Origin of the sequence: Streptomyces polyasparticus (assembly GCF_014493765.1) — a bacterium.
In the GTDB taxonomy this organism is placed as follows: Bacteria; Actinomycetota; Actinomycetes; order Streptomycetales; family Streptomycetaceae; genus Streptomyces; species Streptomyces polyasparticus.
In genome coordinates this window covers 1-57,671 of sequence record NZ_JACTVJ010000016.1, presented here as the reverse complement: position 1 = coordinate 57,671, position 57,671 = coordinate 1, and the positions used below count along the sequence as shown (strand labels likewise).

The window sequence follows — 57,671 nt, the reverse complement described above, 5'->3', positions numbered from 1 at the left end:
GCTGTGGTGGTGGGGACGGCGGCGCAGTGCCGTGTTCGATATCGGGCTCGCGGTGCTGTCCGCGGCCGAGTGCGGGGTGGAGGGGTTCGCGTTCGCGCAGCGTGGGGGGCTGCCGGTCGGGATAGGTGTGCTTGTCGGCGTCCTCGTCGGGGCGACGCTCGTGCTGCGGCGGCGGTGGCCGATCGCCGTGGTGCTCATCTCCATCGCGGTGTCGCCGGCCAGCATGGGGTTCCTGCTGACGGTCGTGGGCCTGTATTCGCTGGCGGCCTCGGACGTGCCGCGCCGGATCACGGTCTGTGTGGCGGGGATGTCGCTGGTCGGCACCTTGATCGTGGTGTGGGCGCGGATGATGCAGGACCACGACCGGCTGCAGTTCGGCGGCTGGTTCGTGCCGTTCATGGCGATCACGATGTCGCTGGGGCTGACCGGCCCGTCCGTGCTGCTCGGGTTGTACGTGGGTGCGCGGCGGCGGCTCATGGAGTCGTTGCGGGAGCGGGCGGACAGTCTGGAGCGTGAGCTGCAGCTGCTTGCGGAGCGGGCCGAGGAGCGGGCGGAGTGGGCGCGGGGCGAGGAGCGGACGCGGATCGCCCGGGAGATGCACGATGTCGTGGCGCACCGGGTGAGCCTGATGGTGGTGCATGCGGCGGCGCTGCAGGCGGTGGCGCGCAAGGACCCGGAGAAGGCCGTGAAGAACGCGGCGCTCGTGGGGGACATGGGGCGCCAGGCGCTGACCGAGCTGCGGGAGATGCTCGGGGTGCTGCGGGCGCATGAGCCGAAGCCGGAGCCCGCGCCGGAGCCGGTGCGCGACCGGGAGGCCGCGCGGGACCGTGAGCCGCTTGCCGCGGTGGGTGCGGCGGCCGCGGCGGCCGCGTTCCGTGCGGAGGTGGAGCAGGGGCCGTGTCTGGCCGAGGTGGACGCCCTGGTGGAGCAGTCGCGGGCCGCGGGGATGGTGGTCGAGCTGCTGGTGGAGGGCGAGGCTGCCGAGTGTTCCCGTGAGGTGGAGCAGACCGCGTACCGGGTGATCCAGGAGGGTTTGACGAACGTCCACAAGCACGCGCCGGGTGCGAAGGCGCGGGTGCGGGTCGCGCACCGGGCGGGCGAGGTGGCGATGCAGGTGGAGAACGGTCCTTCGCCGGAGGGCGCGGACGACGGCGCCCGGCTGCCGAGCGGCGGGAACGGTCTGGTGGGGATGCGGGAGCGGGTGGCGGCGCTCGGGGGAGTGTTCGTGGCGGGGCCGACGGACGCGGGCGGGTTCCGGGTGTCCGCGGTGATTCCGCGCGAGCCGGGCGCCGGCTGACCGGCCTCCCCGTGCGGGATGACGCCGGGCGCTCCTCGTACGAGATGAGGCGTTCTCTCCCGTACGAGACGAGGCGCCCTCTCCCGTACGAGATGGGCGCCCTCTCTCCGTACAGGACGAGGCTCAGCCCGACGTGAGCCGCCCCGGCATCGCTCCCGAGATCAGCGTCGTGAGGGCGGTGTCGATGTCGCGGCCGAGGTACCAGTCGCCGGTGTGGTCGAGGCTGTAGACGCGGCCGGTGGCGTCGATGGCGAGCAGGCCCTGGCCGGCGGAGTCGGCGCCGAGCGGGCAGACCTCTGTGTCGAGCGCGCGCCCGAGGTCGCCGAGTGTGCGGGCCATGTGCAGGCCGTGCAGCGGGTCGAAGTGCACGGTGGCGGGGGCGATCTGGCGGCCGGGGCCGCCGGGCGTGAGGTGGAGTCCGCCGAATTCGGCCCAGGCCTCGACGGCCGCGGGGAACACGGTGTGCCGGTGTCCTGCGGGTGACACGTGCGAGCGCAGTGCGTCGGCCCAGTACTCGGCGCGCTTGATGTCCCAGCGTCCGGGCTGCCAGCCGGCTTCGCGCAGCGCTGCGTCGACCGTGATGGCGAAGCGTGTGGTGGACGTGCGGTCGGCTGACATCAACGGGCGTTCCCTGTGGGGGTTTCGGACGGTTCGGGTTCGACGACGCGTACGCCGAAGTGGGCGATCAGGGCGGTGCAGGAGCGGCAGGGCGGGGCGAAGCTGCCGTGCAGCGGGTCGCCGTCCTCGCGGATGCGGCGGGTGGTGAGCTTGGCGTGCTTGAGCGCCTTGCGGGCCTCGCCGGGTGTGAGCGGCTTGCGCTGGGCGCGCTTGGAGCGGGTGCTCTCGTGGGCGGTCAAGTGCCGCGAGATCAGGGTGACTTCGGGACATCGCCCGGTGAATCTCTCGCGCTGGCCGCTGGTGAGGGTGTCGAGGAAGTCCTGGACGAGGGGGTGCTGCGCGGGTGGCGTGTCGCCGCGTCCGGCGGTGGCGGTGAGGGTTTCACCGCGTACGGAGAGGGCGGCGGCGACGGTGGGAAGGATGCCGTCCCTGCGGTGCGTCAGGACCGGTGCGGCGTGTTCGTCCTCGGACGACCATGTCAGGCGTGGATCGCCCGCTTTGGGTGTCGATGGTGGTGTTTGTGCGGTGTGCATTGGTGATGCATCCCTCCCCGTGCTGCGGCTGTGGCCGCGTCCCCCGTACTCGCGTGCACTCCCCCGAGTGCGGTGACCAGCCTGCCAAATGGGGCGGGTGATGTGGAAGGCGGGATCAAATGTCCCTTCCGCACCGGGGTAATTGTCCGTTCCGTTACGCAACCGGTTCCGCCTGACTGTCACGGCTGTGTGACAGCTGGTCATGGTGCCGGAGGCCCGGTGACCGGTGTTGCGCCAGCGCATAGGCTGGGGCGCGACAAGCCATACGTATGGGCCGTACGAACAGTGCCGCAGGGGGCAACCGCCATGACGACAGGTCGGCTCGGGGAGGGCGCGCCGCCCAGTGCTTCAGGCTGGGCGCAGGCCGCGCCGCCGAACGCGGCCTACGCCGGTCAGACCGTGCACTTCCCGGACCCCGTGCGAGCGGGCCGGCACCCCAGAGGTGTGCGCATGGACGACCGCGGCTACCCGGACTTCTCCGCGTACGCGCGCGCGGCGGCCGAGATCGCGGAGCCCCCGGAGGGCTTCGGTGTCGACGAGCTGCGCCTGACGGACTATGTGTCGGCGAACGCCGCGATGGCGGCCGAGGGCCATGAGCTGTGGGACACGATCCCTTCCGTGGCGACTCCGCACGGCTGGACCTGGCACCACGTGCCCGGCACGCGCCGGCTCGAACTGGTCCCCGTCGAGGTCAAGGCGCTGCTTCGGCACCACGGCGGTCTGGCCACGGCGGACGTGGACCAGAACAAGCGCGGTACGCGTCCGCTGCAGGAGACCCGGCCTGCGCACTTCGGTCTGCCGAAGGGCTCGGTGGCGGTGACCGAGCAGCAACTGCTCGGTGTGGAGGAGGACTTGGGGTACCGCCTGCCGGGCGCGTACCGCGGGTTCCTCAAGGCGGCCGGCGGCTGCGCGCCCGTGGGGGCCGCCCTTGACGCCGAGTTGGGGCTCCTGATCGACCAGCCGTTCTTCACGGTCCGCGACGAGGCCGCGGTCAATGACCTCGTCTACATCAACAAGTGTCTGCGCGATCACCTCACCAAGGACTATCTGGGTGTGGCGTTCGTGCAGGGCGGCATCCTCGCGGTGAAGGTGCGGGGCGAGCGGACCGGTTCGGTCTGGTTCTGCGCCTACGACGACGCGCGGGACAGCGGCGAGACGGCCGAGTGGTCGGTCGCCGAACGCGTACAGCGGCTGCTGCTGCCGTGCGGTGAGGACTTCGACGCATTTCTGGCCCGGCTCGCCGGCAATCCGCCCGAGCTGGAGACCGTGGCCAACCTGATGGTGGACGGCGGCTTCGCGCGCGCCGTCCCGGTGGGGGAGTGACCTTCCGATGGTGACCTTCGCGCAGGCGCAGGAGCGCGCGGAAGAGTGGATCAACGGCGATGTGCCCGCGTACCAGCACCGCGAGGTGCGGGTGCGGGAGTTCGACCTCGGCTTCGTCGTGTGGGCGGAGGACCGCGAGGACGGTCCGCGCTCGGACGGCGGCCGCCAGCGGCTCGTCATCGCGCGCGGCAGCGGCGAGACCACGCTGTGGCCCGCGCTGCCGGTGGGCGAGGTGATCCGGCGGTACGAGGAGGCGTACGGGGTCGTCGACGCGGCCCAGGACACCGCGGAGCCGGCGAAGCCGGAGCGGGTGGACCTCAACCAGACCTCGTTCCTGCTCACTCCGCCGGAGTGGCTGCAGGAGGCGGCGGACCGGATGGGGATTCCGGACCGGCGGGAGGCGGGCTCGGGGGCTTCCTCGGGTGCGTCCGCGGGTGCTGCTTCGGGGGCGTCCGCGTCCCCCGCGCCTGGCTCCCCTGTCTCCGGCTCCCCTGTCTCTGGCCCCTCTGCGTCCGGCGCCCCGGCTCCCGCGGCTTCCGCCTCCTCCGCTTCGTCCGTCTCCTCGGATTCCTCGGGCGGTACGGGCCCGGGGTCCGGGTCCGCCGCCCCGTCACCGATCCCCACGCCGGCCCCCGCCCCTGCCAACGACCGTGCGCAGAGCGGCAGTTCCGCCGCGGCGCCCGGTGGCACCGCGTGGCCGAGCGCCGGCGGTGCGGAGCCCGCCGCGCCGGAGAGCGCGACGCCCTGGGCCGGTACCGACACCAACGGCGCCGACCAGCCCGCCACGATGTTCGCGCCGCCGCTGTCCGGCTCGGACGACGACAGCGACACCCCGCCGCCCGCGGCCGCGCCCGAGGCCAAGACGGCGCTGATGTCGGGCGGCAGCCAGCTGCCGCCGACCGCCGTCTCGCCGGCCATAGACGGACCGGATCCGTCGTACGGCTACCCGCAGCAGCCGGGCGGCCCGGGCCAGGCGACCCCGCCGCCCGCGCAGGGCACCGCGCCGCCGGCCGCCCCCGCGGCGCCCTCGTACGTCCACCCGCAGCGGCCCGCGCCCGGGCAGCCCGCGGCTCCCGGCGCACCGCGGCCGCCCGCCGCCCCCGGCGCGGGCGCCGACGACATCGCCAACGCCGCGACCAGCAAGGCCGCCCCGCCGCGCGCCGCACGCGGCAGCGGTGCGAGCACGCCCGCGCCGCCCGGTGCCCCCGGCACCCCGGGTGCGCGCCCGGGCGCGGCCCCGCCGCCGCCCAGCGCGCCCGGTGCGCCCGGTGCGGGCAACGCCTACGTACCGACGCAGATGGTGTCCTCGCTCGGACCCGACGGGCCGCAGCCGCCCGGACCGCCCGCGCCGCCCGCCGGCGGCAGCTCCGGCGGCGGTGTGCACCATGCGGCCACGATGCTGGCCGGTCCCGACCCGAGCGGTCCCGCCGCGCCCCAGCCGCCGGGCCCGCCCGGCGCTCCGGGTGCCGGTGCCCCGCAGCCGCCCGGTCCGCCCGGCGTCCCCGGCGGCACCCCGCCCGGTGGTGTGCACCACGCGGCCACGATGCTGGCCGGTCCCGACCCGAGCGGTCCCGCCGCCCCGCAGCCCCCGGGCCCGCCCGGTGCTCCGGGCAGCCAGCCGCCCGGCGCGCACCACGCTGCGACGATGCTCGCGGGCCCCGGCGGTCCCGGCACGCCCGCGCCGCCCGGTCCGCCCGGACCGCCGCCCGGCGTCCAGCAGCCGGCCGGTCCCGGTCCCCAGCCCGCGTACGGCTATCCGCAGCAGCCCAGCGGACTGCCGACCGTCGGCCCCGGCTACCAGGTGGTCGTCAGCTACCGCGCGCCGGACGGCAGTCAGCAGCAGCTGATCCGCCGTTCCGCGCCCGGCACCCCGCACCCGGAGTGGCAGATCTTCCATGAGCTGCGCGGCATGAACGTGCCCGCGGACCAGGTTCTGGAGATCCACACCGAGCTGGAGTCCTGTGATCTGCCGGGCGGTTACTGCGCCCGCATGATCAAGGAGCAGTGGCCGCAGGCGCGGATCACGACCGTCGCCCCGTACGGCGCGGACCATGCCTCGCGTCAGCAGGGCATGCAGCTGCTCCTGGGCCACCAGGGCGAGTTGCACCAGGTCGCCGACGGTCCCGCGCGTCTCGCGCCGGTGCGTGCGCCGCTGCCGCCGGTGCAGCCCGCGCCGCCGGTCGGTCCCGACGTCGTGGGCCAGGAGCTGGCCGGCGCGTTCGGGCCGCAGGGCGTGTTCCGGTTCGACCAGCGCGCGGTGTCGCGTCAGGGCGTGCCCGAGGTCGTCGCGACGACGCTGGTGTGGGCCGGTCTGCCGGTGGACTTCAACCCGTTCTTCTGGGCGCAGGCCCAGCCGGGCCGCCCGGTGCCGACGCTGGCCGAGCTGGCGCAGGAACGCGGGGTGCAGCCGGCTTCGGACGCGGGCTCGTATCTCGTGATGGGCAGCGACTTCGGGCGCGCGATCTGCGTCCAGTACGGTACGGCGCACATCGTCGCCGTACCGGTCGAGTCGGGTCCGGGCGGAGCCCCCGTACCGCCGCAGTTCGTGAACTCCGGGCTGCCGGAGTTCGCCCGCTGCCTCGCGATGCTCGGCCGTATGTGGCGCCTTCGCTACGGCCTCAACCAGGAGCAGGCGGGCCGCTGGACCGTGGACTTCCAGGCCCAGCTCGCCGCCCTCGACCCTGCGGCGCTCTCGTCGCCGGAGACCTGGTGGTCGGTGCTGCTCGAGCAGATGTGGGACGGGCTGCTGTAGCAGCCTGTCCGCCGAAGGGCCGCTTCCGTCGTACGTGGACGGGGGCGGCCCTTTCGTCTGCGCGCACGCCGCCGTGCGTCCCGTACATCCCGTTTCGCTTTTCTGTGTCCTATTGACGCATGCTTGATCAGCTCAGTGCGCGGAGTGTCGCGTTATGAGTGGTTCGGTGCGATCCATCAGGATGTGCGCCGGATCGGTTGTCAGCGGCAGGTGAGAGGGGCTTCCAGATGAGCACGGCACGTTCGGCGACGTCGACTCATGAGTTCAGCACCGTACGCGGCCGCGGCTACCGCCCCGAGCAGGTGGACGGCGCCGTCGACCGGCTCTCGCGCGACCGCGACGTGGCCTGGGAGCGGGCCGCGCGCCTGACCGTGCTCGCCAAGGAGATGGAGTCCGAGGCCGCCCGGCTGCGGGACACCGTCGACCGGCTCGCCCCGCAGACCTACGAGACGCTCGGCGAGCGCGCCCGCGAGATTCTGCTCACGGTCGAGGAGGAGGCGCAGGCGGTGCGGGCCGCCGCGCAGGACGAGGCGCAGTGGCTCGCCGACGAGGCCGCCGCATACGAGCGCGATCTCCAGGACGCCGCCCGCGCGTACGCCGACGAGCTCCGCGGCCAGGCCGAGGACCGGGCGCGCCAGACGCTGATCACCGCGCAGCGCACCGCCGACGACGAGCGCATCGCCGCCCGCCGCGAGGTCAAGGAGCTGCGGGGCGAGGCGCTGGCCGCGCTGCGCGACATGCGCACGCGGACGGAGGCGATGCTCACCGACCTCGGCAAGGAGCAGGAGGAGGCGTGGGCCGCCGCGGAGGAGGCGTCCGTACAGGAGCGTGCCGCACTCGACGCGCGCCATGCCGAGCTCGCGGCGCGGGCCGAGGAGCAACTGTCGGCGGTGAAGCGGGAGTTCGCCGAGGCCGAGGAGGCCGTGCGGCACTGCGAGGAGGACGCCCGGGCGAGCGCCGACGAGCTGATCGCCGAGGCGCGGATGCGGGCGGAGCGGATCGAGCGCGAGACGCAGCGCCTGGAGCGTGAGTACGCGGACCGGGCCGAGGAGATGCGGGCGCACATGGAGCATGTCCGCAGCAGCCTCGCGTCCCTGGGCATGGCCGGGCGCGAGCCGGGTGAGAGCTCGGGCGGCGGGACGGTTCCCGGGCCGGCTTCGGGGGCGGATTCCTGAGGGGCGGGCCGCAGAGGCCCGGGATCTCCTGACTTCGGCGCGTGACGCAGCTCACGCCGAAGGCTCCGTATTCAAGTTTGACTAGTCGCGAGAGGCGGTATACCTTCTCTTGCGCGACCAGTTAGTCAAACTTGATTAGCTGGTATCCGGACTCCGAGGAGAGTGCATGACCTTCCTGCCCGACACCGGTTACCTCCCGACCACCGAAGACCGCGAAAGCCTGGACGCCTGGTTCGCCCGGTACGACGAGGCGAGCGGCAAGCGTGACATCGAGCGCATGGCGAACATGGCGGTCTTCCCGCTCAACCTCGTCAGCGACGACTCGGCGGGCAACGGCCGCTCGGCGCAGTGGGACCGCGAGCAGTTCGTGGCCACCATGACCCATGTGATGGGCGACGGCAGCCAGGACATCACCTTCGAGTCCACCCGGACCCCGGTGTTCCTGTCCGCCTCGATGGCCGTCGTGTTCACCGATTCGACGATGACCATGGACGGCCAGTCCCAGCAGCTGCGGTACGCCGACATCCTGCTGCGGCGCGACGGCGAGTGGGCGTTCCAGACGATGATCCAGGGCGGCTGGGGCGACAACCTCTAGGCGCCGTGCGGCGGTTGAGGCGGGGCGGGCGGCCCCGCCTCGACCGGTCCGCTCAACTCCTCGGGTTCCTTCGGTGCGGCCTCGTCCGACGTCGGCGCCGCCTCGTCCGCCACCGGCTCCTGCACCACCGGCTCCTGTGCCGCCGGCTCCTGCGGCAGTACGGGGAAGCGGCGCGGCGCCAGGAGCAGCAGAAGCAGCAGGGTGATCACCGCGGCGGCGGCCGCGCCGATGTGCACCCACTCGACGGCGGCGTCGATCGAGCGGCGGACCGTTTCGTCGCCGGGCGTGCGCGCGACCGTGTCCAGGTCGGTGCCCGCGCCGAGGCGGCTGACGATGACCGCGTTGGCGATCGCGCCGAACACCGCCGCGCCCAGGGTCTGGCCGATCTGGCGGCAGAACAGGACGGACGCGGTGGTCGTGCCGCGTTCCGCCCAGCCGACCGTGGACTGCACGCCCACGATCAGGGGCAGTTGGACCTGGCCGAGCGCGGCGCCGAGCAGCAGCATCAGGAGCGCGGGCTGCCAGGGCGAGCCCGGGTAGGGCAGCAGCGGGAACGCGGCGAGGACGAGGGCCGCGCCCGTGATGCCGATCAGCGCGGTGTTGCGGAAACCGATCCGCGTATAGAGGTGCTGGCTCAGCGCCGCCGACAGCGGCCAGCTCAGGATCATCGCCGAGAGCACGAACCCGGCCTCGGTGGGCGTCAGCCGGAGCACCGACTGCGCGTACGTGGGGATGAAGACGGTCGGCGCCACCATCACCAGGCCCAGCGCTCCCAGGCCCAGATTGACCGCGGCGATCGTGCGGCGCTTCCACACCCAGCCGGGGATGATCGGCTCGGCGGCGCGGCGCTCGATGAGGACCGTGGCCGTGAGCAGTGCGGCAGCCGTCGCGAACAGCGCGACCGACGGGCCCGAGAGCCAGGGCCAGGCGACCCCGCCCTGCACGAGCGCGGTCAACAGGACGCCGCCGGAGGCGAATACGGCGAGCGCGCCGGCCCAGTCGATACGGCCCCGGCCGCGGTCCTGCCGTACCGGCTCGTGCAGATGGCGCGCGACCAGCCACAGCGCGAGCAGGCCCACCGGCAGGTTCACCAGGAAGATCCAGCGCCAGTGCGCATACGCGACGAGAAGTCCGCCGATGGCCGGGCCCGCGATCGAGGAGAGCGCCCAGACCGCGGACAACTTGGCCTGGATCTTGGGGCGTTGCTTGAGCGGATACAGATCGGCGGCCAGCGTCTGGACCGTGCCCTGGATGGCGCCGCCGCCCAGGCCCTGGAGGATGCGGAAGCCGATCAGGGCGGCCATGTTCCAGGCGATGCCGCACAGGAGCGAACCGATGAGGAAGAGGACCATGCCGGCGAGCAGGACCGGCTTGCGGCCGAAGGTGTCGGAGAGCTTGCCGTAGACGGGCAGCGTGACGGTGACCGCGAGCAGATAGCCGGAGAACAGCCAGGAGAAGTACGAGAAGCCGCCGAGGTCCGCGACGATCTGCGGCACGGCCGTGGCGATGATCGTCGATTCGAGCGCGGCCAGGGCCATGGAGAGCATGAGGGCGGCGACCACCGCGCCCCTGCGGTGACTGTCTGCCGGACTCGCTATGTCGTCCTGCGTCCCACCCACGAAGATCCTTTCCCCCTGCATCTATTTCCGACGGGGACACCTTCTCACTTGCTCCTGACGCAGGGGGAGGGTGGAGGCTGCTCGCGGCGGAGGGTGCAGGGGCCCTGATGTCCGCTCCACCGAGGGGTGGAGAGCCCCTAGGGGTGGGTCCGCACTACGGATCGGGGAGGGGTCGTCCTCCTGAAGGACGAAGTGGCGTGCGGGCGTTCCTAGCCTGGTCACAGGCCGGTACTGAGGCCGGCCGCAGCGCACGGGGTGGGGTTTTCCCCAGCAGAAGACTGCGCTGGGCCTCAGCGCGCAAGACCCCTTCCCACCAGCAGACTTGAGCACGTACCGAGACGGTCCTCGCCCGATGTGCTCGCTGCCTTTCGCTGCTTTCCCGCTGCTTTTCTACCTAGGAGACGACTTCACGTGACTACGGCTGTGACCACCCCCGGTCCCGGGGTAACTGGAGGGCGTACGGCTGTCGCCGCCCGGGCGCGGCAGGTCGTGAAGGCGTACGGCAGCGGGGAGACCCGGGTCGTCGCCCTCGACCATGTCGACGTGGACATCGCCCGCGGACAGTTCACCGCGATCATGGGCCCCTCCGGCTCCGGCAAGTCCACGCTGATGCACTGCCTCGCCGGGCTCGACACGGTGAGCAGCGGCCAGATCCACCTCGACGAAACCGAGATCACGGGCCTGAAGGACAAGAAGCTCACGCAGCTGCGCCGCGACCGGATCGGCTTCATCTTCCAGGCGTTCAACCTGCTGCCGACGCTGAACGCCCTGGAGAACATCACGCTGCCGATGGACATCGCGGGCCGCAAGCCGGACAAGCAGTGGCTGCAGCGCGTGGTGGAGACGGTGGGCCTGGCCGAGCGCCTCAAGCACCGGCCCAACCAGCTCTCCGGCGGTCAGCAGCAGCGCGTGGCCGTGGCCCGCGCCCTGGCCGCGCGCCCCGAGATCATCTTCGGTGACGAGCCGACCGGAAACCTCGACTCGCGTGCGGGCGCCGAGGTGCTCGGCTTCCTGCGGCGCTCGGTGGACGAGCTCGGTCAGACCATCGTGATGGTCACCCACGACCCCGTCGCCGCCTCGTACGCGGACCGCGTCCTCTACCTCGCGGACGGCCGGATCGTGGACGAGATGCGCCAGCCGACCGCCGACCAGGTCCTCGACCGTATGAAGGACTTCGACGCGCGGGGGCGTACGTCGTGACCGTGCTCAGGACCTCGATGCGCAACTTCTTCGCGCACAAGGGCCGGATGGCGCTCTCCGCGATCGCCGTCCTGCTCTCCGTCGCCTTCGTGTGCGGCACCCTCGTGTTCACGGACACGATGAACACCACCTTCGACAAGCTCTTCGCGGCCACCTCGCCCGATGTGACCGTCAGCCCCAAGAACGCCGGTGACGGCGACGAGGACCCGCAGTCGGGCAGGCCCGACGCGCTGCCGGCCTCCGTGGTCGAGCAGGTCGAGAAGGCCGAGGGCGTCAAGTCGGCCGAGGGCGCGGTCATGTCGATGAACGTGACGGTGGTGAACTCCGCGAACGAGAACATGGGTTCCACCGGCGGCGGTCCCACCATCGCCGGCAACTGGACGCAGAACGACACCCGCACGATGGAGATCACCGAGGGCCACTCGCCGCGCGGCCCCACCGAGGTGATGGTCGACTCCGACACCGCCGACAAGCACGGCCTGAAGCTCGGCGACGAACTGCGCACCATCAGCGTCAACGGCGACTTCACCGCGAAGATCGCCGGTATCGCCTCCTTCAAGGTGACCAACCCGGGCGCGGCCGTCGTCTACTTCGACACCGCCACCGCGCAGAAGCAACTCCTCGGCAAGACGGGCGAGTTCAGCCAGATCGCGGTCACCGCGGCCCCCGGCGTCACCCACGAACAGCTGAAGAAGAACGTGGCGGCCGAGCTCGGCGCCGGCACGTACAAGCTGCAGACCCAGACCGAGGCCGCCGACGCGAACCGCAAGGACGTCGGCGAGTTCATGGACATCATCAAGTACGCGATGCTCGGCTTCGCCGGAATCGCGTTCCTGGTCGGCATCTTCCTGATCATCAACACGTTCTCGATGCTGGTCGCCCAGCGCACCCGCGAGATCGGCCTGATGCGGGCCATCGGGTCCTCGCGCAAGCAGGTCAACCGCTCCGTGCTCGTCGAGGCCACGCTGCTCGGTGTGTTCGGCTCGATCCTCGGGGTCGGCGCGGGCGTCGGGCTCGCGGTCGGCCTGATGAAGATCATGTCCTCGATGGGCATGAACCTCTCCACGGACGACCTCACGGTGCAGTGGACGACCCCCGCGATCGGCCTCTTCCTCGGCATCGTCGTCACCGTCCTCGCCGCGTATCTGCCCGCACGCCGGGCCGGCAAGGTCTCCCCGATGGCCGCGCTGCGCGACGCCGGCACCCCGGCGGACGGCAAGGCGGGTCTCGTACGGGCGCTCGTCGGCCTCGTCCTCACCGGCGCCGGTGTCTTCGGCCTGTACACGGCGGCCACCGCCGACACGGCCGGCGACGGCTCGATGTGGCTGGGCGGCGGAATCGTCCTCACCCTCATCGGCTTCGTGATCGTCGGACCGGTGCTCGCGGGCGGTGTCGTCCGGGTCATCAGCGCCCTGGTCCTGCGTATGTTCGGTCCCGTCGGACGGATGGCGGAGCGCAATGCGCTGCGCAACCCGCGGCGTACCGGTGCCACCGGAGCGGCGCTCATGATCGGCCTCGCGCTGGTCGCCTGCCTGTCCGTGGTCGGCTCCTCGATGGTGGCCTCGGCCACCGACCAGCTCGACAAGTCGGTCGGCGCGGACTTCATCATCCAGGGCCAGCAGCGCATCGTGCCGCAGGCCGAGAAGGCCGTCCAGGACAGCCCGGACCTGGAGCACGTCACGCGGTACAAGATGGCCGAGGTCGCCATGACCGCGCCGGACGGCAGGACCGAGAAGAAGACCGACGTCATCGCCGCCGATCCCACGTACCCGAAGGACCTGCGCCGGGAGACCACGGCGGGCGAGCTGTCGGACGCGTACGCCCTCGACTCCCTGTCGGTCGGTTCGGACTACGCCAAGGAGTACGGGGTCAAGGTCGGCGACACCGTCACCGTCGCCTTCAAGGGCGGCGAGACGGCGAAGCTCGAGGTCGCCGCGATCACGGACGACGACTCGACCTTCGACCAGGGCGCGCGGTACATGTCGCTCGCGACGCTGGAGAAGTACCTGCCCGCCGACCGGATCCCGCCGAACACGATGATGTTCGCCAAGGCCGAGGACGGCCGGGCGGACGCGGCGTACACGGCGCTCAAGGACACGCTGAAGCAGTACCCGCAGTACGAGGTCCGTGACCAGTCGGACTACAAGGAGGAACTGAAGAGCCAGGTCGGCCAGTTGCTCAACATGGTCTACGGTCTGCTCGCCCTCGCGATCATCGTCGCGGTCCTCGGTGTGGTGAACACCCTGGCCCTCTCGGTGGTCGAACGGACCCGGGAGATCGGCCTGATGCGGGCGGTCGGCATGTCGCGGCGCCAGCTGCGCCGGATGATCCGCCTGGAGTCCGTGGTGATCGCCCTCTTCGGCGCGCTGCTCGGCCTCGGGCTCGGCATGGGCTGGGGCGCCACGGCGCAGCGGCTGCTCGCCCTGGAGGGTCTCGACGTCCTGGAGATCCCCTGGCCGACCATCATCGGCGTGTTCATCGGCTCGGCCTTCGTGGGCCTGCTCGCGGCGCTGGTCCCGGCGTTCCGCGCGGGCCGCATGAACGTCCTGAACGCCATCGCCACGGATTGATCCGGCGGCGGCTACGGTAAGGGTCCGGCCCGGGTGCACATCCTCCATGTGCACCCGGGCCGGGCTGTTTTCCGTCGGGAGCGGCGGCGGTCAGACGACGCGCTCGAGGACCAGGAACCCGCCCGCCGAGCCCAACTCCTGGAAGCGGGCGTCGGGATGGAGGCGCCGGGCCTCGGCAACCGGATCCCGGTAGCGGCCCGCCCGGTTGTCCAGAGCGAGGTAATCGGGCGTCACACCACGGGAGTTGCCGATCCACAGGACACGGCAGCGGCCGGCGAGCCGGCTGATGGGCCCGATGTTCGATTCGACGGTGGCCCCGTCGGGAATCCGGCCGAGCAGCGCGTCCGCCTGACGCGCATACGCGGGGACGCGATACGTCGCCGTATCGGTGAGCGTGCCCAGCGGCAGCGAGACGGTCAGGGCGAGTGCCACGGCCGCGATCGCGAGCGGCGCCCGGTCCGCGATCCGGCGCAGCTTCGGGCGCCCGCCGTGCAGGGTCCGGGCTATCCCGTCGGCCGCGGCGAGGACGATCACCGGCATGAGCACGGCGCTGTAGTGCCAGTCGGTGCCCCAGTACGAGTCGTCCGAGGAGACGAAGCGCCAGCCGAGGGTGGGCAGGGCGATCAGGGCGAGGGGCGAGCGCAGGGCGAACAGGCCCGTGGGCAGCAGCAGCCAGGCCAGCGTGTGCAGTTTGACCTCGAACCCGGCGAACGGGCTGGGGAAGCCGCCGTCGAGACGGTTCCAGTACTCGTAGCTGCCGAGGGTGTTGAAAGCCGGGATGATCCAGAAGAAGACCAGCAGGGCGGCCACGACCCCGAAGGCGGCCACGGCGAACGCGTACGGAACAGCGGTCCGTGCCCGTTCCACGTCCGGCCCGTCGACGGCTCCCGCCCCGCCCTCGCCGCGGCCGGATGTCACCCGCCCGTGCGCCCGCCAGGCCACGACCAGGGCGATCGCCGTCAGCGTCGGGCCCTGGTCCTCCTTCACGAGGACCAGCGGCAGCGCCCAGAGCAGCGCGGCGCGCCAGCGTTCGGCGAGCAGCGCCTCGAGCGAGAACGCGATCAGCGGTACGGCGAAGGCGATCTCGTGGAAGTCGAAGTCGACGGCCCGCTGCAGGCCCCATGACAGGCCGTACGCGAGCCCCAGACAGAGCCCGCCGCCACGGCCGAGCAGCCGGCTCGCGGCCCGCGTCACCGGCACCACGGACAAGGCGAACAGCGCCGCCTGCGCCACGAGCAGCGTCACCGGCCCCGGGAACAGCCGGTAGAAGGGCGCGATCAGGGCCGTGACCGGGCTGAAGTGGTCGCCGAGGATATGCGCGCCGGGGCCCTTCAGATCGGCGATCGGCGCCTGCAGCTGCGCGTATCCCCGGATCGCCTGCTCGAAGATGCCCAGATCCCACGAGCGCGTGCCGAACTTCTCCCACCGCAGCACGGACACGGTGGTGTACGCGACGAAGAGGAGCCCCGCGAGCCCCCAGGGCGCGAGACCCCACGTGTCGCGCGCCCGCCGGGCTCCCTTGCGTACGCCGGACGACGCGGCGGCCTCGTCCGCGCCCTTGCCGGAGGCGTCGGACGCGGCGGACGGATCGACGGCGGTGCGCATGCGGGGTCCTCGGGAGTGCTCGGGTTCCAAGCGGTCGGCGGGTACCGGGGCGGCGCCCCCGGTGACCACCGGGGGAGGCGCTCCCTGGTGACGCCAATTCGAACACGGCGCGGACGCACGTTCGCGCCGGGGCGACACGACCGCCTCCGGCGTGCGAGCACGGCCGGCCCGGCAACCGCCTTCGATGTGCGAGCACGGCCGGCCCGGCAACCGCCTTCGATGTGCGAGCACGGCCGGCCCGGCAACCGCCTCCCGCACGCGGCCCCGCCCCGCCCGGAACCCCGGAGCGCACGCACCCCCGCAGGCGTACCCTGGAGCCATCCCCGGCCCGCCCTCCGCGCGAAGCCGGGTGTTCGCGTTGCCCGAGAACTGACCATCCGGACGGGAAAACCCTTCATGAGCCTGCACGGTCTGCTCGATGCCGTAGCCGAAGACGCCGCCCTCGTGGAAGCCGTGGATGCCGCACGGGACGCGAACCGGATGCACGTGGACCTGGTCGGCCCGCCCGCCGCCCGTCCCTTCGCGATCGCCGCGCTCGCCCGCGAGACCGGCCGTACCGTCCTCGCGGTGACCGCCACGGGACGCGAGGCCGAGGATCTCGCCGCGGCGCTGCGGTCCCTGCTGCCCGAGGAAGGCATCGCGGAGTACCCGTCCTGGGAGACGCTGCCGCACGAGCGCCTCAGCCCGCGCAGCGACACCGTCGGCCGCCGCCTCGCCGTGCTGCGCCGGCTCGCCCACCCCACCGCCGACGCCGACCCGGAGACCGGCCGCGTCAGCGTGATCGTCGCCCCGATCCGCTCCGTACTGCAGCCGCAGGTCAAGGGCCTCGGCGACCTGGAGCCCGTCAGTCTCAAGCAGAACCAGACGGCTGATCTGAACGAGGTCGTCGAGGCGCTCGCCGCAGCCGCGTACGCGCGCGTCGAACTGGTCGAGAAGCGCGGCGAGTTCGCCGTACGCGGCGGCATCCTGGACGTCTTCCCGCCGACCGAGGAGCACCCGCTCCGGATCGAGTTCTGGGGCGACGACGTCGAGGAGATCCGTTACTTCAAGGTCGCCGACCAGCGCTCCCTGGAGATCGCCGAGCACGGCCTGTGGGCCCCGCCCTGCCGCGAGCTGCTGCTCACCGAGGACGTACGGGCCAGAGCGGCCACGCTCGCCGAGCAGCACCCCGAGCTCGGCGAGCTGCTCGGCAAGATCGCCGAGGGCATCGCGGTCGAGGGCATGGAGTCCCTCGCGCCGGTGCTCGTCGACGAGATGGAGCTCCTGATCGACGTCCTGCCCAAGGGCGCCATGGCCGTCGTCTGCGACCCCGAGCGCGTGCGCACCCGCGCCACCGACCTGGTGGCCACCAGCCAGGAGTTCCTGCAGGCCAGCTGGGCCGCCACGGCCGGCGGCGGCGAGGCTCCGATCGACGTGGGCGCGGCCTCCCTGTGGGGGATCGCGGACGTACGGGACCGGGCCCGCGAGCTGGACATGATGTGGTGGTCCGTCTCGCCGTTCGCGGCCGATGAAGATCTGGGCTCGGACACCCTCAAGCTCGGCATGCACGCCCCCGAGACCTACCGCGGCGACACCGCCCGTGCCCTCGCGGACGCCAAGCAGTGGAACGCCGACGGCTGGCGCACGGTCTTCGTCACCGAGGCACACGGCCCCGCGACCCGCACCGCCGAGGTCCTGAGCAACGAGGGCATCGCGGCCCGCCTCGACAAGGACCTCGCCTCGAAGGCCGACCTCGCGCCGTCGGTCGTGCACGTCTCCTGCGGCTCCATCGACTACGGCTTCGTCGACCCTCAGCTCAAGCTCGCGGTCCTCACCGAGACCGACCTGACCGGCCAGAAGGCGGCCGGCAAGGACGGCGCGCGGATGCCGGCCCGCCGCCGCAAGGCCATCGACCCGCTCACCCTGGAGCCGGGCGACTACATCGTGCACGAGCAGCACGGTGTCGGCCGCTACATCGAGATGGTGCAGCGCACGGTCCAGGGCGCCACCCGCGAGTACCTCGTCGTCGAGTACGCGCCCGCCAAGCGCGGCCAGCCCGGCGACCGGCTCTACATCCCGACCGACCAGCTGGAGCAGATCACCAAGTACGTGGGCGGCGAGGCCCCCACGCTGCACCGGCTCGGCGGCGCGGACTGGACGAAGACCAAGGCGCGGGCCAAGAAGGCGGTCAAGGAGATCGCCGCCGACCTGATCAAGCTCTACAGCGCGCGCATGGCCGCCCCCGGCCACACCTTCGGCCCGGACACGCCCTGGCAGCGCGAACTGGAGGACGCGTTCCCGTACGCGGAGACGCCCGACCAGCTGACGACGATCGCCGAGGTCAAGGAGGACATGGAGAAGTCGGTCCCGATGGACCGTCTGATCTGCGGCGACGTCGGTTACGGCAAGACGGAGATCGCGGTACGGGCCGCCTTCAAGGCCGTACAGGACGGCAAGCAGGTCGCCGTGCTCGTGCCCACGACCCTGCTCGTGCAGCAGCACTTCGGCACGTTCTCCGAGCGCTACTCCCAATTCCCGGTCAAGGTACGGGCGTTGAGCCGCTTCCAGACCGACACCGAGGCCAAGGCCACGCTCGAAGGGCTGCGGGACGGCTCGGTGGATGTCGTCATCGGCACGCACCGCCTCTTCTCCTCCGAGACCAAGTTCAAGGACCTGGGCCTGGTCATCGTCGACGAGGAGCAGCGCTTCGGCGTCGAGCACAAGGAGCAGCTGAAGAAGCTCCGCGCCAACGTCGACGTCCTGACGATGTCCGCGACGCCCATCCCCCGTACGCTCGAAATGGCCGTCACCGGCATCCGCGAGATGTCGACGATCACCACCCCGCCCGAGGAGCGCCACCCGGTCCTGACCTTCGTCGGGCCGTACGAGGAGAAGCAGATCGGCGCGGCCATCCGCCGTGAACTCCTGCGCGAGGGCCAGGTCTTCTACATCCACAACCGCGTCGAGTCCATCGACCGCGCGGCCGCCCGGCTCCGCGACATCGTCCCTGAGGCCCGGATCGCCACCGCGCACGGCCAGATGTCCGAGACTGCTCTCGAGCAGGTGGTCGTGGACTTCTGGGAGAAGAAGTTCGACGTGCTCGTCTCGACCACGATCGTCGAGTCCGGCATCGACATCTCCAACGCGAATACGCTGATCGTCGAGCGCGGCGACAACTTCGGCCTCTCCCAGCTGCACCAGCTGCGCGGCCGCGTCGGCCGAGGCCGCGAGCGCGGATACGCGTACTTCCTGTACCCGCCGGAGAAGCCGCTCACCGAGACCGCGCACGAGCGCCTCGCCACCATCGCCCAGCACACGGAGATGGGCGCGGGCATGTACGTGGCGATGAAGGACCTCGAAATCCGCGGCGCGGGCAATCTGCTCGGCGGCGAGCAGTCCGGTCACATCGCGGGCGTCGGCTTCGACCTGTACGTACGCATGGTCGGCGAGGCCGTCGCGGACTACCGCCGGCAGCTGGAGACCGGCGAGATCGAGGAAGAGGCACCGCTCGAAGTCAAGATCGAGCTGCCCGTCGACGCACACGTCCCGCACGACTACGCGCCGGGGGAGCGGCTGCGCCTCCAGGCCTACCGCGCCATCGCCTCCGCCAACACCGAAGAGGACATCAAGGCGGTACGCGAGGAACTCACCGACCGCTACGGCAAGTTGCCCGAGCCGGTGGAGAACCTGCTGCTCGTGGCCGGGCTGCGGATGCTGGCCCGCGCCTGCGGGGTCGGCGAGATCGTGCTCCAGGGCAACAACATCCGCTTCGCACCCGTGGAGCTGCGCGAATCGCAGGAGCTGCGCCTCAAGCGGCTCTATCCGGGCACGGTCATGAAGCCGGCCGCCCACCAGATCCTCGTACCGCGCCCGAAGACGGCGAAGGTCGGCGGAAAGCCTTTGCTGGGGCGGGAGTTGCTGGGGTGGACCGGGGAGTTCCTGACGACGATTCTGGGGTCCTGAGGGGCTGGCGTCGAGGCGTCGGGCGCCCTTCTCCTACGCCCCTGCCGATGTTCATACGTCGTGTTACCCTCAAGGTGTGGCGAAGACTCGGGTGACGTTCACCATCGACCCCGCCGATGCCGAGCGGGTGCGGCGGGCCGCCGAACGGGCGCAGGTGACCGTGTCGGCGTACATCGAGGCCAGGGTGCTGGGGGCGGTGGAACGGGACGAAGCCATAGAGCGCACGTTCCGTGACGCAGATGCGGCCACCCGCGCCGCACACGCGGCCGCGGATGCCGCGATCTGGCCCGACCCTGAGCCGTTGTCCCCGGAGCGCAAGGCTGAACTCGACGGCGTGCTCGGTCGGTTCTTCGGTGGGGAGTCCCGGACGGCATGACGCCACAGGTTGTCTACGACAGCGGTGCGCTCATTGCTGTCGAGCGCGGCAGTGTGGACATGCGCTACTTGCACGGAGTGTGGCGGGCGGCTGGTGTGCGCCCCATCGTTCCGGGCCCGGTGTTGGCGCAGGTATGGCGGGGCGGGCCGCGTCAGTACCGGCTCGCGGAATTCCTGAAGCAGTGCCACGTCTTTCTCGGCTATACCGTGGACGACTACCGACGCGCGGGCTGGATGCTGGGGCAGGCGGACCTGCCGCCCACGAGACGACCGGACGCGGTGGACGCCCTTGTCGTGGTCACGGCTGTCCTGCATCATGCGGGGCTCATCGTCACCTCGGACCCGGACGACCTGGCCGCCTACTCCGCGACGATCGACTGGAAGGGCGAGGTCGTCTCCGTCTGAACCGCTTGGCCGGCGTCGACCTGCTGAGCCGTCCCGTGTGGAGGAACCGTGTCCGAAGCGATCGCGCTCAGTCGTGTGCGGCAGCTCTGGCATCTGAGCGAGCCCCTGCATGCCCTCCTCTACTACGCGCCCGAGGCCTTCGAGGAGGCCGCCGCGCTGGGCTACAAGACCGATGAGCGGTGGCCGAGTTACTTCGCCTGGCGTGCGGCGCCGCTCGGGGCGGCGAGTGCCGGGCTGGTGACCGCGGCCTTCTACAGCTTCAGCCCGCGGATGGTCGGCGAGAACATGGCCGGCGCATGGGACACGGCGTCCCCCGAGGCCGTGCTCGCGGCCCGTGGGCGCGCTGTCGACCGTACGTACCGTGCCGTGTTCGGTGACCGTATCGGCAGCCGCGAGCTCGCCCGCGCCGCGGCCCTCGCTCGGCAGGCGGCCGAGGCGGCGCCGCTCGCGGGCCGGCCGCTCGCCGCCGCCAATGCCGCGCTGACCTGGCCCGACGAGCCGCATCTGGTGCTGTGGCAGGCGCTCACGATCCTGCGCGAGCACCGCGGCGACGGGCATCTCGCGGCGCTCACCGTCGCCGGTCTCGACGCCGTCGAGGCCCTGGTGTCGTTCGCGGCCATCGGTGCCGCGTCCGTCGAGCGCTTCGAGAGCCGCGGCTGGAGCGCCGAGGAGTGGGCCGCCGCGCGTGAACGGCTCGTCGCACGCGGCCTGTTGGACACCGAGGGAACGGCGACCGAGGCCGGCCGTGCGCTGCGCGCCGAGGTGGAGCGCCACACCGATGAGGCCGCCGCCGCTCCCTGGCGTGCGCTGGGCGCGGCCCGGGTGGACGAACTGGCCGAGCTGCTCGGCGAGTTCTGGGTCGCCGCGCTCGGTTCGGGGCTGCTGCCCGCGGAGAACACGCTGGGGATCGGCAAGGTGTAGGCGGCCGCCCCGCGGAGAAGGTGTGGGGGATCGGCGAGGCGTAGACGTGGGGGTCGGTGAGGCGTGGACGTGGGGGATCGGCAAAACGTTGGCCACCGCCCGCTGTGACCTTCGGGCACGGCAACTGGCCATCTGTGCGCGGCAGATGACAAGAAGCGCCGTCCGCGGTGGTGCTTGGCCGCGGACGGCGCTGTTGTGCGAGGTGGTTCTGTGGGGCCAGGGTGGGCCCGTGGGATCAGCCCTGCTGGCCGTCGAGCTTGTCGATCTGCTCGGTGGCGGCCTGCTGCGCCTTGTCCACGTGCTCGGAGTACTTGCCTCCGGTCTTCTCGTCGATCTCGTCGCCGACGTTCTTCACGACCTCGTTGGCCTTGTCCTCGGCCTGGCCGCCGAACTTTTCCTTCATTTCATTGATCTTGTCGCCGAGACCCATCCGTGGGCTCCCTTCGGAGGCGTGGGGGCGATCGGGGAAGGCGGTACATATGCCGCATTTCGCCCCGTCGCTTCCGACCATACGCCCGTCCTCGACACAATGCCCACCGGTGTCCAGTGATGCCTGGTCACGCCCGGTATGGGCACCCGGGTAAGGTCTGGGCCCGGCAACAGGGCCGTCCGTGCGGGAGGGGCAGGGTGGGGCGCGTGGACCGCGTGAGGCGCGTACATACGGCGGCGGGACGCGTGCATACGGCGGCGGGACGCGTGCATAAGGCGGCGGGACGCGTACATACGGCGGCGGGGTTCGCCCTGCTCATGGCGGTGGCCGTCGGCTGCACGCCGCTCGAGGAGGAGCCCGTCGACTCCAAGCCGGGCTCGGCCCTCGCGGCCGTGGACGGACTCACGGTCAAGGGCCGCGCGCCCAAGACCGGATACGACCGGGACCGCTTCGGCAGCCCCTGGGCCGACACCGACTCCAACGGCTGCGGCACCCGCGACGACATCCTGGCCCGCGACCTGGAGGAGGTGCGGACCGACGAGGACGAGTGCACGGTCCTCGCCGGTGAGCTCGCCCCCGATCCGTACAGCGGACAGGACGTGTCCTTCGAACGCGGCCACAGCAAGGTCGACATCGACCACTTGGTGGCGCTCTCCGACGCGTGGCAGAAGGGCGCCCAGAAGTGGGAGCCGGGCAAGCGGATCGCGTTCGCCAACGATCCGCTCAATCTCCTCGCGGTCGGGGCGAGCGCGAACCGGTCCAAGGGGGACGGGGACGCGGCGACGTGGCTGCCGTCGGTGAAGGGGTTCCGCTGCGAGTACGTGGCGGGCCAGGTCGCGGTGAAGCGCAAGTACGGCGTGTGGGTCACCGCGGCCGAACGGGACGCGATGCGCCGGATCCTCACCGGCTGCCCCGACCAGCGCCTGCCCGAGGGAAACGCCCCGACGATGGCACCCCCGCGCTTCCACGCGAACTGAGCCCGCGTACCCGGCCGGCACCCCGCCCCTGTGCTGCCCCTAACTCACTTGGCGCCCCCTGCATGCGCGGTTACCGTGCCCGCATGAGCGACATCTCCGTCACCACCCTCGCCGAGCGCCCCCACCTTCAGGGCGCCATGGACGAGATGCCCGAGACCTGGAACGAGTTCGTGCGCCACGACCTCGTCGGCTGGACGCACTATCCGCGGATCGCCGCCGAGCTGCCCGAGTACACCTTCGTCGCGACCGACGACAGCGGCGCCGTGGTGGCCAAGGCCATGAGCGTGCCGTTCGCGCTGAACGCACCGGGGCGCGGCGAGCTGCCCGCGGGCGGCTGGGGCAGGGTGCTGCAGTGGGCGTTCTCCGACCTGAAGTACGGCCGTGAGCCCGACACGGTGAGCGCCATCGAGATCAGTGTCGCGGGCGGGCAGCAGGGCAGGGGACTTTCGTACACGATGCTCGGCGCGATGCGCGACAACGCCCGTAAGCGCGGCTTCTTTGAGGTCGTGGCCCCGGTGCGCCCCAACGCCAAGCACTTGGAGCCGCTCACCCCGATCGAGGAGTACGCGTTCCGGGTACGCGACGAGGACGGACTGCCCGCCGACCCCTGGCTGCGGGTGCACGTACGGGCCGGCGGTGTGATCGAGAAGGTCGCGCCCGTGTCGATGTGTGTGAACGGCACGCTCGCGCAGTGGCGCGAGTGGACCGGCGAGCCCTTCGACAAGAGCGGCGAGATCGAGGTCCCCGGCGCCCTGGTGCCCGTGCACTGCGCCGCCGAGCGGGGTTACGCGGTGTATGTCGAGCCCAACGTCTGGGTGCGGCACGCGCTTTGAGCCGTATACGCAGATGGGCTGTCCTCCGCGGAGAGGACAGCCCATCTGCGCAGCGCCGGTTACATCTTGTCCAGGTCCAGCACATCCCCCGAAGGCGCCTTGGCGTCCACCGGCTTGTCGTAGTCGGTGAAGGTCAGGTTCTCGCCGTCCTTCGCCGCGTCCGAAGTGAGCTTCAGGAGATACGGCTTGCCCTTGGTCGCCACGTAGATCGTGTAGCGCTCGCCGCCGTCGTTCTCGGTGAGCGTGATGGCCTCCTGGCCGTCCACCGTCGTCACCTTCCCCTTGCGGGCCGCGGAGTCACCGCTCTTGAACTCGCCGAGCAGCTGGTCGAGATCGCAGAACGCCGCCAGATCCTCGGCACCCTCGCCGGTCGCGGAGGTCTTCACCCAGCGGTTGCCCAGCATGTCCACGGCCGCGTCCACGTCGGCCTTCGGCTCGCCCTTGCCCTGGGCGCGCAGGAAGGCCTCGTCGTACTTCATGTAGACCGTCTTGCCGTCGTTGACGATGTCCGCCTTGCCCTGGCCGCCCACGGACATGGAGCCGGCGCAGACGCCCTGGGTGTCCATGGCCATGTCGAGGGTGATCGTGCCCAGGTCGGCGTCCGGCACGGTGCCCTTGACGCGCAGGGACTTCGCGGCGGCGGTGGCCTCGATGGCCCGGTCGGCGATCTCGGGCCCGGACGCGTCGGCGAACGGCTCCTTGTTCTTGGCGACTGTCTTGTCGGAGCCCTTGCCCTTGCCGGACGAAGCGCTGTCGGACCCGCTGTCGGACCCGCAGGCGGTGAGGGCGAGGGCGGCGCTCAGGGCGAGGCCGGCGGTGGTGAGGACGGTGCGGCGCATGGTGGTTCTCCCCCCGGAGAAAGGTGAGTGTGGGGTGGGTGAGCTGTGTGGGGTGGTGGTGAGTGAGGTGGTGGTGGCGGTGACGGCGAGGGGACTGGGCTCGGGATAAGGGGCGTCAGCCCGTCTTCTTCCAGTCCTGGCAGCCAGTGGTCTTGAAGTAGGCGTCCTTGGCGGTGATCGTCACGATCCCGTTGCCGTTGACGTTCTCGTTGGCGGCGATGGAGTCGATGCCGTGCTCGGCGTCCTTCGCGCGCTCCCAGTAGCACATGTCGTCCGTGTTCCCACTGGACTTGTACGTGCCGGGGGCGATGTCGACGCCGACCTTGAACATGCCGCCGTCGCCCTTGACGTCCCCGCCCTTCGGCGAGCCCTTGGCGGCCTCGTCGACCGCGGTCCAGCCCTTGCAGCCCGAGGACTTGAACAGCTTGTCGCCGGTCTTGATCGTCACGTAGGACGTGCCGGTCACGTTGTCGTTCGCGAGGATCGACTCGAGCTCGCCCTTGGAGTCCTTGAGGCGCTCCCAGTAGCACATGCCGTCGTCGTTGCCCGCGGTCTTGTACGTGCCGGGCTTGACGTCGGCGCCGACCTCGAAGTCCCCGTCGCCTTCGATGGCGACCTTCGGCTCCTCGGCCTTCTTCGCGTCGTCGCCGCCCTTCGCCTTGCTGTCGGAGCCCGATCCGCTGCCGGCCGATACCGAGGCCGAGTCCTTCGAGCCGTCCGAGCCGTCGGAACCGCCGGAGCCCAGCGCCCCGCCTATCGCGACGATCACGACGAGCGCGCCGATCCCGGTGAGCACCTTGTGCCGGGCGACCCAGCTCCGTCTGCGCGGCGGCTGCGGCGCGGCGTGCTGGGGACCGTACGAGCCGTACGTCGGCTGCTGCATCTGCTGCTGCGACGGCTGCTGGGGCTGCTGCGACCACTGGGGCTGCTGAGACATCTGAAGCACCTTTCGTGCACAAGTGAACGGTCATAGGCCGGCTGTGAGCCCGTGAACTCGGTGGGCTGTGAACCGCTGGGTCAATAAGAACAGAGGCTGTGAACCGAGTCAACACGGTTAACAAGTTCTGGTCCGTTCACGGGTGTGAGCGGTAGGGTTCACCGCACACACGTATCCAGAGGGGAGTCAGCCGGGTGCCTACGAGCGCGACAGAGGTGACCGCCGCCGGAATCGCCCGCCTTGCCGGGGTCGGCCGGGCCGCCGTGAGCAACTGGCGCCGCCGCCACGCGGACTTCCCCAAGCCGGTCGGCGGCACCGAGACCAGCCCGTCCTTCGCGCTCGCCGATGTCGAGGACTGGCTGCGCCGCCAGGGCAAGCTCGCCGAGGTCCCGCTGCGTGAACGCGTCTGGCAGCAGCTCGCGGGCCACCCCGAAGGCCCCGGCACCGCGCTGCTCCACCTCGGCTGTGAACTGCTGCTCGTGCACGAGCGCCCCACCGACTGGCTCGAACTCAACGCGCTCTCCGACCAGCGCCTGGCCGAGCTCCTGCCCGTCGCGTACGAGCGCGTGCTCACCGCCCGTCTCGGGCCGGTACAGGAGCGCGCGTTCCCCACGCCGGCCACCGACGAGCTGCGCGCTTCCGTCCCCCTGCTCCGCGCGGCCGCCGAACTCGCCGCCGAGCTGGGCACGCGGCAGACCTTCGAGTTCCTGCTCGGCCGCCACCTGGACGCGGGCTCGCGCCAGTACACGCCCACTCCGGCAGGCCCCGCCGAGCTGATCGCGCGCCTCGCGGGACCCGCGCGCTCCGTGCTCGACCCGGCCTGCGGCACGGGCGCCCTGCTCAGGGCCGTCGCCGCACACCCCGACCTGGAGCTGTACGGCCAGGACTCGGCCGGCGAACTCGCGGCCCTGACGGCCCTGCGTCTGGCGCTCACCGGCCACGGACGGATCCGCACGAGAGCCGGCGACACCCTGCGCGCCGACGCGTATCCGCAGCTCAGAGCGGACGCGGTGGTCTGCCACCCGCCGTTCAACGAACGCAACTGGGGCCATGACGAACTCGCCTACGACCCCCGCTGGGAGTACGGCTTCCCCGCCCGCACCGAATCCGAGCTCGCCTGGGTCCAGCACGCGCTCGCCCGCCTCACCGACGGCGGCACCGCGGTCCTCCTGATGCCGCCCGCCGCCGCATCCCGCCGCTCGGGCCGCCGTATCCGCGCCGACCTCCTTCGCCGCGGCGCCCTGCGCGCCGTGATCGCGCTGCCCGCGGGTGCCGCGCCCCCGCACAACATCCCGCTCCACCTGTGGGTGCTCCGCCGCCCGGGCCCGGCCACCCGCCCCCAAGTTCTCGGCTCCGCTCGAACAGGGGGGACCCCCATCGCCGCCGAGCTGCTCCTGATGGAGACCGCCGGACTCGTCCCCGAAGGACAGCCCGAACTCCCCTGGCCCGCCCTGCAGTCCGCGGTCACCGAGGCCTGGGAGGCGTACGAGCGCACCGGCACCGCCGAGGAGCAGCCGGGCCTCGCCCGCGCCATCCCGGTGATCGAACTCCTCGACGACGACGTGGACCTCGCACCCGCCCGCCATCTGCCGCCGTCCGCGGCCGCCGGCGGCATCGAGCAGCTCGGCTCCGTACGCGAGAAGCTCACCGACACCCTGAAACTGACCGCCGAACTGACCCCGCCCGCCGCCGAACCGGCCCCGGACGCCCGCTGGCCGCTCACCACCGTCGGCGAACTCGCCCGCGCGGGCGCGCTCACCCTCCAGGTCGGCAACGCGGCCGTGGCGCTCGGCGGCACCGTCCCCGTCCTGACCGACCACGACGTGTTCACGGCCGCGGCCCCCTCCGGCACCCTGCCGGAGGACCACGACCAGCCGGAGCTCACCGAGGAGGGCGACGTGATCGTGCCCGTGCTCGGCGGCGGGGGTGTCACCCGCGTCGTCGACGCGGCCACCGCGGGAGCCGCACTCGGCCGCAACCTGTGCCTGCTGCGCCCCGACCCGGCGGCCCTCGACCCCTGGTTCCTGGCCGGCTTCCTGCGCGGCACCGCCAACAACCGCCAGGCCAGCAGCTACGCCTCCACCGCCACCCGGCTCGACGTACGGCGTCTGCAGATCCCGCGGCTTCCGCCGGCCCAGCAGCGCGCGTACGGCGAACGGTTCCGCGCCCTCGCGGCCTTCGAGGACTCCCTGCGCCGGGCCGCAAGGCTCGGCGAACAGCTGGTCCAGGGCACGTACGACGGGCTCACGGACGGGACGATCGCGCCGGGCTGAGCGGGGTCCGCCACCTGGGTGCAGGAGGGCCCGTCACCTGGGCACAAACGGAGTCCGCGGGTCCGTGACCGGATCGAGTTCGTCGATCACGTACAACCCCGGTCCCGTTGTCCTGGTCGCCTTATACGCTCGACTCTGCACGTCTCGACTCGGTATCCCGTTCGGTTCAGGATTCGCTTTCAGGAGCAGCCCCATGCACGGCCCCGGCTACGCACCACCGCCAAGCCGCCGTCCCTCCGACGCGGCGCTGGTGACCTTGCGCGTGGTCTTCGTCGTGCTCGCCATCGGCCTGTGCGGGATGCTCGCCTGGGCGCCGCTGATACGGATCGCGATCCTCACCAAGAAGGCCAGGGACTGGGTGCTGTTCGCCTCCTCCCTCGTGGTGGTGATCGTGTGCCTCGCCCTGATCGGCAGCGAGCCGACCGACGACCTGGACACGAACCAGGAGTGGATCGGCCTGCTCCTGCTGCTCGCCAACCTCGTCGGGTGCGTCACCTACTTCCTGTACGCGGACATCAAGCACTTCCACGGCTGGTCGGGCCCCGCCGGCTACACGCAGCCCCAGCTCCACAAGCAGCCCCCGGCCTACGGCTACCCGCCCACCGCCCCCACCGCGTACGGCCAGGGCCTCCCGCACCAGGGCGTCACCGCGCCGATGCACCCCCAGCAGCAGCCGATCCAGCAGCCGATCCAGCCGGCGGCACAGCAGCCGCTGCCCCAGCAGCCCCTGCCCACCCCGCCGCCCCCGAACGCGCAGCGCCCCGCGCCCGCCCGTATCGACCAGGTGCGCGCCGAACTCGACGAGTTGAGCAGCTTCCTGCGCGGCCACGACGAGACGTCGAACGGGCAGAGCGGGCGTGACTTCCCGCCGAGCGACCGTGACCGCCGCCCGGAGGACGACAGGTGAGTGTGCCCGGACGCATCATCGCGGGCCGCTATGAACTGTCCACGCTCATCGGGCAGGGCGGCATGGGCCAGGTCTGGACGGCCTACGACCAGCGCCTGGACCGCCGCGTCGCCGTGAAGCTGCTGCGCCCCGACAAGGTCGCGGGCCAGGAGGCCGACGAGCTGCGCCGCCGCTTCGTGCGCGAGTGCCGCGTCACCGCCCAGGTCGACCACCCCGGCCTGGTCACCGTGCACGACGCGGGCAGTGTGGACGACGACCTCTACCTCGTCATGCAGTACGTGGACGGCTCCGACCTCGCCGACCACCTCGCCGAGCACGACCCGTACCCCTGGCCGTGGGCCGTGGCCGTCGCCGTCCAGCTGTGCGGGGTGCTCTCCGCCGTGCACGCGGTGCCGATCGTGCACCGCGACCTCAAGCCGCGCAATGTGATGGTGAAGCCCGACGGCACCCTCACCGTCCTCGACCTCGGCGTCGCCTCCGTCATCGACTCCGACACCACCCGCCTCACCCACACCGGCTCCCCGATCGGCAGCCCCGCTTACATGGCCCCCGAGCAGGCCATGGGCGGCGCCGTCGGCCCGTACACCGACATCTACGCCCTCGGCGTCCTGCTGCACGAACTCCTCAGCGGCAACGTCCCCTTCGCCGGCACCACCGCACTCGGGGTCCTGCACCGCCATCTTTACGAACCCCCGCTGCCGGTACGCCAGTTGCGCCCCGAGACCCCCGAAGCGCTCGAAGCCCTGGTCCTGCGCATGCTCGCCAAGGACCCGCAGCACCGCCCCGCCTCCACCCAGGAGGTGTACGAGGCGCTGGTCCCGCTCCTTCCCGCGCACGGCAGCCCGAGCGGACCGCTCGACCCCACCCGCCCGTTCCTGCGCCCCGCCGCGCCCTGGCCCGACCGCGCCCGTACGCCCGCGGCGCAGGCGGTGCCCGCCGCCGCGCCCGTGGACCAGCGCAAGCCCGACGTCGCCCAGGCCGTCGACGACGTCAAGCGCCTGCTCGGCGAGGGCCGGATCACCCAGGCCGTCGACATCCTCGGCGCGATCCTGCCCGCCGCCGCACAGCAGCACGGCGAGCACTCGCCCGTCGTACGCACCCTGCGCAAGCAGTACGCGGCCACGCTCATGGACGACGGCCAGTACCGCCGCGCCCTGCCCGAACTGCGCCGTCTCGCCGACGAACGCGCCGCCGAAGCGGGCGTCGCCGACCCGGCGGCCCTGCAGTTCCGTTACGACGCCGCCCAGTGCCTGGAACAGCTCGGCGAACCGGCCGCCGCCCTCACCGAATACCGCGCCCTGCTGCCGTACTACGAGAACCAGTACGCGACCACCGACCGCGAGATCGCCCTCGAAGTCCGCCGCCGCATCGGCCACTTGCTGCTCGCCCTCGGCGACCGCGCCGCCGCCCACGACATGCTGCGCGCGCTCCTGTACGACGCCGAAAGGCTGCACGGGCCGAACCACGCGTTCCCCGGCGAGATCCGCCGCACGCTGCACTGGCTCGGGCAAGTGCGGGGCTGACACGGCACCGGGATGGACGCGCATCCCGAACTGCCCGTGAATCGTTGGTCGAACCAGTGGCCGAACCCACGTCCACTGCCTAACATCGATCACCGCAAGGCTTGTGCACTGACGCACAATCTCGCCGCAGCCGCCGGGAGGCCCCCTTTGCACCGCCGCCGTCGCACCGCGCTCACCGTCTCCGCCGCGCTCCTCGCGGCAGCGCCCCTCCTGGCCGCCTGCTCGAACGAGGCCCATCCCGGCGCCGCCGCCGTCGTCGGCGGCGAGCGCATCTCCATGGCGCAGCTGCAGTCCCGGGTCAATGAAGTGCGCTCGGCCCAGCAGGCGGCCACGGCCAAGAGCGGCGACTACGCACAGGCGGTGGAGAAGACCGGCGGGCTCACCCGCGACACCCTGCAGTCGATGGTCCTCGACCGCGTGCTGCACCAGGCCGCCGAGGACGCGGGCGTCACCGTGACCCGCAAGGAGATCCAGACGCTGCGCGGCGAACTGGTCAAGCAGGCCGGCAGCGCGGAAGCCCTGGAGATGGGCTGGCTGCAGCAGTACAACATCCCGCCGTCGCGGATCGACGAGTCCCTCCGTACGGAGATCGAGGCGCAGAAGCTGTACCAGTCGCTCGGCGCCGACCCGCAGACCGAGGCCGGCCAGCAGGCCTTCTGGAAGGCGCTCTCGGACGCCTCCCGCGCCCTCGACGTGGACCTCAACCCCCGTTACGGAGCCTGGGACATGACCAAGAGCCGCCGCGCGGACGCCGTGACGCCGTGGGTGCGCCAGGTGTCGGGCGGCGCCAAGGAGGCGTAAGAGCCCCGCAGTACGCCGGTTCCCGCGGTGTGCCCCGGCCCGCCGCGGGAACTCGGGAGCCATGACCACCACCGAGACCAAGCCTCGGCGGCCGCACACCCCGGCACGTTCCCGCAGGCTGCCCTGGTGGATCACGCTGCCCGCCGCCCTGGCCATGACCATGGTGCTCGTCCTGATCGCCGGACAACTGCGGCTGCTGCCCGGCCTCGACGACCTTTTCGGCTCCGAGACCAAGGACCGCTCGGGCCCCGCCGTACTGAAGTCGCTGCGGGACATGAGCCGTTACGAAGGCGCGGCAGGCTCCTACCAGGTCGTCGTCGACCTGGAGAAGGACGCCAAGTTCCTGCCCGACGCGATCCGCGGCACCCGCACCCTGTTCGTCGGCTCCGGCACGGTCACCGCCTATGTCGACCTGGGCGCCCTCGAAGAGGACAACGTCCGCGTCGACAAGGACCGCACCACCGCCACCCTTACCCTGCCGCACGCACGCCTCGCCAAGGCGACACTCGACCCCGACCGCTCCTACACGGTCTCCAAGCAGCGCGGCCTCCTCGACCGGCTCGGCGACCTCTTCTCCGACAACCCCGCGGGCGAACAGGCCGTCAACAAACTCGCGGTCCGGCACATCGGCGACGCCGCCGAGGACAGCGGACTGACCGCCCGCGCCGAACGCAACACCACCGGCATGCTGGAAGGCCTGCTCACCTCGCTCGGCTTCGAGAAGGTGACCGTCCGCTACAAGTGACCTCCGGGCATACGCGAGCTTCGGGCCCACGTGACCTCCGAGGTACGTTGGCGGACGTGAACGCTCCCGACGCCCCCGGCCGCATCATCCTGCTGACCACGACCCACCGCGTGGCCCCCGGCCTGCTCTCCTGGCCGGCCTGGCAGCTCCTGCACGACGCCGACCAGGTCCTGTGCACCGACCCGGCCCACCCCCAACTCCCGTATCTGCGCGAGGCGGGCGTCGGCGTCGAGCACCGGGACCTCGTCGCCGATGAGCTCGTCGACGCCTGTACGGGCGGCCGCACGGTGGTCGTGGTGGCGAGCGGTGAGGGCGACCCGCGGCTGACCGACGGCCTGGCCCGGCTCGCGGGCTCGGGCCGCGTGCAGATGCCCGACCTGGAGCTGCTCCCCGGCTCGTACGACCTGCCGGGCGCCCGCCTCCTCGACCTCGTCCAGGTCATGGACCGCATCCGCCGCGAGTGCCCCTGGTCCTCGCAGCAGACCCACAAGGGCCTGGCGAAGTACGGCATCGAGGAGGCGTACGAACTCGTCGAGGCCATCGAGGACGGTGACCGCACCGAACTGCGCGAAGAGCTCGGCGACGTACTCCTGCAGGTCGTCTTCCACGCGCGGATCGCCGCCGAGGACGAGGAGGAGCCCTTCGACATCGACGATGTCGCGGGCACCATCGTCACCAAGCTGATCCACCGCCACCCGCACGTCTTCGGCGACTACACCGCGCAGACCCCCGAAGAGGTCAAGGCGCACTGGCTGCGCACCAAGGCCGAGGAGAAGCAGCGCGACTCGGTCACCGACGGCGTTCCGCTCGGCCAGCCCGGCCTCGCCCTGGCGGCCAAGCTCGCCTCGCGCGTACGGACGGCCGGTCTGGACGTGGAGCTGCCCCCGGGCACGGGCCTCGGCTACGAGCTCCTCGCTCTCGCCGTACGGGCGGAAGCCGAGGGCATCGACCCGGAGGCGGCGCTCAGGGCGGCGGGACGGGCGTACCGGGATGCGATCCGGCTCGTGGAGAAGGGCGAGGCGGGGGCGGATACGGTCGAGGGGTGACCAGCACTACCCCGCCCGCCCCCGTGCCTTCCTCCGCGCCCGAGCTCTTCACGTGGGAGTTCGCCACCGACCCCTATCCCGCCTACGCCTGGCTGCGCGAGCACTCCCCGGTGCACCGCACCACGCTGCCGAGCGGGGTGGAGGCCTGGCTGGTCACGCGGTACGCGGACGCCAAGCAGGCGCTCGCCGACCAGCGCCTGAGCAAGAACCCGGTGCACCACGCGGGCGACGAGCAGACCAAGGGCAGGACGGGCATCCCCGGCGAGCGCAAAGCCGACCTGATGACCCACCTGCTCAACATCGACCCGCCGGACCACACGCGGCTCAGGCGTCTGGTCTCGAAGGCGTTCACGCCCCGCAGGGTCGCGGCCTTCGCGCCGCGGGTGCAGGAGCTCACCGACCAGCTCATCGACTCCTTCGCACAGAAGGGGAGCGCGGACCTGATCCACGAGTTCGCCTTCCCGCTCCCCATCTACGCGATCTGCGACCTGCTCGGCGTACCGCCCGAGGACCAGGACGACTTCCGCGACTGGGCGGGCATGATGATCCGGCACGGCGGCGGTCCGCGCGGGGGAGTGGCGCGCTCGGTCAAGAAGATGCGCGGCTATCTCGCCGAGCTGATCCACCGCAAGCGCGCCGAACTGCCCGAACACCCGGCCCCCGACGAGGACTTGCTCTCCGGCCTGATCCGCGCGAGCGACCACGGCGAGCACCTCACGGAGAACGAGGCCGCCGCGATGGCCTTCATCCTGCTGTTCGCGGGCTTCGAGACCACGGTCAACCTGATCGGCAACGGGACGTACCAGCTGCTGCGCCACCCCGAGCAGCGCGCCCGCCTCCAGGAGTCGCTCGCCGCGGGGGAGCGGGGCCTCCTGGAGACCGGAGTCGAGGAACTCCTGCGCTACGACGGGCCGGTGGAGCTCGCGACCTGGCGCTTCGCCACCCAGGAGCTGACCATCGGCGGCCAGGGGATCGCCGTGGGCGACCCCGTGCTCGTGGTGCTCGCGGCCGCGGACCGCGACCCCGAGCGCTTCGAACAGCCGGACACCCTCGATCTCGCGCGCCGCGACAACCAGCACCTCGGATACGGCCACGGCATCCACTACTGCCTCGGCGCACCCCTGGCCCGGCTCGAAGGACAGGCGGCGCTCGCCACGCTGCTCACGCGGCTGCCGGATCTCCGACTTACGGGAGAAGAGGGCGATTTGAGGTGGCGTGGGGGACTCATCATGCGCGGATTGCGGGCGCTTCCGGTCGAGTTCACCCCAGAACGCCCGGCTTCCGTGACACGCTGACGACCCCTCGTAACTGACGCCCCGTCAAAACTGTGACTTTCACGTGATCTGCGCTGCATCGACTTGTGACTGACGTTCGAATGCGGCTACGTTCACCGCTTAGCTCAGCTACCACAGGAGGCTCAGGGCTTCGGCTCCGCGGCTTTCGGTGGTCCCTCAGCAGTGCAGTCACGCGAAAGGCGTTCACATGCTTTCCGGGAACGGTCGTCACCGTCGCCCCCGCCAGGCTCCCGCCCTGGTCGTCGCAGCCGGCGTGACCGGCTCCGCACTCGCTCTCCCGCTGCTCGGTGCGACGAGCGCGGGCGCGGTCGACGGCGGCAGCTGGGACCGCCTCGCCGAGTGCGAGAGCGGCGGTGTGTGGAGTGCGAACTTCGGCAACGGGTACTACGGCGGGCTGCAGTTCGACCAGGCGACATGGGAGCAGTTCGGCGGGCTCGACTATGCGCCCACCGCCGATCTGGCCAGCCGCGGCGAGCAGATAGCCGTGGCCGAGAAGGTCGTCGCGGCGCAGGGCACCCAGGCGTGGGCCACGTGCGCGCCGATCGCCGGCATCGCGCAGGAGAAGGGCACCGCCACGCCGGACGCCAAGGACCGCAAGGGCGCGTCCAAGGAGACGGACAAGACCGAGGACTGGGAGGGCGCCGACTCGGCCCCGCAGACCCCGGACCCGTCCGCGTCCGCCACGCCGGGTCTCGGCGACCTGCCGCTGTTCGGCGAGAGTGACTGGAATCTCGGCGGCTCCTCCTCGGCCACTCCGGATGATTCGGGCATTCCGGATGAGCTGCCCACTCCGGATGCCAGTGATTCCGCGAGCGACGAGGGCAAGTCCGACAAGTCCGGCGAAGATTCCACCACTTCGCCCGAGGACTCCTCCGGCCGCCACCGCGGCGACCGTGCCGCGGACGACACCGCCGACACCGACCGCGGCTCCTCGGGCCGGCATGCCTCGCGGGACGACGCGGAGCGCGACGCGGGCGGCGAGTACACCGTGCAGCCCGGCGACAGCCTCTGGGGCATCGCGGACGAACAGGGCGTCAAGGGCGGCTGGTCCTCGCTTTACGGCGGCAACCGGCTGGTCATCGGCGACGACCCGAACTTCATCCTGCCTGGTCAGGACCTGGACCTGGGGCAGAACTGACGCGCTAACAGGCGCACGGGCAACGGTCAGTTAGGCCGCGAATGTCCGTAATAAAGGAGCTTCGGGGGAAGTGAGAGATGGGTCTCATAGCCCCCGATTCTCTTTGTCTTTCCGGCGTTTGCCTGTTTACGGTCGTGACCGCTCGCCACTGGCGGGCCCCGACGACCGCACGCCGAATCCTGCCGGCGGTCGTACGGGAACAGTCGTCGCGTCATGCGCCGTAGGCAGGAGCGGGGGACCCAAGGTTTGTGCCGTGGGCGGCGGTTGAGAGACCGCCGACCCGGCTTGGGGTGAAGTGCCCGATAGCGAAACGTGGATACGTGAAGCGTAGATACGTGGAGATATCGGACACCGGGTACTCACTGCACCCGAACCCGACAGCTCACCTCGCAGGCGTCGGTGAGGGGAAACTCCATGCTGTTTTCGGGCAAGGGCACCGGTAAGCACCGTCGTCTGACCAAGAGCGAGAAGGCCGTCCGCGCCGTCACGCTGGCCGGTGTGGCCGGCACCGCGATCGCCGCTCCGCTGATGACCGCGGGCTCCGCCTCTGCCGCCACGTCCTCCGAGTGGGATGCGGTCGCGCAGTGCGAGTCGGGCGGCAACTGGTCGATCAACACGGGCAACGGCTACTACGGCGGCCTGCAGTTCTCGGCCTCCACCTGGGCCGGCTACGGCGGCACGGCGTACGCGCCCACCGCCGACCAGGCCACCAAGGAGCAGCAGATAGCCATCGGCGAGAAGGTCCTCGCGGGCCAGGGCAAGGGTGCCTGGCCGAGCTGTGGCGTGGGCCTGTCCAGCGCCTCGTACAGCGGCGGCGGCGCGGAGCAGAGCGCTCCGCAGCAGGAGGCCCCCAAGCAGGAGGCCCCCAAGCAGGAGTCCGCGCCGCAGCGCGAGTCCGCGCCGAAGGCCGACCGCTCGCAGCGCACCGTCGAGACCCCGACCGGTAAGAAGGTCGAGAAGGGTGACGGCGAGTACAAGGTCAAGTCCGGCGACACCCTCTCGAAGATCGCCGAGGCGCACGACGTCAAGGGCGGCTGGGAGAAGCTCTTCAAGCTGAACGACGACATCGTCGACGACGCCGACTTCATCTACCCGGGCCAGCAGCTCCACCTGAGCTGACCCGCCGGCGACCCCTGCGGGCCGGCCCACGCGTATTCCCCCCCACAGACTCCCGCCCCGGAGCGCCATCCCCCGTGCGCTCCGGGGCGGGGCCTTTTGTGCGGGGCCTTTCGCGCGGGCCATTTTGTGCGCGTGGCGAACAAAGCCGTGTCCGTCATGCCCGGATCGTTCCGTACCTGCCGGTAATAAAGGCGGCCGGGGCGAGGGTCTTCTGCCCCGTATTACGGGCCTTCGGGCCTCTTTTCGTCCCAGGGGACGGGCGGTCGGCTGGCCGATGCCTCAGGTCCGGTTAGGCTCTTGTCGCAAGGCCAAAGAGACCTGCACTTCTAGCGTCACATCCCAGAAGGAGATGCTCGTGCCGTCCATCGACGTCGTCGTAGCCCGGGAAATCCTGGACTCCCGAGGCAACCCCACGGTCGAGGTCGAGGTTGGCCTCGACGATGGCAGCACCGGCCGTGCTGCAGTTCCGTCCGGTGCCTCCACCGGTGCGTTCGAGGCTGTTGAGCTCCGTGACGGAGACGCCAACCGCTACCAGGGCAAGGGTGTCGAGAAGGCCGTTCTGGCCGTCATCGAGCAGCTCGGCCCGGAGCTCGTCGGCTACGACGCCACCGAGCAGCGCCTCATCGACCAGGCCATGATCGACCTGGACGCCACCGACAACAAGGGCTCGCTCGGCGCGAACGCCATCCTCGGCGTCTCGCTCGCCGTCGCCCACGCCGCCTCCGAGGCCAGCGACCTTCCGCTGTTCCGCTACCTCGGCGGCCCCAACGCGCACCTGCTGCCCGTTCCGATGATGAACATCCTCAACGGTGGGTCGCACGCCGACTCCAACGTCGACATCCAGGAGTTCATGATCGCCCCGATCGGCGCGGAGTCCTTCTCCGAGGCCCTTCGCTGGGGCACCGAGGTCTACCACACGCTGAAGTCCGTGCTGAAGAGCAAGGGCCTGGCCACCGGCCTCGGCGACGAGGGCGGCTTCGCCCCGAACCTGGGCTCCAACCGCGAGGCCCTCGACCTCATCGTCGAGGCCATCAAGCAGGCCGGTTACGTCCCCGGCCAGCAGATCGCGCTCGCCCTCGACGTCGCCGCCTCCGAGTTCTACAAGGACGGCAAGTACGAGTTCGAGGGCAGCTCCCGCTCGGCCGCCGAGATGACCGAGTACTACGAAGAGCTCGTCGCGAACTACCCGATGGTCTCCATCGAGGACCCGCTGTTCGAGGACGACTGGGCCGGCTGGAAGGTCCTCACCGACAAGCTGGGCGACAAGGTCCAGATCGTCGGCGACGACTTCTTCGTCACCAACCCGGAGCGTCTGGCCCGCGGCATCGAGGAGGGCTCCGCGAACGCCCTCCTGGTCAAGGTGAACCAGATCGGTTCGCTCACCGAGACCCTCGAGGCCGTCTCGCTCGCGCAGTCCAACGGCTACAAGTGCATGATGTCCCACCGCTCCGGCGAGACCGAGGACGTCACCATCGCCGACCTGGCCGTCGCCACCAACTGCGGCCAGATCAAGACCGGCGCCCCGGCCCGCTCCGAGCGCGTCGCCAAGTACAACCAGCTGCTGCGCATCGAGGAGATCCTCGACGACGCCGCGGTGTACGCCGGCCGCAGCGCGTTCCCGCGCTTCAAGGGCTGAGCACCGGCTCCGTCAGGGCTGATCACCGGCCCTGACTAGCCAGTCGTCGCCACGTCCCCGCACCCGGTCCCGTACCGTGTGCGGGGACGTACGCGTGTATACGGGGAGGCGAGGGCATGGGAGCGACGAAGGAACGGGACCGGTCCGCCGCCTTCTCGACGACCACCCGGATCCGGCTGCTCGGCGAGCAGACCGCCGCCCGCGTCTACCGCTCGCAGTCCCGCCGCCAGGCCCGCCGCTCCCGGCTCACCGGCCGTGCGGCGCTGCTCGCGCTCGTCGTCTGCTCGCTGATCGTGGCGCTCGCCTATCCCATAAGGCAGTACGTCGCCCAGCGCGCCGACATCGCCGAACAGGAGCGGATCCTCGAGGAGGAGCGCGCCGAGACCGAGCGGCTGCGCGACGAGAAGGCCCGCTGGCAGGACCCGGCCTATGTCGAGCGCCAGGCCCGCGAGCGGCTGCACATGGTGCGCCCCGGGGAGAGGGGCTACACCGTGGTCGACCCGTCCGCCGCCCGTGAGCGCCGCCCGCAGTCGAAGGCCGCCGCGGACCGCGCCTGGTACGTGAACCTCTTCGACGGCGTGGACACCATGGACCGGGCGGGCCGGGGCGACTGAGTCCCAAGCGCTCGAATTGGCCCCCGGGCCGGTTCTCCCGTACTTCTTGTACGTAGCTTCTTGTACGCCTTCCTGTACGCAGGCACCTTGCCGTACGACGACCGGAAAGACAGGCATGGAAACCCCGCCGCCCTCCACCCCGCGCACCGAGCCCACCGACGCCGACGTCGAGGCCTTCAAGCAGCAGCTCGGCCGCCCGCCGCGCGGTCTTCGGGCCATCGCGCACCGCTGCCCCTGCGGCCAGCCGGACGTCGTCGAGACCGCTCCGCGGCTGCCCGACGGCACGCCCTTCCCGACGCTGTACTACCTGACGTGCCCCAAGGCCTCCTCGGCCATCGGCACGCTCGAGGCGAACGGCGTGATGAAGGAGATGACCGAGCGCCTGAAGACCGACCCGGAGCTGGCGGCCGCCTACCGCGCGGCGCACGAGGACTACATCAAGCGCCGCGACGAGATCGAGGTCCTTCAGGGCTTCCCGTCGGCGGGCGGCATGCCCGACCGCGTGAAGTGCCTGCACGTCCTGGTCGGCCACTCGCTCGCGGCGGGCCCGGGCGTGAACCCGCTCGGCGACGAGGCCCTCGCGATGCTGCCGGAGTGGTGGCGCAAGGGCGCGTGCGTGACCACGGACGCCGTCCCCGCCGACGCCGCGGAGGCCGCTGAATGACCCGCGTCGCCGCCATCGACTGCGGTACGAACTCGATCCGCCTCCTGGTCGCCGACATCAGCCCCGAGACGGGCGAGCTCGTGGACCTGGACCGACGCATGACGATCGTCCGCCTCGGCCAGGGCGTCGACCGTACGGGCATGCTCGCGCCCGAGGCCCTCGAGCGCACCTTCGCCGCCTGCCGTGAATACGCCGCCGTCATCAAGGAGTTGGGCGCCGAGAAGGTCCGCTTCGTGGCGACCTCGGCCTCGCGCGACGCCTCCAACCGCGACGACTTCGTACGAGGGGTCCTGGACATCCTCGGCGTGGAGCCCGAGGTGATCAGCGGTGACGAGGAGGCTCAGCTCTCCTTCGCGGGCGCGGCGAGCGCGCAGTACGAGCGCGGGGACGCGCACCCCCTGCGCACCCTCGTCTTCGACGTCGGCGGCGGCTCCACGGAGTTCGTCCTCGGCAGCGAGAGCATCGGGCCGGCCACCGTGGACGCGGCCCGTTCCGTCGACATCGGCTGCGTCCGGCTCACCGAGCGGCACGGGCTGACCGGCGGCCCGCTCACCGACGAGCAGACCGCCGCCGTACGCGCCGACATCGACAAGGCGCTCGACCTGGCGGCCGAGACGGTCCCGCTCACCGAGGCCGACGTGTACATCGGCCTGGCGGGCACGGTCACGACCCTCGCCGGGATCGCGCTCGACCTGCCGGAGTACGACTCCACGGCGATCCACCGCTCCGTCCTCTCGTACCACCAGGTCAAGTCGGTCACCCAGCGCCTGATCACCGCGACGCACGACGAGCGCGCGGCGATCCCGGTCATGCATCCGGGCCGCGTGGACGTGATCTGCGCGGGCGCCCTGATCGTCCTCGCGATCATGGAGCGGACCGGAGCCCGGGAGCTCCTGGTGTCGGAGCACGACATCCTCGACGGGATCGCGCTTTCGGCAGCGTGAACGGTCGCGGGCCGTCACCCCACCACCGGATGAAGCACCTGCTCACCGGGGTCGGGTGACGGCCGCAGGCCCGGGGCCCTCTTGTGCGAACGGCCCGGATTGTCTTGGGTGGTTCGGGTCGCCCGGAAGGGACCGGGCCGAGAACCAGGAGGCTTCCGGCATGAGTGAGCCGGAGTGTACGACGCTCGGTGGGATCACCGAGGCGGAGGTGGAGGCCCTGGTCAAGGGCATCTGCTTCAAGACGGGCCCACCGCGCACGGTGGGTGTGGAACTGGAGTGGATCGTCCACGATCCGCACCGCCCATGGATCCCGTTACCCATCGCACGACTCGACGCGGCCTGCGCCGCACTGCGCGCCCTGCCCCTGGGCTCGGCGCTCACCATGGAACCCGGCGGACAGCTGGAGCTCAGCTCGCCGCCCGCCGCCACCCTCTCGGACTGCGTCTCGGCCATGCGGGCCGACCTCACAGCGGTCCGCGCCACACTCCAAGGCCACGGACTCGTCCTCGCCGGCCACGGCACCGATCCGTGGCGGCCCCCGAGGCGCGTCCTGCGCCAGCCGCGTTACGACGCCCTGGAAACCTCACTCGACCGCGCCGGACCGGCAGGCCGCGCCATGATGTGCTCCTCCGCCTCCGTACAGGTCTGCCTCGACGCCGGTTACGAGGAGCCGGGGCCGCTCGGCCACGGCAGACGCTGGGTGATGAGCCATCTGCTCGGCGCCGTTCTCGTCGCCGCGTTCGCCAACTCGCCGCTCCTTTCCGGCCGTTCGACCGGGGTGCGCTCCTCGCGCCAGTGGCTGTGGGAGCGCATCGACGCGGGCCGCTCGGGTGCGCCGCCGCTGGACACCTCGCCGCGTACGGCGTGGGCGCGGCACGTCCTGGACGCGCCGGTGATGTGCGTGCGGGCCGACGACGGGCCCTGGCACGTGCCGCACGGCCTCACCTTCCGCGAGTGGATCCGTGGCGGACTGCCGCGTCCGCCCACCCGCTCGGACCTCGACTACCACCTGACCACCCTCTTCCCGCCCGTACGGCCGCGCGGCCATCTCGAACTCCGCATGATCGACGCACAGCCCGGCGACGACGGATGGCTGGTGCCGGCGGCCGTGACGACCGCGCTGTTCGACGACCCGGCGGCCGCCGAGACCGCGTACCGCACCGTCAAACCGCTCGCCGAGCGCGCGGGCCCGGCCCCCGCGCCGCACAACCCGCTGTGGCGGGACGCGGCCCGGCTCGGCCTCACCGACCCGGAACTGCGCGAGGCGGCGACCGTCTGCTTCACCCTCGCCCTGGACGCGCTGGCGCGGATGGGCGCGGACGACGGCATACGGCAGGCGGTCGCGGACTTCACCGAGCGCTATGTCCTGCGGGGCCGATGTCCGGCCGACGACGCGCTCGACGGGCGACAGGACCTGCTTCGCGTACCGCCCTCGTACGGAAGGAACGTTCACTCATGAGCGCCGAGACGAGCGCCGAGACGAGCTCCGAGACAAGCACCGAGACAAGCACCGAGACGACGGCCGTCACCGACCCGGCAGCGCTGCGCGCCCGCGCGCTCGACGCGCTGGAGACCGCGCGGCGGCGGACGGCCCTGCTGACCGGCTGTGTCGAGGAGCCGGAACTGACCGCACAGCACTCGCCGTTGATGTCGCCGCTGGTCTGGGACCTGGCGCACATCGGCAACCAGGAGGAGCAGTGGCTGCTGCGGGCGGTCGCGGGACAGGAGGCGATGCGGCCCGAGATCGACCCGCTGTACGACGCGTTCGAGCATCCGCGCGCCGAGCGGCCCCGGCTGCCGCTGCTCCCGCCCGACGAGGCGCGCGGCTACGCGGCCGAGGTGCGCGGCCGCGCCCTCGACGTACTGGAGAAGGCCTCGTTCGCGGCGGACGGGGACGCGCGCCTCACCCGGTCCGGCTTCGTCTTCGGGATGATCGCGCAGCACGAACAGCAGCACGACGAGACGATGCTGATCACCCATCAGCTGCGCAAGGGCGCGCCCGTGCTCACGGCGCCCGCCCCCGAGCCCCTGGCGGCCCCTTTCGACGGGCCCGCCGAAGTCCTGGTCCCCGGCGGGCCGTTCACCATGGGCACGACGGCGGAACCATGGGCCCTGGACAACGAACGCCCGGGGCATGCGCGCCACGTGCCGCCGTTCCACATCGACACGACACCCGTGACGAACGCCGCGTATCTGCGGTTCATCGCCGACGGCGGCTACGACGACCCGCGCTGGTGGGCGCCCGCGGGCTGGGCGATGGTCCGCGAACACGGGCTGCGGGCGCCGCTGTTCTGGCGGTGCGAGGCGGGGCAGTGGCTGCGCAGGCGCTTCGGTGTCACCGAGGCGGTGCCGCCCGAGGAGCCGGTCCTGCACGTCAGCTGGTACGAGGCCGACGCGTACGCCCGCTGGGCGGGGCGCCGGCTGCCGACCGAGCAGGAGTGGGAGAAGGCGGCCCGCCACGACCCGGCCACGGGCCGGTCCCGACGCTATCCGTGGGGTGACGCCGACCCCACGCCGGAGCACGCGAACCTGGGCCAGCGCCATCTGCGCCCCGCGCCGGCCGGCAGCTATCCGCGCGGTCAGTCACCGCTCGGCGTACGGCAGTTGATCGGCGACGTATGGGAGTGGACGGCGAGCGACTTCCTGCCCTACCCCGGCTTCGTGGCCTATCCGTACCGCGAGTACTCCGAGGTGTTCTTCGGACCCGACCACAAGGTCCTGCGCGGCGGGTCCTTCGCGGTGGACGCGGTGGCGTGCCGGGGCACCTTCCGCAACTGGGACTATCCGGTCCGGCGGCAGATCTTCGCCGGATTCCGTACGGCACGCGACGGCGAGGAGGTCTGATGTGCCGGCATCTGGCCTACCTGGGGCCGCCGGTGCCGCTCGGCGAGGTCCTGAACGCGCCGCCGCACGGCCTGTACCGCCAGTCCTGGGCGCCGCGCCGGCAGCGGTACGGCACGGTCAACGCCGACGGGTTCGGGGTGGGCTGGTACGCGGACGGGGACCCGGTGCCCGCCCGCTACCGCCACGCCGTACCCATCTGGGGCGACGAGTCGTACGCGGACCTGGCCCGGGTGGTGCGCTCGGGCGCGGTGCTCGCGGCCGTACGGGACGCGACGGTCGCCGGGGCCGACGGCCAGGCCGCGGCGGCGCCGTTCGCCGCCGGGCGATGGCTGTTCAGCCACAACGGCGCGGTGCCCGGCTGGCCGCACTCCCTCGCGCCGCTGGTGCGTACGGTCCCGGCGGAGGAGCTCCTCTCCCTGCAGGCGCGCTGTGACTCGGCGTTCCTGTGGGCGCTCGTCCTGCACCGGCTCCGTACGGGCGACGACGCGGCGCGCGCGGTCGGCGACACCGTCCTGGAGGTCGCGCGGGCGGCGCCCGGCGCGCGGCTCAACTTCCTGCTCACCGACGGCGAGGCGATCACGGCGACCGCGTGGGGCGACACGCTCTGGTACCTCGCCGATCCGGACCCGGGCGAGGTCGATGTGGCCTCCCGGCCGTACAGCGCCATGCCGCGCCGCACCGTCGTGGCCTCCGAACCGTACGACGACGATCCGCTCTGGACCGAGGTGCCCGACCGCACCCTGCTCACCGCGGACCGGACCGACATCCTGCTGACCCCGCTCAAGGAGCCGTCCACGTGGCCGAGTTCGAACTGACCCGCACACTTCGCGAGGGCGCAGGCCGGGACGCGCTGCGGGCCGACGTCCTGCACGGCCTGACCCGGATGCCCAAGACGCTGCCGCCCAAGTGGTTCTACGACGCGCGCGGCAGCGAGCTCTTCGACGAGATCACCCGGCTGCCCGAGTACTACCCCACCCGGGCCGAGCGGGAGATCCTCCTCTCCCGCGCGTCCGGGATCGCGGCGGCGACGGGGGCGCGGACGCTGATCGAGCTGGGGTCGGGATCGTCCGACAAGACCCGGCATCTGCTCGACGCGTTCGAGGGCCTGGAGGCCTACATCCCCGTGGACGTGAGCGAGAGCGCGCTGCGGGGCGCCGCGCGGGCGCTGCGCCGCGAGCACCCCCGCCTCGCGGTCCACGCCCTGGTCGCCGACTTCACCGCACCGCTCGCCCTGCCTGCGGCGCCGGGGCCCCGGCTCGTCGCGTTCCTCGGCGGCACCATCGGCAATCTGCTCCCTGCCGAGCGCGGGGAGTTCCTCGCCTCCGTACGGGCGATGCTGTCGCCGGGCGACTTCTTCCTGCTCGGCACGGACCTGGTCAAGGACGAGCGGGTGCTCGTGACCGCGTATGACGACGCGGCGGGGGTGACCGCGCGGTTCAACAAGAACGTCCTGAGCGTCCTCAACCGGGAGCTCGGCGCCGACTTCGACCCGGGGACCTTCGAGCACGTCGCCGTATGGGACAAGAAGGAGGAGTGGATCGAGATGCGGCTGCGCTCCCTCGTGGAGCAGACCGTGAAGGTGCCCGCGCTCGACCTTGCCGTGGACTTCGCCGCGGGGGAGGAGCTGCGCACCGAGGTGTCCGCGAAGTTCCGGCAGGACGGGGTGCGTGAGGAGGTGCGCGCCGCCGGGATGAGGCTGACCCACTGGTGGACGGATTCCCAAGGCCGGTTCGCGTTGTCGCTCAGTACGGTGTCCTGACAGACCCCGCAGCCGCCTTTGAATCGATGGCGAAGGGCCGGAAGGGGGTCTTCCGGCCCGTCGTCCACAGGAACTTCGTGAAGTTCTTCACAAGGAAATGGCGCCCCCTGGGTGAACAAGTCGGCCCCGGAGTCCGAATCGGGGACATGATCAAGGTGTTCGCCTTGATTCCGGTGCGTTCCGCACGGGTGACGGTGCGGTGAACGAGGGCGGTGGTCCACCCCGCCAACCCCCGGGAAACCCAGCTCAATAGGGGTGAACAACGTTCTCCCGTACACCATGGTTCCCTCGCGTGGCCATGAGCTGCATCACGCGGGCCGCGCAGTGTAGCAGAGGGGCTGGGGAACCTTGTGAAGGGGCGCACGAGCGACCCCCGCCACCCGGGTGGATACTCGATGGCATGAGCACCACGGAGCGTCCCAGGATCCTCGTAGTAGGTGGCGGGTACGTAGGCCTGTACGCAGCGCGACGCATTCTCAAGAAGATGCGTTACGCGGAAGCGACCGTCACGGTCGTCGACCCGCGCTCGTACATGACGTATCAGCCCTTCCTCCCCGAAGCTGCTGCCGGCAGCATCTCGCCGAGGCACGTCGTCGTACCGCTGCGACGCGTTCTGCCCAAGGCCGAGGTGCTCACCGGTCGCGTCACGAACATCGACCAGGACCGCAAGGTCGCCTCCATCGCCCCGCTGGTCGGCGAGGCGTACGAGCTGCCCTTCGACTACCTGGTCATCGCGCTCGGAGCCATCTCCCGCACCTTCCCGATCCCCGGCCTCGCCGAGCAGGGCATCGGCATGAAGGGCATCGAGGAGGCCATCGGCCTGCGCAACCACGTCCTCGAGCAGCTCGACAAGGCCGACTCCACCAAGGACGAGGAGGTCCGCCGCAAGGCGCTGACCTTCGTGTTCGTCGGTGGTGGCTTCGCCGGCGCCGAGACGATCGGCGAGGTCGAGGACATGGCCCGCGACGCGGCCAAGTACTACAACAACGTCTCGCGCGAAGACATGCGCTTCGTGCTCGTGGACGCCGCGGACAAGATCCTTCCCGAGGTCGGCCCCAAGCTCGGCCAGTACGGCAAGGAGCACCTGGAAGGCCGCGGCATCGAGGTCTACCTCTCGACGTCCATGGACTCCTGCGTCGACGGCCACGTGGTGCTCAAGAACGGCCTCGAGGTCGACTCCAACACCATCGTGTGGACCGCGGGCGTCAAGCCCAACCCGGCGCTGCAGCGCTTCGGTCTGCCGCTCGGCCCGCGCGGCCACGTCGACACCCAGACGACCCTCCAGGTCCAGGGCACCGACTACATCTGGGCCGCGGGCGACAACGCCCAGGTGCCGGACCTCGCCGTCGGCGAGGGCGCCTGGTGCCCGCCGAACGCCCAGCACGCGCTGCGCCAGGCGAAGGTCCTCGGCGACAACGTGATCTCCGGTATGCGGGGCTTCCCGCAGAAGGAGTACAAGCACGCCAACAAGGGTGCGGTGGCGGGCCTCGGCCTCCACAAGGGCGTCGCGATGATCGTGATGGGCAAGATGAAGATCAAGCTCAAGGGCCGTCTCGCCTGGTACATGCACCGCGCGTACCACGGCATGGCGATGCCGACGTTCAACCGCAAGATCCGCGTCTTCGCGGACTGGACGCTCGCGATGTTCCTCAAGCGCGAGGTCGTCTCGCTCGGTGCTCTCGAGGCGCCGCGCGAGGAGTTCTTCGAGGCGGCGCGTCCCGCCCCGGTGGCTCAGACCTCCGCGGACCGGCCGCCGGCCGCGGCTGCCGCCTCGGCCCCGTCGTCGGAGAAGGCCAAGGCCTCCTGACGTAACGCAGCTCCAGCTCACGCCCGAAGGGGCCGCCCGCCATCCGTGGTGCGGGCGGTCCCTTCGGCGTTTGCGGGCGGGTGCGGCGGCGCTGCGTGCGCCGGTCGGCTCGCGTTGCGGGTGCGGCGGCGCTGCCTTCGCCGGTCGGCGTGCGCTCCCGGCGGGGTGCGGGCGTGGCCCCGCGGGTCCGGATGCACCTGCGGCGGGCCTCCTTCCCCCACCTCGCCCCTTCCCGGAACCGGGGGCTCTGCCGCCACCGGGCGCTGTCAGTGGTGCGGTCTACCGTGCGATCCATGTCGCTTCCGCCCAAGGCGTTCCCCTTGCCCGACAGGCTGCCTCCCGGCCGGTTTCTTCCCCAGGGGCCGGCGGGTGTGTGGACCTCCGATGCGTTTCCCGAGGACGCCGCCCTGCAGTGGCCGTATCTGCTGAGGGCCCAGCGGACCCACGGCCTTGTGCCGCTCCTGTGCCGGCCCGACGTTCTGGGCGCGCCTCTCGGCCTCCAGCACGTCGACGCCCTGGAGCTTGAGGCGCGGCTTGCGGTGGACTTCGCGGAGTACCGCCGCGAGCGGCTGCCGTACTGGTCGGATCCGACGCCTGTGCCCGTACCCGAGGACGTCGAGCCGTGGCCGCACGACCCGGGGCCGCCTTACGAGCGGTGGCCGGGACTGGCCCCGGCGATGTCGGCGGCGGGCGTCTCCGAGTCGCCGGAGAGCGCCGCGTGCGGCGTGGTGGCCGGGATGGCCGAGGCGGGGGAGCACGGGCTCGCGGAGTGCCGGCTCGTCCTCGTTCCGGCCCGCCGCAGCGCTGACGTTCCCGCCCTGCTCGGCTGGCAGGCGGACGCGCCGCTGCCCCTGCTGTGCGCACTCCTGCGCAGCTGGGAGGACCGGTTCGGGGCGCGGGTCGTCGCGTTGACCGGCACTGAGCTGCATGTCTCCGTCGCGCGTCCGCCGCAGGACGCGGAGCACGCCGGGCTGCTCGCCCTGGAGCATGTCCTTTCGACGGCCGACAACATCGTCGACGATCCACCGACACCGTTCCCCGAGTACGCGGGGAGCCTGCCGGGGCGCACCCGTTGGTCGTTCTGGTGGGACTAGGCAGTCGGCGGCCCGACCCGCGCGAAGTGTCGCGCCGCGCGGGCCCCGACAGGCCACCTGCCGGGCCACCTGCAGGCCCACCCATGGCCCCCAATAGGCCCCCCGGGCTTGAAATCGACGTCCGTGGTGTTTACGTGAGTGAGGAACCGTTCCGAGACAGGGAAGGTGATCCACCATGCCGGACGCCGCGCAGCGGCTGACCACACTCGCCGGGCAGCTATTGGGGGCCGAACTCCCCGTACGGCTGCGTGCCTGGGACGGCAGCGAGTACGGCCCCCCGAACACTCCCACCCTCGTGATCCGCCACCGCCGCGCCCTGCGCCGCATCCTCTTCAAGCCCGGCGAACTGGGCCTCGCCCGCGCCTGGGTGGCCGGTGAGATCGATGTCGAGGGCGATCTGTACGCGGCGCTCGGCGCCATCGCCGGCCTCGTCTGGGAGCGCGACGACCTGCCGGGCCCGTCGCCGCGCGATCCGCACACCCGTGCCGCCGTACGCGAACTCGTCCGCCTCGCGGGCCCCTTCCCGCCCCCGCCCCCACCGCGCGAAGAGGTACGCCGCCGCACCGGCGCCCTGCACACCAAGATCCGCGACCGCCGGGCCATCAGCCACCACTACGACGTCGGCAACGACTTCTACGAGCTGGTACTCGGCCCGTCCATGGTCTACTCGTGCGCCTACTGGGACTCCCCGGACGGCACCCTTGAGGACGCACAGCGCGACAAGCTCGAACTGGTCTGCCGCAAGCTCGACCTGAGACCGGGGCAGCGCCTGCTCGACGTCGGCTGCGGCTGGGGATCGATGGCCCTGCACGCCGCCAGGGAGCACGGCGTGAGCGTCGTCGGCATCACGCTCTCGCGCGAGCAGGCCTCGTACGCGAACAAGCGCATCGCCGACGAGGGCCTGGCCGATCAGATCGAGATCCGGGTGCAGGACTACCGCGACGTACGGGACGGCCCGTATGACGCGATTTCGTCGGTCGGGATGGCCGAGCACGTGGGTTCGGCCGGATATCTGGAGTACGCGCGCGATCTGCACGCTCTGCTCAAGCCCGGCGGCCGGCTGCTCAACCACCAGATCGCCCGCCGCCCGCAGGACGACGAATCGGCGTACAGGATCGACGAGTTCATCGACGCGTACGTGTTCCCCGACGGCGAGCTGTCCCCGGTCGGCAGCACGGTCACGCAGCTGGAGAGCGCCGGCTTCGAGGTGCGCGACGTCGAGTCGATCCGTGAGCACTACGCCCTGACCCTGTGCCGCTGGGTGGCGAACCTGGAGGCGAACTGGCCCGAGGCGGTACGGCTTTCGTCCCCGGGCCGCGCCCGCGTCTGGCGCCTGTACATGGCGGCGAGCGCGCTGGCCTTCCGGCGCAACCGCATCGGCGTGAACCAGGTGCTCGCCGTACGGACCCCGCCGTCGGGGGAGTCGGGGCTGCCGCTGCGGCCACGCGTCTGGGCGGGCTGAGCGCCACCTGAGCCCCGGCCGCGCACCACCAGGGCACGGCCGCGCACCACCGGAGCACACAGGCCGAGGGCCCGACTCCCCACCACGGGAAGCCGGGCCCTCGGCCGCGTACAGCAGGAGTGGTCACTCCGCCTTGATCGCGTCCAGCATGTTCAGCTTGGCCGCGCGGCGCGCCGGCCACAGGGCGGCGAGGACGCCGACCACACCGGCCAGGGCGAGGAAGATGCCCATCCGGCCCCACGGGACGACCAGCGTGTACGTGGTCAGCGCGGACCTGAGCAGCTCACCCGTGGCCCAGCCGAAGAACAGGCCGAGCCCGATGCCGAGCACACCGCCGAACACCGAGATCGCGATGGCCTCCAGGCGGACCATCCGCTTGATGCCCTTGCGGTCGAGGCCGATCGCCCGCAGCATGCCGATCTCCTGCCGGCGCTCGAACACCGACATGGCCAGCGTGTTGATCACGCCGATCACCGCGACCAGGACGGCCATCGCGAGCAGCCCGTACAGCATGTTGAGGATCATGCTGAACATGCCGCCGATCTCCTTGGAGATATCGGCCTTGTCGTCGACGGAGATGGCCGGGTTCTCGCCGAGTGCCTTGACCAGCTTGTCCTTCGTGGCCTCCGAGACCCCGTCCGAGGTCTTCAGCATGACCTGGAAGTCGGCCTGGGTCTTCATGTGCGGGGCGATGACCGAGGTGTCGACCATCAGGCCCTTGATCATCTCGTTGCCCTCGTAGACACCGACGATGTTCAGCTTGCCGCGCTTGCCGTCCTCGTACGTGACGTCGACGCTCTGGCCGTTCTTCCAGCCGTACGCCTTGGCCGTGTCGCTGTCGACGACCGTGTTGTCCCCGGTCAGGTTCCAGCCGCCGGCCGCGAAGTCCAGCTTGACCAGGTCCTCGATGGTCTTGCCGTTGACGCCGATCAGCTGGTCGGCGCGGGAGCCGCCGTCGGTCGTGAAGACCTTGGCGGGCGACATCCGCAGCGGGGTCGTCGCCGTGACGCCGTCCGTCTTCGCCAGGGTCTTCTCGACCTCGGGCGACAGCGGCGACTGGTTGGACATCGACACCACGTAGTCGCTGCGCAGCGCCTCGGTGGCCATCTTGTCGATGGACTTCTGCAGGGTGCCGGCGATGACCGTGATGCCGGTGAGCAGCGTCAGGCCGATCATCAGGGCCGAGGCGGTCGCGGCGGTACGGCGCGGGTTGCGCACCGCGTTCTGCCGGGACAGCTTGCCGGAGATGCCGAAGGCCTTCAGGAGCGGCGCGGCCAGGCCGATGACCGGGCGGGACAGGAGCGGGGTGAGGACGAAGATGCCGATGACGAGCAGGGCGGCGCCCAGACCCATGGGCAGCTTGGCGTCGGATGCGGACATCGTGCGTCCGTAGAGGACGGCGGCGATGCCGAGGCCGCTGAAGACCGCACCGATGGTGTTGCGGACGACCAGGCCCTTGGTGGTGGGCGTGGCGTGCAGCGCGTTCATCGCGGCTACTGGGGGGATCTTCGCGGCGCGGCGGCCGGGCAGCCAGGCCGAGAGCATCGTGACGACGATGCCGACGGCGAACGCGGAGACCACCGTGGCCGGGGCGATGACGGTCGGGCCGTCGGGCAGACCGACGTTGGTGCCGAGGATCGAGCGCATCCCGACGCCGATCCCGATGCCCGCCGCGAGACCGATCACGGCGGCGACCAGGCCGACGAAGAAGGCCTCGGCCAGGACGGAACGCGTGATCTGCTTGCGGCTCGCACCCACCGCGCGCATCAGCGCGATCTCCTTGGAGCGCTGCGCGACCAGCATGGTGAAGGTGTTGGCGATGATGAAGATGCCGACGAAGAGCGCGATCCCGGCGAAGACCAGCATGAAGGTCTTGATGCCGGAGGTCTCGGCATCGATGGTCTTCTCCTGGTCGGCGATCAGCCGGTCCGCGGTGTCCAGGTCCGCCGTCTTCGGCACGGACGCGGCCAGCGCGTCGCGCAGTTCGGCCTGGCTGGTGCCGGGGGCCGCGCTCACCTGGATCTGGTCGTACTCGCCGGGGGCGGCGAACTGCTTCTGGGCCGTGGCGTTGTCGAAGGCGACGAGGGTGCCGCCGGCGGAGACCGAGCCGTTGTCGTCGGCGTCGAAGATGCCCACGATCTTCGGGGTGATCACGGGGCCGTTGACGGAGAGCCTGACGGTGTCGCCGACCTTGTAGCCCGCGCGGTCGGCGGTCTTGGCGTCGAGCGCGATCTCGTTCGCGTTCGTGGGGGCGCGGCCCGAGGTCATCGGGTAGCGGTCGTCCTTGCCGTCCTTGCCCGGCAGGTAGTTGGTGCCGGTGGAGGCCCACCCGTCACCGACGAGCTTGCCTTTCTTGTCGGCGACGGCGGTGTATCCGGAGATCGAGCCGGTCGCCGACTTCACGCCCGTCGTCTCCTGGACCTTGTCGAGCAGGTCCTGGGTGAGCTTCGGGGCCTGGCCGGGCTTGCCCTCTTCGTCGTTACGGCCCGTCTTGGGCGTGATGACGACGTCGACGTCCTTGTAGTTCGTCGAGGCGTTGTTCTTGATGGCCTGGGAGACGGAGTCGGTGAAGACCAGGGTGCCGGACACGAAGGACACGCCGAGCATCACGGCGAGCACGGTCATCAGCAACCGGGCCTTGTGCGCGAGCACATTGCGCAAGGCAGTACGGAACATGGGAAGTCTCTTGTCTCTGTACGGAGTCGGCTGCTTGACGGTCAGCTGGTGCGGCCCTTGGCGTCGAACCGCTTCATGCGGTCGAGCACCGAGTCGGCACTGGGCTCGTACAGCTCGTCGACGATGCGGCCGTCGGCGAGGAAGACGACGCGGTCGGCGTACGCGGCCGCCACCGGGTCGTGGGTCACCATCACGACGGTCTGGCCGAGCTCGCGCACGGAGTTGCGAAGAAAGCCGAGGACCTCGGCGCCGGAACGCGAGTCCAGGTTTCCGGTGGGCTCGTCACCGAAGATGATGTCCGGCTTGGACGCGAGCGCCCGCGCCACGGCGACGCGCTGCTGCTGGCCGCCGGAGAGCTGGGACGGCCGATGGGACAGGCGGCCGCTCAGCCCCACCATGTCGATGACCTGCTGCACCCACTGCTTGTCGGGCTTGCGGCCCGCGATGTCCATGGGGAGCGTGATGTTCTCGTACGCGGTGAGGGTGGGCAGCAGGTTGAAGGCCTGGAAGATGAACCCGATCTTGTCGCGGCGCAGCTTGGTGAGCTGCTTGTCCTTGAGCGACCCGAGCTCGGTGTCACCGATGCGTACGGAGCCGCTGCTGAAGGAGTCGAGCCCGGCGACGCAGTGCATCAGCGTGGACTTGCCGGAACCGGAGGGGCCCATGATCGCGGTGAGCTGCGCCTGCTGGAACTCGACGCTGACGCGGTCCAGGGCGACCACCTGGGTCTCACCCTGGCCGTAGACCTTGGACAGCTCGGTGGCCCGGGCGGCTACGGCGGTGGCCTGGCCGGTGAGGGGGAAGGTGGTCACGGGGGCGGACTCCTGTCGGGACGGGGGCGAGCCTCCGGGACTTCTCGGGCTCGGAGACTTCTGGGACTCGGACCGGAACTTCTGGGGCTCGGACCGACTCGTCCCATCGTCGCCGCGTAAATCCCGCGTGAAGTCAGCCGCAGCTCTGGTTCCCGCCGCCCTCTTCAGGCTGACGGACAGGGCCCTGGGTCATCCCCAGGTATGACGGTCATCCCTGAGACGCCTCGTCCTTCTGTACGGGGTGGGGAGGCCTGCCGTACGGGGTGGGGATGTTTTCCGTACGGGGGTGGGGAAGGGGGCGGTCCGCTTGGGCGGGGGCCGGGTTCCGTGCGGGTGGGGGCCGGATTCCGTCCGGGCGGGGACCGGATTCCGTCCGTGCGGGGGTCTGGTTTCCGTCAATCCTGTGCGCGCCGGGGTGCGCCTGGGGAGTGAGCGCGGACCGCACACACCATGCGCACTCGACCATCCGTCACATCTGACGCTCCGTCAGTCGTCAATAAAATAAGACAACATCGGTCTGTCGTTGCGCTGTTCGGGGGATGTGTCCGGATAGGCTCGGACTCCGCTTCAGGCGTTCCCGCGGCCTGCCCGGATGGTGGAATGCAGACACGGCGAGCTTAAACCTCGCTGCCCCTCGGGGGCGTACCGGTTCAAGTCCGGTTCCGGGCACCTTCGCAGGGTGCGGGTTTGGCGCAGTGGCCGCGATCGCTGGTCCTGATCATGGCCCTCCTGCACCCCGCTGGTTGCAGTTCTGGTTGCGATTCCGGGTCCGAGGCCTCATTGGGGCACCTTCCGTACGGCCCGTTCGAAGCCCTGCATAGGGTGATCACATGACGCAGATGTTGCCGTCCGTGATCGCGGAGACCGAGGCCTTGGCCGTTGCCGGGACTGGGTTCCATCGATACGGGATGGGATCAGCGCTCATCGGGGCTGGGCCGGAGGCAACCGTCGTCATCGTGGAGTCCGGGGACCATCCGGAAGTCAGTGGCGTGCAGGACTCCAAGAGGGTGTTGCTCAGCGGAAGTGCCGATCCAGCGCTCTGTTCACGTTTCGACTTCTGGGCCCCACTGCCCATCCACGTCTTCGCGCGCGTGGAGCGTGGCTGCCTCCCCTTGGGTGTCGCCCGGTGCAGGGGGCAGACGGATCCGTTCGACTACGCAAGTTTGGAGCTCCTTCAGCCGCTGTCCCGCGAGCTACTGAACGTGGTCCGTCCCGTCCCCGCTCGGGGGCCGGTGCCGGATGTCGACTGGGTGGATCTCGTGGACTCGGATCCGATTCGGGCTCTGGAGTCGTTTGTCCTGGGTTGGTTTCCGGCCGAGGAGCCGGCGTCGGCCAAGGAGGGGGACGCGGCGGGCGAAATAGGCCAACTGCCAGAAGCGCTGGCCGCCTTCTACCGCCTGGGCCGCTTGCGTCCAGCTCTCCATAGGTTCCCCGATTGGGTACCTGAGCAGCCCGAACGCAAGCACGGACCAAGCGGTGACCGGTTGGTTTTCGCTGTGGAGAATCAGGGCTGCAGGGACTGGTCCATTCCGTGGGCCGCGGATGCGCCGCGGGCGGCTGATCCCGAGGTGTGGCTCACAGAGGACCCTCACTTCGGGCCGGAGGTGGTCCTGGAGGAGGAACCGCTCAGCCGGTTCCTTCTCCAGTTCACCCTCTACGAAGCCTTGAACTCGGCACCGTTCCAAGCGTCGACCTTCGTTATGCCGACAACACGACTTGGCCCCTTGTGGAGCATGCTGCGCCCGGTGCCCTTGAGCCCGTTTCTGCCGGCCTACACGGCCGAGAAGTTCTTCGTCGCCCCGGGACTGCTCATGGCAGCCAGCATGGACGACGATGAAGCGGTCGTGGGTTTCGGCGCTCTCCACCGCGCGACCTTGACGCCTCTCATCGACCACGGATTTCGCTGGTTGCACTTTGACGGGTGAGCGGTGAGACCTCGTCGGTGAGATCTGCTTGCTTGTGAGCGAGACCCCGACGATCAGCGACGGCCTGTTCGTTCTTCGCCGCCCGAGATGGTGCTTCCCGCCAGTGCGATGATCCCCGCACAGAAACACGAGGAGATCACCATGGGCACCTGGGATATCGGCCCGTTCGACAACGACACCGCTGCGGACTTCGCGATTGCGCTCGACGAGGCAGAGCCCGAGGGGCGATTGAACCTGATCCGCAACGTCCTTGTTCGCACCGCCGACGCCACCGGCTATCTGCAGGAAGCGCAAGAAGCAGTAGCCGCTGCAGCGCTGATCGCAGCACAATGCCCCGGCGCCGAACCTCTCGACTCGGTTCACGAGCCGGAGAAGCCCCTGCCGGACTTCCCTGCCACCCTTCGCGTACTCGGCGCTGAAGCCCTCCGGCGCATACTCGATGACGCGTCCGAGGGTGACAGTTGGGTGGACCCAGCTGTCGAGCGGCGTTGGCGCATGTCACTCAGCCGTCTTGTCTCGGTACTTGACCCGCCGCCTCCCACCATTCCGCTCTTCGACGTGGGGCCTTGACTCTCCCCGCCAGTCGTAGAGCGAGAGCCAGACCTCAAAGGATTCCAGGTAGCCCCGCTCAGTTGCACCCATGGTTGCAGTTCACCGTCGTACGCGATCAGCCGTATTCGAACGCCGTTGCAGGACGCCCCAGCCCGCGAACCCCAGCGAATCGAACGGGATCATGTTCCAGCTGGCTTAAACCTCGCTGCCCCTCGGGGGCGTACCGGTTCAAGTCCGGTTCCGGGCACCTTCTCTCGCTGCCGCGCCGGCTCCTCCCGACCGCGCAGGCCCCTGTTGTGCCGACCCCCCTGTCGCGCCGCGGTCGCCTCTCCGTCGAGCTACCCCATCCCTCCCGCCCTGCCTGGTTCATCCCCGCCGTTCGTTCAGATATCAGAACACCATTCAGCTGCACGACCATTGACGTGTACCCGACGCGCCCCTAGCTTGCCGGGTGGTAAGCGCTTTCTCCTGCGCCTGGGAGCCGTAACACCCAGCATTCGACGACGAATTGGGGACGACGATGGGACGAGCAAGAGCACGCCGGGCTCGTGGAGCCGTAGGGGCGTTGGCCGTCGCCGCGGTGGCCGCGGCCGGGGTCGTGGTGGCGATGCCGCAGGCGTCGGCCGCGGTCGGCGGCGTCACCGGCTTCGCGAGCCAGAACGGCGGGACCACCGGCGGCGCGGGAGGTGCGACCGTGCGCGCCACCACCGGGACCCAGATCCACGCGGCCCTGTGCAACCGGGCCGACAGTGCCACGCCGATCACGATCCTGGTCGAGGGGACCATCAACCACGCCAACACGGCGAAGGTCTCGGGCGAGAGCTGCAACACCGCCGACGGTGTCATCGAGCTCAAGCAGATCAGCAACGTCACGATTATCGGCGTGGGCAGCGGTGCCGTCTTCGATCAAGTCGGCATCCACATCCGTGAATCGAAGAACATCATCGTGCAGAACGTGACCGTCAAGAACGTCAAGAAGTCGGGTTCGCCGACGTCCAACGGCGGTGACGCGATCGGCATGGAGAGCAACGTCCGCAACGTCTGGGTGGACCACGTCACCCTGGAGGCCTCGGGCGGTGAATCCGAGGGCTACGACGGGCTGTTCGACATGAAGGACAACACCCAGTACGTGACCCTGTCGTACAGCCTCCTGCGCAACTCGGGCCGCGGCGGCCTGGTCGGCTCCAGCGAGACCGAGGTCTCCAACAACTACCTCACGTACCACCACAACCGGTACGAGAACCTCGACTCCCGCGTCCCCCTGCTCCGCGGCGCGACGGCGCACATCTACAACAACCACTACGCGGGCATCAACGAGTCCGGCATCAACTCCCGCGCCGGCGGCAAGGCGAAGGTCGACAACAACTACTTCGAGGATTCCAAGGACGTCCTCGGCACCTTCTACACGACCACGACCGGGTATTGGCAGGTCGGCGGCAACACCTTCGACAACGTGACCTGGTCCAGCCCGACTTCCGACTACAGGCCGGCCGGTCCCGATCCGAAGTCCACCACCACCATCAGCGTGCCGTACGCCTACACCCTGGACTCCGCCTCCTGCGTGCCGGATGTGGTGAGCCGTACCGCCGGTGCGGGCAAGGGACTTCAGGTCTCGGACGGCAACTGCACGCCGCAGTCGCCCGACCCGACCACTCCGGCCCCGACGACGCCGAACCCGACCACGCCCGGTCCCACCAGCCCAGCCCCCACCACGCCACCGCCGAGCGGGACCAACCTCAGCATCGGCGCCGGGTCCGACGGTTCCAGCAAGGCCGACGGCACCAGCTACGGCAACGTGCGGGACGGCAACATGGCCACGTACTGGTCACCGGCCGGCACCACGGGGTCCGTCTCGGTCAAGTGGGGCTCCGCCATCACCGTCTCGAAGATCAACATCCGGGAGGCGGCCGGTGCCACCGGGCGCATCGGCGCGTACCGCGTCCTGAACGGCGACACGGGTGCCGTGCTGGCCTCCGGCAGCGGCGCGGGCGTCATCACCTTCCCGGCGGCCACCCTCAGCAAGATCACCTTCGAGATCACCGGGGCCTCGGGGGCGCCGCAGATCGCCGAGTACGAGACGTACGCGGGCTGAGAGCAGGAGGTGCCCTCGTCGTGACGTGAGTGAATCCGCGCCGCCCTGTACCGGCGCGGGTTCACTCACGCCTGTACCGGCGCGGGATCACCCGCGTCACGCCCTTGGTCGCCGAGGCCCCCTTGGTCCGGTACGGGCCGGATGTCCGCGCAGGTGCGAGGGGGTCCTCCCGTGGTCTACCCTCGCCCGGCCCTGCCCGGAGGCCGGGCGGGATCAAGGGCCCATGGCCTCGAGGTGATCAAGGGAGAGGCGCATGCGAGAAGCGGGGAGAGGGCTGCGGATCGCCGCGGGGGTGCTGGTGCCGCTCGGGGTCGTTCTGGCCGCGGGTTTCGGGTTCGTGTACGCCCGGTTCGGGGGCGTCACCGTCATGAGCGACGCGATGCGGCCCACGTACATGCAGGGCGAGCAGCTGGTCGTCGAGCGCGTCGGGGCCGATGAGATACGTACGGGCGATGTCGTGCTCGTCGACGTGCCGGGGCGTCCCTACGGCGGGCCCACGCTGCAGCGCGTGGTCGGCGTCGGCGGTGACGAGGTGTCCTGCTGCGACGGCGGACGCGTCAGCGTGAACGGGCAGGCGCTCGACGAGCCGTACGTGGAGGACGGCGAGCCCGCCGCGGGCAGCGAGCCGTATGACGTGCGGGTGCCCGAGGGGCGGCTGTTCCTGCTCGGGGACCACCGGGGCAACGCGAACGACTCGCGCTTCTTCCTGGACGACGGGCAGAGCGGCACGGTCGCCGCCGGCGATGTGCGCGGCCGGGTGTGCGAGGGCTGTGATGCCGTGCCGGTGCTCCTGCTCGCGACCGGGGCGGGCGGCGCCGTGAGCCTGCTGGCGGGCATCGGCCTGGGGATCGGCGGATACGTGACGGGACGCAGGGCGCGACGCGCGCCGGTCCCTGTCGGGGCGTGGCCGGGGTACTGAACGAAAGTCGAACGAGGACCGGCCGGAGTGCTGAACGAGGACCGGCCGGAGTGCTGAACGAGGACCGGCCGGAGTGCT

Annotated in this window: 46 protein-coding genes, 1 tRNA gene and 1 riboswitch (1 of these 48 running past the window's edge); of the genes, 38 read left to right on the top strand and 9 right to left on the bottom strand. The window is 71.0% G+C overall.

The window, feature by feature from the left end:
- Nucleotides 1–1,297, top strand: partial view of a sensor histidine kinase gene (locus tag H9Y04_RS29990; protein WP_187817228.1) — the 3' portion only. It extends 41 nt beyond the left edge of the window; only the last 1,297 of its 1,338 coding nucleotides appear in the window; the start codon falls outside the window, past its left edge; it ends in the stop codon at nucleotides 1,295–1,297.
- 123 nt (nucleotides 1,298–1,420) lie between these two features.
- On the opposite strand, the gene H9Y04_RS29985 is transcribed toward H9Y04_RS29990, so the two are convergent.
- Both H9Y04_RS29985 and H9Y04_RS29980 read right to left on the bottom strand, forming a co-directional pair.
- Nucleotides 1,421–1,915, bottom strand: a complete 495-nt coding sequence (locus H9Y04_RS29985) for an SUKH-3 domain-containing protein (protein WP_187817227.1) — start codon at nucleotides 1,913–1,915, stop codon at nucleotides 1,421–1,423.
- A complete protein-coding gene (locus H9Y04_RS29980; RefSeq protein ID WP_187817226.1) occupies nucleotides 1,915–2,448 on the bottom strand; it encodes a YwqJ-related putative deaminase in 534 nt (177 codons plus the stop codon). Before H9Y04_RS29980 ends, H9Y04_RS29985 begins: the two co-directional genes overlap by 1 nt.
- 306 nt (nucleotides 2,449–2,754) lie before the next feature.
- Between H9Y04_RS29980 and H9Y04_RS29975 the strand changes: the two genes are divergently transcribed.
- From H9Y04_RS29975 to H9Y04_RS29960, 4 genes are all read left to right on the top strand, one after another.
- The gene (locus H9Y04_RS29975) at nucleotides 2,755–3,771 is read left to right on the top strand and encodes an SMI1/KNR4 family protein (RefSeq protein WP_187817225.1); all 1,017 of its coding nucleotides are present in this window, start codon (nucleotides 2,755–2,757) and stop codon (nucleotides 3,769–3,771) included.
- A gap of 7 nt (nucleotides 3,772–3,778) precedes the next feature.
- Nucleotides 3,779–6,523 (top strand): SUKH-4 family immunity protein, encoded by a 2,745-nt coding sequence (locus H9Y04_RS29970; RefSeq protein WP_187817224.1) that lies wholly within the window; start codon nucleotides 3,779–3,781, stop codon nucleotides 6,521–6,523.
- A 227-nt stretch (nucleotides 6,524–6,750) separates the two neighbouring features.
- Nucleotides 6,751–7,698, top strand: a complete 948-nt coding sequence (locus H9Y04_RS29965) for a DivIVA domain-containing protein (protein WP_187817223.1) — start codon at nucleotides 6,751–6,753, stop codon at nucleotides 7,696–7,698.
- A gap of 166 nt (nucleotides 7,699–7,864) precedes the next feature.
- On the top strand, nucleotides 7,865–8,293 hold the full coding sequence (locus tag H9Y04_RS29960; protein ID WP_187817222.1) for a DUF4440 domain-containing protein: 429 nt from the start codon (nucleotides 7,865–7,867) through the stop codon (nucleotides 8,291–8,293).
- On the opposite strand, the gene H9Y04_RS29955 is transcribed toward H9Y04_RS29960, so the two are convergent.
- Nucleotides 8,290–9,933, bottom strand: coding sequence for an MDR family MFS transporter (locus H9Y04_RS29955; protein WP_187817221.1), 1,644 nt, complete (start codon nucleotides 9,931–9,933; stop codon nucleotides 8,290–8,292). The genes H9Y04_RS29960 and H9Y04_RS29955 overlap by 4 nt on opposite strands.
- A gap of 390 nt (nucleotides 9,934–10,323) precedes the next feature.
- On the opposite strand from H9Y04_RS29955, the gene H9Y04_RS29950 reads away from it, so the two are divergent.
- Both H9Y04_RS29950 and H9Y04_RS29945 read left to right on the top strand, forming a co-directional pair.
- Complete coding sequence (locus H9Y04_RS29950; RefSeq protein ID WP_187817220.1) at nucleotides 10,324–11,112, top strand: ABC transporter ATP-binding protein; 789 nt, start codon at nucleotides 10,324–10,326, stop codon at nucleotides 11,110–11,112.
- Nucleotides 11,109–13,682, top strand: a complete 2,574-nt coding sequence (locus H9Y04_RS29945; RefSeq protein ID WP_187817219.1) for an ABC transporter permease — start codon at nucleotides 11,109–11,111, stop codon at nucleotides 13,680–13,682. Before H9Y04_RS29950 ends, H9Y04_RS29945 begins: the two co-directional genes overlap by 4 nt.
- A 90-nt stretch (nucleotides 13,683–13,772) precedes the next feature.
- Here the strand turns inward: H9Y04_RS29945 and H9Y04_RS29940 are convergent, their stop codons facing one another.
- On the bottom strand, nucleotides 13,773–15,287 hold the full coding sequence (locus H9Y04_RS29940; RefSeq protein ID WP_187817218.1) for a DUF2079 domain-containing protein: 1,515 nt from the start codon (nucleotides 15,285–15,287) through the stop codon (nucleotides 13,773–13,775).
- 396 nt (nucleotides 15,288–15,683) lie between these two features.
- On the opposite strand from H9Y04_RS29940, the gene mfd reads away from it, so the two are divergent.
- The 4 genes from mfd (at nucleotide 15,684) to H9Y04_RS29920 (ending at nucleotide 20,930) form a co-directional block, all read left to right on the top strand.
- Entirely contained in the window at nucleotides 15,684–19,229 is a 3,546-nt protein-coding gene (mfd, locus tag H9Y04_RS29935) for a transcription-repair coupling factor (protein ID WP_187817217.1), read from the top strand.
- A 76-nt stretch (nucleotides 19,230–19,305) separates the two neighbouring features.
- The gene (locus H9Y04_RS29930) at nucleotides 19,306–19,605 is read left to right on the top strand and encodes a hypothetical protein (RefSeq protein WP_187817216.1); all 300 of its coding nucleotides are present in this window, start codon (nucleotides 19,306–19,308) and stop codon (nucleotides 19,603–19,605) included.
- A complete protein-coding gene (locus H9Y04_RS29925) occupies nucleotides 19,602–20,009 on the top strand; it encodes a hypothetical protein (protein WP_187817215.1) in 408 nt (135 codons plus the stop codon). The genes H9Y04_RS29930 and H9Y04_RS29925 overlap by 4 nt, the downstream gene beginning before the upstream one ends.
- A 48-nt stretch (nucleotides 20,010–20,057) precedes the next feature.
- Complete coding sequence (locus tag H9Y04_RS29920; RefSeq protein ID WP_187817214.1) at nucleotides 20,058–20,930, top strand: SCO6745 family protein; 873 nt, start codon at nucleotides 20,058–20,060, stop codon at nucleotides 20,928–20,930.
- A 235-nt stretch (nucleotides 20,931–21,165) separates the two neighbouring features.
- Here the strand turns inward: H9Y04_RS29920 and H9Y04_RS29915 are convergent, their stop codons facing one another.
- Nucleotides 21,166–21,333: an antitoxin gene (locus tag H9Y04_RS29915; RefSeq protein WP_214661769.1), complete on the bottom strand. Its 168-nt coding sequence runs from the start codon at nucleotides 21,331–21,333 to the stop codon at nucleotides 21,166–21,168.
- A 344-nt stretch (nucleotides 21,334–21,677) separates the two neighbouring features.
- Between H9Y04_RS29915 and H9Y04_RS29910 the strand changes: the two genes are divergently transcribed.
- Together H9Y04_RS29910 and H9Y04_RS29905 are read left to right on the top strand one after the other, a co-directional pair.
- Nucleotides 21,678–22,337 (top strand): HNH endonuclease family protein, encoded by a 660-nt coding sequence (locus tag H9Y04_RS29910; RefSeq protein ID WP_187817344.1) that lies wholly within the window; start codon nucleotides 21,678–21,680, stop codon nucleotides 22,335–22,337.
- A gap of 83 nt (nucleotides 22,338–22,420) precedes the next feature.
- The gene (locus tag H9Y04_RS29905) at nucleotides 22,421–23,170 is read left to right on the top strand and encodes an N-acetyltransferase (protein ID WP_187817212.1); all 750 of its coding nucleotides are present in this window, start codon (nucleotides 22,421–22,423) and stop codon (nucleotides 23,168–23,170) included.
- A gap of 59 nt (nucleotides 23,171–23,229) precedes the next feature.
- Here the strand turns inward: H9Y04_RS29905 and H9Y04_RS29900 are convergent, their stop codons facing one another.
- A complete protein-coding gene (locus H9Y04_RS29900; RefSeq protein ID WP_187817211.1) occupies nucleotides 23,230–24,009 on the bottom strand; it encodes a hypothetical protein in 780 nt (259 codons plus the stop codon).
- A 115-nt stretch (nucleotides 24,010–24,124) separates the two neighbouring features.
- Nucleotides 24,125–24,946, bottom strand: a complete 822-nt coding sequence (locus tag H9Y04_RS29895; RefSeq protein ID WP_236071649.1) for an Rv1352/Rv1906c domain-containing protein — start codon at nucleotides 24,944–24,946, stop codon at nucleotides 24,125–24,127.
- A gap of 194 nt (nucleotides 24,947–25,140) precedes the next feature.
- On the opposite strand from H9Y04_RS29895, the gene H9Y04_RS29890 reads away from it, so the two are divergent.
- The 20 genes from H9Y04_RS29890 (at nucleotide 25,141) to H9Y04_RS29795 (ending at nucleotide 48,617) form a co-directional block, all read left to right on the top strand.
- On the top strand, nucleotides 25,141–27,219 hold the full coding sequence (locus H9Y04_RS29890; RefSeq protein WP_187817210.1) for an N-6 DNA methylase: 2,079 nt from the start codon (nucleotides 25,141–25,143) through the stop codon (nucleotides 27,217–27,219).
- A 193-nt stretch (nucleotides 27,220–27,412) separates the two neighbouring features.
- A complete protein-coding gene (locus H9Y04_RS29885) occupies nucleotides 27,413–28,126 on the top strand; it encodes a hypothetical protein (RefSeq protein WP_187817209.1) in 714 nt (237 codons plus the stop codon).
- The gene (locus tag H9Y04_RS29880) at nucleotides 28,123–29,649 is read left to right on the top strand and encodes a serine/threonine-protein kinase (RefSeq protein ID WP_308801182.1); all 1,527 of its coding nucleotides are present in this window, start codon (nucleotides 28,123–28,125) and stop codon (nucleotides 29,647–29,649) included. The genes H9Y04_RS29885 and H9Y04_RS29880 overlap by 4 nt, the downstream gene beginning before the upstream one ends.
- Before the next feature lie 147 nt (nucleotides 29,650–29,796).
- Nucleotides 29,797–30,450 carry a SurA N-terminal domain-containing protein gene (locus H9Y04_RS29875; RefSeq protein WP_187817208.1) on the top strand — a complete coding sequence of 218 codons (654 nt, stop codon included), beginning with the start codon at nucleotides 29,797–29,799 and terminating at the stop codon, nucleotides 30,448–30,450.
- 61 nt (nucleotides 30,451–30,511) lie between these two features.
- The gene (locus H9Y04_RS29870; RefSeq protein WP_187817207.1) at nucleotides 30,512–31,195 is read left to right on the top strand and encodes a DUF4230 domain-containing protein; all 684 of its coding nucleotides are present in this window, start codon (nucleotides 30,512–30,514) and stop codon (nucleotides 31,193–31,195) included.
- A 47-nt stretch (nucleotides 31,196–31,242) separates the two neighbouring features.
- Nucleotides 31,243–32,241, top strand: coding sequence for a nucleoside triphosphate pyrophosphohydrolase (locus H9Y04_RS29865; protein ID WP_187817206.1), 999 nt, complete (start codon nucleotides 31,243–31,245; stop codon nucleotides 32,239–32,241).
- On the top strand, nucleotides 32,238–33,536 hold the full coding sequence (locus tag H9Y04_RS29860; RefSeq protein ID WP_187817205.1) for a cytochrome P450 family protein: 1,299 nt from the start codon (nucleotides 32,238–32,240) through the stop codon (nucleotides 33,534–33,536). The genes H9Y04_RS29865 and H9Y04_RS29860 overlap by 4 nt, the downstream gene beginning before the upstream one ends.
- Nucleotides 33,537–33,723: 187 nt before the next feature.
- The gene (locus tag H9Y04_RS29855) at nucleotides 33,724–34,674 is read left to right on the top strand and encodes a LysM peptidoglycan-binding domain-containing protein (protein ID WP_187817204.1); all 951 of its coding nucleotides are present in this window, start codon (nucleotides 33,724–33,726) and stop codon (nucleotides 34,672–34,674) included.
- Nucleotides 34,675–34,880: 206 nt separating this feature from the next.
- Nucleotides 34,881–35,085: riboswitch (cyclic di-AMP (ydaO/yuaA leader) on the top strand.
- Between the two features lie 3 nt (nucleotides 35,086–35,088).
- Nucleotides 35,089–35,793 (top strand): transglycosylase family protein, encoded by a 705-nt coding sequence (locus H9Y04_RS29850; RefSeq protein ID WP_187817203.1) that lies wholly within the window; start codon nucleotides 35,089–35,091, stop codon nucleotides 35,791–35,793.
- Nucleotides 35,794–36,142: 349 nt separating this feature from the next.
- Nucleotides 36,143–37,429 (top strand): phosphopyruvate hydratase, encoded by a 1,287-nt coding sequence (gene eno / locus H9Y04_RS29845; RefSeq protein ID WP_187817202.1) that lies wholly within the window; start codon nucleotides 36,143–36,145, stop codon nucleotides 37,427–37,429.
- A gap of 116 nt (nucleotides 37,430–37,545) precedes the next feature.
- Nucleotides 37,546–38,043, top strand: a complete 498-nt coding sequence (locus H9Y04_RS29840) for an FtsB family cell division protein (protein WP_187817201.1) — start codon at nucleotides 37,546–37,548, stop codon at nucleotides 38,041–38,043.
- Nucleotides 38,044–38,158: 115 nt separating this feature from the next.
- Nucleotides 38,159–38,707: a DUF501 domain-containing protein gene (locus H9Y04_RS29835; RefSeq protein WP_187817200.1), complete on the top strand. Its 549-nt coding sequence runs from the start codon at nucleotides 38,159–38,161 to the stop codon at nucleotides 38,705–38,707.
- The gene (locus tag H9Y04_RS29830; RefSeq protein ID WP_187817199.1) at nucleotides 38,704–39,651 is read left to right on the top strand and encodes a Ppx/GppA phosphatase family protein; all 948 of its coding nucleotides are present in this window, start codon (nucleotides 38,704–38,706) and stop codon (nucleotides 39,649–39,651) included. The genes H9Y04_RS29835 and H9Y04_RS29830 overlap by 4 nt, the downstream gene beginning before the upstream one ends.
- Nucleotides 39,652–39,811: 160 nt before the next feature.
- Complete coding sequence (gene egtA / locus H9Y04_RS29825; protein WP_187817198.1) at nucleotides 39,812–41,110, top strand: ergothioneine biosynthesis glutamate--cysteine ligase EgtA; 1,299 nt, start codon at nucleotides 39,812–39,814, stop codon at nucleotides 41,108–41,110.
- Nucleotides 41,107–42,495 (top strand): ergothioneine biosynthesis protein EgtB, encoded by a 1,389-nt coding sequence (gene egtB / locus H9Y04_RS29820; protein ID WP_187817197.1) that lies wholly within the window; start codon nucleotides 41,107–41,109, stop codon nucleotides 42,493–42,495. Before egtA ends, egtB begins: the two co-directional genes overlap by 4 nt.
- Nucleotides 42,495–43,310 carry an ergothioneine biosynthesis protein EgtC gene (gene egtC, locus H9Y04_RS29815; RefSeq protein ID WP_187817196.1) on the top strand — a complete coding sequence of 272 codons (816 nt, stop codon included), beginning with the start codon at nucleotides 42,495–42,497 and terminating at the stop codon, nucleotides 43,308–43,310. The genes egtB and egtC overlap by 1 nt, the downstream gene beginning before the upstream one ends.
- Nucleotides 43,292–44,254 (top strand): L-histidine N(alpha)-methyltransferase, encoded by a 963-nt coding sequence (gene egtD, locus H9Y04_RS29810; protein ID WP_187817195.1) that lies wholly within the window; start codon nucleotides 43,292–43,294, stop codon nucleotides 44,252–44,254. Before egtC ends, egtD begins: the two co-directional genes overlap by 19 nt.
- A 400-nt stretch (nucleotides 44,255–44,654) precedes the next feature.
- Nucleotides 44,655–46,061 (top strand): NAD(P)/FAD-dependent oxidoreductase, encoded by a 1,407-nt coding sequence (locus tag H9Y04_RS29805; RefSeq protein ID WP_187817194.1) that lies wholly within the window; start codon nucleotides 44,655–44,657, stop codon nucleotides 46,059–46,061.
- Nucleotides 46,062–46,354: 293 nt separating this feature from the next.
- A complete protein-coding gene (locus H9Y04_RS29800) occupies nucleotides 46,355–47,155 on the top strand; it encodes a DUF4253 domain-containing protein (RefSeq protein ID WP_187817193.1) in 801 nt (266 codons plus the stop codon).
- A 175-nt stretch (nucleotides 47,156–47,330) separates the two neighbouring features.
- On the top strand, nucleotides 47,331–48,617 hold the full coding sequence (locus H9Y04_RS29795) for a class I SAM-dependent methyltransferase (protein WP_187817192.1): 1,287 nt from the start codon (nucleotides 47,331–47,333) through the stop codon (nucleotides 48,615–48,617).
- Between the two features lie 123 nt (nucleotides 48,618–48,740).
- Here H9Y04_RS29795 and H9Y04_RS29790 read toward each other — a convergent pair whose 3' ends face one another.
- Both H9Y04_RS29790 and H9Y04_RS29785 read right to left on the bottom strand, forming a co-directional pair.
- Complete coding sequence (locus H9Y04_RS29790; RefSeq protein WP_187817191.1) at nucleotides 48,741–51,293, bottom strand: ABC transporter permease; 2,553 nt, start codon at nucleotides 51,291–51,293, stop codon at nucleotides 48,741–48,743.
- A gap of 41 nt (nucleotides 51,294–51,334) precedes the next feature.
- A complete protein-coding gene (locus H9Y04_RS29785; RefSeq protein ID WP_187817190.1) occupies nucleotides 51,335–52,105 on the bottom strand; it encodes an ABC transporter ATP-binding protein in 771 nt (256 codons plus the stop codon).
- Between the two features lie 586 nt (nucleotides 52,106–52,691).
- Here H9Y04_RS29785 and H9Y04_RS29780 point away from each other — a divergent pair.
- The 5 genes from H9Y04_RS29780 to lepB all read left to right on the top strand — a co-directional run bounded on the left by H9Y04_RS29780 (nucleotide 52,692) and on the right by lepB (nucleotide 57,593).
- A tRNA-Leu gene (locus H9Y04_RS29780) sits at nucleotides 52,692–52,774 on the top strand.
- Between the two features lie 161 nt (nucleotides 52,775–52,935).
- Entirely contained in the window at nucleotides 52,936–54,030 is a 1,095-nt protein-coding gene (locus tag H9Y04_RS29775) for a hypothetical protein (protein ID WP_187817189.1), read from the top strand.
- A 141-nt stretch (nucleotides 54,031–54,171) separates the two neighbouring features.
- Nucleotides 54,172–54,600, top strand: coding sequence for a DUF4259 domain-containing protein (locus H9Y04_RS29770; protein ID WP_187817188.1), 429 nt, complete (start codon nucleotides 54,172–54,174; stop codon nucleotides 54,598–54,600).
- Nucleotides 54,601–55,102: 502 nt separating this feature from the next.
- Entirely contained in the window at nucleotides 55,103–56,674 is a 1,572-nt protein-coding gene (locus H9Y04_RS29765) for a pectate lyase family protein (protein WP_187817187.1), read from the top strand.
- A gap of 253 nt (nucleotides 56,675–56,927) precedes the next feature.
- Nucleotides 56,928–57,593 carry a signal peptidase I gene (gene lepB / locus H9Y04_RS29760; protein ID WP_187817186.1) on the top strand — a complete coding sequence of 222 codons (666 nt, stop codon included), beginning with the start codon at nucleotides 56,928–56,930 and terminating at the stop codon, nucleotides 57,591–57,593.
- Nucleotides 57,594–57,671: the final 78 nt, after the last annotated feature.

Coding starts and splice junctions, on each gene's coding strand:
- H9Y04_RS29985 (WP_187817227.1), bottom strand. CDS start 1,915: ATGTCAGCCGACCGCACGTCCACCACACGCTTCGCCATCACGGTCGAC.
- H9Y04_RS29980 (WP_187817226.1), bottom strand. CDS start 2,448: ATGCACACCGCACAAACACCACCATCGACACCCAAAGCGGGCGATCCA.
- H9Y04_RS29975 (WP_187817225.1), top strand. CDS start 2,755: ATGACGACAGGTCGGCTCGGGGAGGGCGCGCCGCCCAGTGCTTCAGGC.
- H9Y04_RS29970 (WP_187817224.1), top strand. CDS start 3,779: ATGGTGACCTTCGCGCAGGCGCAGGAGCGCGCGGAAGAGTGGATCAAC.
- H9Y04_RS29965 (WP_187817223.1), top strand. CDS start 6,751: ATGAGCACGGCACGTTCGGCGACGTCGACTCATGAGTTCAGCACCGTA.
- H9Y04_RS29960 (WP_187817222.1), top strand. CDS start 7,865: ATGACCTTCCTGCCCGACACCGGTTACCTCCCGACCACCGAAGACCGC.
- H9Y04_RS29955 (WP_187817221.1), bottom strand. CDS start 9,933: ATGCAGGGGGAAAGGATCTTCGTGGGTGGGACGCAGGACGACATAGCG.
- H9Y04_RS29940 (WP_187817218.1), bottom strand. CDS start 15,287: ATGCGCACCGCCGTCGATCCGTCCGCCGCGTCCGACGCCTCCGGCAAG.
- mfd (WP_187817217.1), top strand. CDS start 15,684: ATGAGCCTGCACGGTCTGCTCGATGCCGTAGCCGAAGACGCCGCCCTC.
- H9Y04_RS29925 (WP_187817215.1), top strand. CDS start 19,602: ATGACGCCACAGGTTGTCTACGACAGCGGTGCGCTCATTGCTGTCGAG.
- H9Y04_RS29915 (WP_214661769.1), bottom strand. CDS start 21,333: ATGAAGGAAAAGTTCGGCGGCCAGGCCGAGGACAAGGCCAACGAGGTC.
- H9Y04_RS29910 (WP_187817344.1), top strand. CDS start 21,678: ATGGCGGTGGCCGTCGGCTGCACGCCGCTCGAGGAGGAGCCCGTCGAC.
- H9Y04_RS29905 (WP_187817212.1), top strand. CDS start 22,421: ATGAGCGACATCTCCGTCACCACCCTCGCCGAGCGCCCCCACCTTCAG.
- H9Y04_RS29900 (WP_187817211.1), bottom strand. CDS start 24,009: ATGCGCCGCACCGTCCTCACCACCGCCGGCCTCGCCCTGAGCGCCGCC.
- H9Y04_RS29895 (WP_236071649.1), bottom strand. CDS start 24,946: ATGTCTCAGCAGCCCCAGTGGTCGCAGCAGCCCCAGCAGCCGTCGCAG.
- H9Y04_RS29885 (WP_187817209.1), top strand. CDS start 27,413: ATGCACGGCCCCGGCTACGCACCACCGCCAAGCCGCCGTCCCTCCGAC.
- H9Y04_RS29870 (WP_187817207.1), top strand. CDS start 30,512: ATGACCACCACCGAGACCAAGCCTCGGCGGCCGCACACCCCGGCACGT.
- H9Y04_RS29855 (WP_187817204.1), top strand. CDS start 33,724: ATGCTTTCCGGGAACGGTCGTCACCGTCGCCCCCGCCAGGCTCCCGCC.
- H9Y04_RS29850 (WP_187817203.1), top strand. CDS start 35,089: ATGCTGTTTTCGGGCAAGGGCACCGGTAAGCACCGTCGTCTGACCAAG.
- eno (WP_187817202.1), top strand. CDS start 36,143: ATGCTCGTGCCGTCCATCGACGTCGTCGTAGCCCGGGAAATCCTGGAC.
- H9Y04_RS29840 (WP_187817201.1), top strand. CDS start 37,546: ATGGGAGCGACGAAGGAACGGGACCGGTCCGCCGCCTTCTCGACGACC.
- H9Y04_RS29835 (WP_187817200.1), top strand. CDS start 38,159: ATGGAAACCCCGCCGCCCTCCACCCCGCGCACCGAGCCCACCGACGCC.
- H9Y04_RS29830 (WP_187817199.1), top strand. CDS start 38,704: ATGACCCGCGTCGCCGCCATCGACTGCGGTACGAACTCGATCCGCCTC.
- egtA (WP_187817198.1), top strand. CDS start 39,812: ATGAGTGAGCCGGAGTGTACGACGCTCGGTGGGATCACCGAGGCGGAG.
- egtB (WP_187817197.1), top strand. CDS start 41,107: ATGAGCGCCGAGACGAGCGCCGAGACGAGCTCCGAGACAAGCACCGAG.
- egtC (WP_187817196.1), top strand. CDS start 42,495: ATGTGCCGGCATCTGGCCTACCTGGGGCCGCCGGTGCCGCTCGGCGAG.
- H9Y04_RS29805 (WP_187817194.1), top strand. CDS start 44,655: ATGAGCACCACGGAGCGTCCCAGGATCCTCGTAGTAGGTGGCGGGTAC.
- H9Y04_RS29800 (WP_187817193.1), top strand. CDS start 46,355: ATGTCGCTTCCGCCCAAGGCGTTCCCCTTGCCCGACAGGCTGCCTCCC.
- H9Y04_RS29795 (WP_187817192.1), top strand. CDS start 47,331: ATGCCGGACGCCGCGCAGCGGCTGACCACACTCGCCGGGCAGCTATTG.
- H9Y04_RS29790 (WP_187817191.1), bottom strand. CDS start 51,293: ATGTTCCGTACTGCCTTGCGCAATGTGCTCGCGCACAAGGCCCGGTTG.
- H9Y04_RS29775 (WP_187817189.1), top strand. CDS start 52,936: ATGACGCAGATGTTGCCGTCCGTGATCGCGGAGACCGAGGCCTTGGCC.
- H9Y04_RS29770 (WP_187817188.1), top strand. CDS start 54,172: ATGGGCACCTGGGATATCGGCCCGTTCGACAACGACACCGCTGCGGAC.
- H9Y04_RS29765 (WP_187817187.1), top strand. CDS start 55,103: ATGGGACGAGCAAGAGCACGCCGGGCTCGTGGAGCCGTAGGGGCGTTG.
- lepB (WP_187817186.1), top strand. CDS start 56,928: ATGCGAGAAGCGGGGAGAGGGCTGCGGATCGCCGCGGGGGTGCTGGTG.